General features: G+C 72.7%; 42 protein-coding genes, 1 pseudogene and 1 riboswitch (1 of these 44 only partly in view). Of the genes and pseudogenes, 17 read left to right on the top strand and 26 right to left on the bottom strand.

The genetic code is table 11. The annotated features are described in order from the left end of the window. The 3 genes and pseudogenes from ACIWVC_RS06975 to ACIWVC_RS06965 form a co-directional block, all read right to left on the bottom strand. Positions 1–296: pseudogene (locus tag ACIWVC_RS06975) on the bottom strand (sensor histidine kinase); the annotation flags it as partial. Next, positions 293–1,489 (bottom strand): PP2C family protein-serine/threonine phosphatase, encoded by a 1,197-nt coding sequence (locus ACIWVC_RS06970; RefSeq protein WP_396448917.1) that lies wholly within the window; start codon positions 1,487–1,489, stop codon positions 293–295. The pseudogene ACIWVC_RS06975 and the gene ACIWVC_RS06970, both read right to left, overlap by 4 nt. Positions 1,490–1,618: 129 nt before the next feature. Next, complete coding sequence (locus ACIWVC_RS06965) at positions 1,619–2,164, bottom strand: CGNR zinc finger domain-containing protein (protein ID WP_396453924.1); 546 nt, start codon at positions 2,162–2,164, stop codon at positions 1,619–1,621. An 84-nt stretch (positions 2,165–2,248) separates the two neighbouring features. Between ACIWVC_RS06965 and ACIWVC_RS06960 the strand changes: the two genes are divergently transcribed. The 3 genes from ACIWVC_RS06960 to ACIWVC_RS06950 all read left to right on the top strand — a co-directional run bounded on the left by ACIWVC_RS06960 (position 2,249) and on the right by ACIWVC_RS06950 (position 4,976). Next, positions 2,249–3,145, top strand: coding sequence for an alpha/beta fold hydrolase (locus tag ACIWVC_RS06960; RefSeq protein WP_396453923.1), 897 nt, complete (start codon positions 2,249–2,251; stop codon positions 3,143–3,145). A 140-nt stretch (positions 3,146–3,285) separates the two neighbouring features. After that, a complete protein-coding gene (locus tag ACIWVC_RS06955; protein ID WP_396453922.1) occupies positions 3,286–3,834 on the top strand; it encodes an RNA polymerase sigma factor in 549 nt (182 codons plus the stop codon). Next, positions 3,831–4,976: a CU044_5270 family protein gene (locus tag ACIWVC_RS06950; protein ID WP_396448921.1), complete on the top strand. Its 1,146-nt coding sequence runs from the start codon at positions 3,831–3,833 to the stop codon at positions 4,974–4,976. Before ACIWVC_RS06955 ends, ACIWVC_RS06950 begins: the two co-directional genes overlap by 4 nt. A gap of 70 nt (positions 4,977–5,046) precedes the next feature. On the opposite strand, the gene ACIWVC_RS06945 is transcribed toward ACIWVC_RS06950, so the two are convergent. Beyond that, positions 5,047–5,247 (bottom strand): hypothetical protein, encoded by a 201-nt coding sequence (locus tag ACIWVC_RS06945; RefSeq protein WP_396453921.1) that lies wholly within the window; start codon positions 5,245–5,247, stop codon positions 5,047–5,049. Between the two features lie 260 nt (positions 5,248–5,507). On the opposite strand from ACIWVC_RS06945, the gene ACIWVC_RS06940 reads away from it, so the two are divergent. From ACIWVC_RS06940 to ACIWVC_RS06930, 3 genes are all read left to right on the top strand, one after another. Next, positions 5,508–6,974, top strand: coding sequence for a pentapeptide repeat-containing protein (locus ACIWVC_RS06940; RefSeq protein ID WP_396453920.1), 1,467 nt, complete (start codon positions 5,508–5,510; stop codon positions 6,972–6,974). Positions 6,975–7,101: 127 nt separating this feature from the next. Further along, complete coding sequence (locus ACIWVC_RS06935) at positions 7,102–9,186, top strand: RNA degradosome polyphosphate kinase (RefSeq protein WP_396453919.1); 2,085 nt, start codon at positions 7,102–7,104, stop codon at positions 9,184–9,186. Beyond that, entirely contained in the window at positions 9,179–10,048 is an 870-nt protein-coding gene (locus tag ACIWVC_RS06930; RefSeq protein ID WP_396448925.1) for an NUDIX domain-containing protein, read from the top strand. Before ACIWVC_RS06935 ends, ACIWVC_RS06930 begins: the two co-directional genes overlap by 8 nt. Positions 10,049–10,060: 12 nt before the next feature. Here ACIWVC_RS06930 and ACIWVC_RS06925 read toward each other — a convergent pair whose 3' ends face one another. Continuing rightward, positions 10,061–11,551, bottom strand: a complete 1,491-nt coding sequence (locus ACIWVC_RS06925; RefSeq protein ID WP_396453917.1) for a CHAD domain-containing protein — start codon at positions 11,549–11,551, stop codon at positions 10,061–10,063. A 130-nt stretch (positions 11,552–11,681) separates the two neighbouring features. On the opposite strand from ACIWVC_RS06925, the gene ACIWVC_RS06920 reads away from it, so the two are divergent. From ACIWVC_RS06920 to ACIWVC_RS06905, 4 genes are all read left to right on the top strand, one after another. Further along, complete coding sequence (locus ACIWVC_RS06920; RefSeq protein WP_396448927.1) at positions 11,682–12,374, top strand: HAD family hydrolase; 693 nt, start codon at positions 11,682–11,684, stop codon at positions 12,372–12,374. A 151-nt stretch (positions 12,375–12,525) separates the two neighbouring features. Then, on the top strand, positions 12,526–12,834 hold the full coding sequence (locus ACIWVC_RS06915) for a hypothetical protein (protein ID WP_396451043.1): 309 nt from the start codon (positions 12,526–12,528) through the stop codon (positions 12,832–12,834). 62 nt (positions 12,835–12,896) lie between these two features. Further along, positions 12,897–13,847 carry an ATP-binding cassette domain-containing protein gene (locus ACIWVC_RS06910; RefSeq protein ID WP_396451042.1) on the top strand — a complete coding sequence of 317 codons (951 nt, stop codon included), beginning with the start codon at positions 12,897–12,899 and terminating at the stop codon, positions 13,845–13,847. Further along, positions 13,844–14,665 carry an ABC transporter permease gene (locus ACIWVC_RS06905; protein WP_396451040.1) on the top strand — a complete coding sequence of 274 codons (822 nt, stop codon included), beginning with the start codon at positions 13,844–13,846 and terminating at the stop codon, positions 14,663–14,665. The genes ACIWVC_RS06910 and ACIWVC_RS06905 overlap by 4 nt, the downstream gene beginning before the upstream one ends. Here ACIWVC_RS06905 and ACIWVC_RS06900 read toward each other — a convergent pair. Then, on the bottom strand, positions 14,647–17,676 hold the full coding sequence (locus tag ACIWVC_RS06900) for a BTAD domain-containing putative transcriptional regulator (protein WP_396451039.1): 3,030 nt from the start codon (positions 17,674–17,676) through the stop codon (positions 14,647–14,649). The genes ACIWVC_RS06905 and ACIWVC_RS06900 overlap by 19 nt on opposite strands. Positions 17,677–17,812: 136 nt before the next feature. On the opposite strand from ACIWVC_RS06900, the gene ACIWVC_RS06895 reads away from it, so the two are divergent. Then, positions 17,813–18,232 (top strand): hypothetical protein, encoded by a 420-nt coding sequence (locus tag ACIWVC_RS06895; protein ID WP_396451038.1) that lies wholly within the window; start codon positions 17,813–17,815, stop codon positions 18,230–18,232. Between the two features lie 206 nt (positions 18,233–18,438). Here the strand turns inward: ACIWVC_RS06895 and ACIWVC_RS06890 are convergent, their stop codons facing one another. Continuing rightward, on the bottom strand, positions 18,439–19,227 hold the full coding sequence (locus ACIWVC_RS06890) for an SDR family NAD(P)-dependent oxidoreductase (protein ID WP_396451036.1): 789 nt from the start codon (positions 19,225–19,227) through the stop codon (positions 18,439–18,441). Between the two features lie 77 nt (positions 19,228–19,304). After that, a complete protein-coding gene (locus tag ACIWVC_RS06885; RefSeq protein ID WP_396451034.1) occupies positions 19,305–19,859 on the bottom strand; it encodes a DUF4352 domain-containing protein in 555 nt (184 codons plus the stop codon). Positions 19,860–19,973: 114 nt separating this feature from the next. Next, positions 19,974–20,179: riboswitch (cobalamin riboswitch) on the top strand. A gap of 96 nt (positions 20,180–20,275) precedes the next feature. On the opposite strand from ACIWVC_RS06885, the gene metE reads away from it, so the two are divergent. After that, complete coding sequence (gene metE, locus ACIWVC_RS06880) at positions 20,276–22,513, top strand: 5-methyltetrahydropteroyltriglutamate--homocysteine S-methyltransferase (protein WP_396451032.1); 2,238 nt, start codon at positions 20,276–20,278, stop codon at positions 22,511–22,513. 61 nt (positions 22,514–22,574) lie between these two features. On the opposite strand, the gene ACIWVC_RS06875 is transcribed toward metE, so the two are convergent. The 5 genes from ACIWVC_RS06875 to ACIWVC_RS06855 all read right to left on the bottom strand — a co-directional run bounded on the left by ACIWVC_RS06875 (position 22,575) and on the right by ACIWVC_RS06855 (position 25,888). Then, on the bottom strand, positions 22,575–23,330 hold the full coding sequence (locus ACIWVC_RS06875; protein WP_396451030.1) for an ATP-binding protein: 756 nt from the start codon (positions 23,328–23,330) through the stop codon (positions 22,575–22,577). Positions 23,331–23,674: 344 nt separating this feature from the next. After that, positions 23,675–23,872, bottom strand: a complete 198-nt coding sequence (locus ACIWVC_RS06870) for a DUF397 domain-containing protein (protein ID WP_396451028.1) — start codon at positions 23,870–23,872, stop codon at positions 23,675–23,677. 6 nt (positions 23,873–23,878) lie between these two features. Continuing rightward, entirely contained in the window at positions 23,879–24,721 is an 843-nt protein-coding gene (locus ACIWVC_RS06865; RefSeq protein WP_396451026.1) for a helix-turn-helix domain-containing protein, read from the bottom strand. A 124-nt stretch (positions 24,722–24,845) separates the two neighbouring features. Beyond that, positions 24,846–25,061: a DUF397 domain-containing protein gene (locus tag ACIWVC_RS06860; RefSeq protein ID WP_396451024.1), complete on the bottom strand. Its 216-nt coding sequence runs from the start codon at positions 25,059–25,061 to the stop codon at positions 24,846–24,848. Further along, a complete protein-coding gene (locus ACIWVC_RS06855; protein WP_396451023.1) occupies positions 25,058–25,888 on the bottom strand; it encodes an SAM-dependent methyltransferase in 831 nt (276 codons plus the stop codon). The genes ACIWVC_RS06860 and ACIWVC_RS06855 overlap by 4 nt, the downstream gene beginning before the upstream one ends. Before the next feature lie 188 nt (positions 25,889–26,076). On the opposite strand from ACIWVC_RS06855, the gene ACIWVC_RS06850 reads away from it, so the two are divergent. Further along, positions 26,077–26,904: an MBL fold metallo-hydrolase gene (locus ACIWVC_RS06850; RefSeq protein ID WP_396451021.1), complete on the top strand. Its 828-nt coding sequence runs from the start codon at positions 26,077–26,079 to the stop codon at positions 26,902–26,904. Here the strand turns inward: ACIWVC_RS06850 and ACIWVC_RS06845 are convergent. From ACIWVC_RS06845 to ACIWVC_RS06815, 7 genes are all read right to left on the bottom strand, one after another. Beyond that, entirely contained in the window at positions 26,895–27,161 is a 267-nt protein-coding gene (locus ACIWVC_RS06845; RefSeq protein ID WP_396451019.1) for a hypothetical protein, read from the bottom strand. The genes ACIWVC_RS06850 and ACIWVC_RS06845 overlap by 10 nt on opposite strands. Next, positions 27,154–29,757 (bottom strand): MFS transporter, encoded by a 2,604-nt coding sequence (locus ACIWVC_RS06840; protein ID WP_396451017.1) that lies wholly within the window; start codon positions 29,755–29,757, stop codon positions 27,154–27,156. The genes ACIWVC_RS06845 and ACIWVC_RS06840 overlap by 8 nt, the downstream gene beginning before the upstream one ends. 161 nt (positions 29,758–29,918) lie before the next feature. Further along, on the bottom strand, positions 29,919–30,482 hold the full coding sequence (locus ACIWVC_RS06835; RefSeq protein ID WP_396451015.1) for a hypothetical protein: 564 nt from the start codon (positions 30,480–30,482) through the stop codon (positions 29,919–29,921). Between the two features lie 197 nt (positions 30,483–30,679). Further along, positions 30,680–31,123 (bottom strand): pyridoxamine 5'-phosphate oxidase family protein, encoded by a 444-nt coding sequence (locus ACIWVC_RS06830; protein WP_396451014.1) that lies wholly within the window; start codon positions 31,121–31,123, stop codon positions 30,680–30,682. After that, entirely contained in the window at positions 31,120–31,347 is a 228-nt protein-coding gene (locus ACIWVC_RS06825) for a non-oxidative hydroxyarylic acid decarboxylases subunit D (protein ID WP_396451012.1), read from the bottom strand. The genes ACIWVC_RS06830 and ACIWVC_RS06825 overlap by 4 nt, the downstream gene beginning before the upstream one ends. 13 nt (positions 31,348–31,360) lie before the next feature. Beyond that, the gene (locus ACIWVC_RS06820) at positions 31,361–32,785 is read right to left on the bottom strand and encodes a non-oxidative hydroxyarylic acid decarboxylases subunit C (RefSeq protein ID WP_396451010.1); all 1,425 of its coding nucleotides are present in this window, start codon (positions 32,783–32,785) and stop codon (positions 31,361–31,363) included. After that, positions 32,775–33,368: a non-oxidative hydroxyarylic acid decarboxylases subunit B gene (locus ACIWVC_RS06815; RefSeq protein WP_396451008.1), complete on the bottom strand. Its 594-nt coding sequence runs from the start codon at positions 33,366–33,368 to the stop codon at positions 32,775–32,777. The genes ACIWVC_RS06820 and ACIWVC_RS06815 overlap by 11 nt, the downstream gene beginning before the upstream one ends. Before the next feature lie 99 nt (positions 33,369–33,467). Between ACIWVC_RS06815 and ACIWVC_RS06810 the strand changes: the two genes are divergently transcribed. Then, positions 33,468–34,373 (top strand): helix-turn-helix domain-containing protein, encoded by a 906-nt coding sequence (locus ACIWVC_RS06810; RefSeq protein WP_396451006.1) that lies wholly within the window; start codon positions 33,468–33,470, stop codon positions 34,371–34,373. A gap of 3 nt (positions 34,374–34,376) precedes the next feature. Here the strand turns inward: ACIWVC_RS06810 and ACIWVC_RS06805 are convergent, their stop codons facing one another. Together ACIWVC_RS06805 and ACIWVC_RS06800 are read right to left on the bottom strand one after the other, a co-directional pair. Continuing rightward, positions 34,377–34,847: an STAS domain-containing protein gene (locus ACIWVC_RS06805; protein ID WP_396451004.1), complete on the bottom strand. Its 471-nt coding sequence runs from the start codon at positions 34,845–34,847 to the stop codon at positions 34,377–34,379. Between the two features lie 125 nt (positions 34,848–34,972). Further along, the gene (locus tag ACIWVC_RS06800; protein WP_396451002.1) at positions 34,973–35,671 is read right to left on the bottom strand and encodes a GAF domain-containing protein; all 699 of its coding nucleotides are present in this window, start codon (positions 35,669–35,671) and stop codon (positions 34,973–34,975) included. A gap of 920 nt (positions 35,672–36,591) precedes the next feature. Here ACIWVC_RS06800 and ACIWVC_RS06795 point away from each other — a divergent pair. Both ACIWVC_RS06795 and ACIWVC_RS06790 read left to right on the top strand, forming a co-directional pair. Continuing rightward, entirely contained in the window at positions 36,592–37,029 is a 438-nt protein-coding gene (locus ACIWVC_RS06795) for an Hsp20/alpha crystallin family protein (protein WP_396452752.1), read from the top strand. Positions 37,030–37,126: 97 nt separating this feature from the next. After that, positions 37,127–37,447 carry a MerR family transcriptional regulator gene (locus tag ACIWVC_RS06790; protein ID WP_396452751.1) on the top strand — a complete coding sequence of 107 codons (321 nt, stop codon included), beginning with the start codon at positions 37,127–37,129 and terminating at the stop codon, positions 37,445–37,447. 18 nt (positions 37,448–37,465) lie between these two features. On the opposite strand, the gene ACIWVC_RS06785 is transcribed toward ACIWVC_RS06790, so the two are convergent. The 3 genes from ACIWVC_RS06785 to ACIWVC_RS06775 form a co-directional block, all read right to left on the bottom strand. Continuing rightward, complete coding sequence (locus ACIWVC_RS06785) at positions 37,466–39,343, bottom strand: glycoside hydrolase family 97 protein (protein WP_396452749.1); 1,878 nt, start codon at positions 39,341–39,343, stop codon at positions 37,466–37,468. A 264-nt stretch (positions 39,344–39,607) separates the two neighbouring features. Further along, the gene (locus ACIWVC_RS06780; protein ID WP_396452747.1) at positions 39,608–40,084 is read right to left on the bottom strand and encodes a nitroreductase family deazaflavin-dependent oxidoreductase; all 477 of its coding nucleotides are present in this window, start codon (positions 40,082–40,084) and stop codon (positions 39,608–39,610) included. Positions 40,085–40,286: 202 nt separating this feature from the next. Further along, entirely contained in the window at positions 40,287–41,603 is a 1,317-nt protein-coding gene (locus tag ACIWVC_RS06775; RefSeq protein WP_396452745.1) for a cytochrome P450, read from the bottom strand. Positions 41,604–41,720: 117 nt separating this feature from the next. Here ACIWVC_RS06775 and ACIWVC_RS06770 point away from each other — a divergent pair, with 117 nt between their 5' ends. Further along, positions 41,721–42,380, top strand: coding sequence for a TetR/AcrR family transcriptional regulator (locus tag ACIWVC_RS06770; RefSeq protein ID WP_396452743.1), 660 nt, complete (start codon positions 41,721–41,723; stop codon positions 42,378–42,380). A 193-nt stretch (positions 42,381–42,573) separates the two neighbouring features. On the opposite strand, the gene ACIWVC_RS06765 is transcribed toward ACIWVC_RS06770, so the two are convergent. Continuing rightward, positions 42,574–43,717: the 3' portion of an RNA polymerase sigma factor gene (locus ACIWVC_RS06765; RefSeq protein ID WP_396452742.1), read on the bottom strand. 47 nt of this gene lie beyond the right edge of the window; 1,144 of the gene's 1,191 nt are visible here — the last part of the coding sequence; its start codon lies off the right edge, out of view; its stop codon occupies positions 42,574–42,576.

Below are 43,717 nucleotides of genomic sequence, written 5' to 3'. Positions count from 1 at the left end.
GCGGTGGACAGCCGGAACTGCTCCAGCGTCGCCGGGTCGACCTGGTCGACGAGGACGTCCCGCGCCTTCCCGTTCCCGTACAGCGCGGTCCCGGCCTGCGCGAAGGCGGCCAGGAGCAGCAGGCCGAGGACGAGCGCGCCGATCTGGTAGATCCGGACGAGCCGCAGCCGGCCCATCCCGTGCCCCTCGGGCAGGTCCTCCGCGGGCAGCACGACGGCCGGCCCGCCGAGCCTGAGCTTGCGGGGGATCCCCCCGCCGCGCTCCTCCGGCCCGCTTCGCGGCCCCTCCGCGGTCATGCGCCGTCCCCCCGGCTCAGCAGCAGGACGGCCAGGTCGTCGGACAGGACGTCCCCGTTCAGCCGCTCCGCCTCGGCGATGAGGCCGTCGATGAGCACGTCGCCGCGCTGCCCCTCGCCGTGCGCGTGCTCGGCCAGCTCGACCAGCCCGGACAGGTCGAGGTACCCGTCGCCGTCGTGGCCCTCGATCAGCCCGTCGGTGTAGAGCAGCAGGGCCCACGACTCGCCGAGGTCGAGGTCGAGCGCGGGCCATTCGACGCCGGGGATCAGCCCGAGCGCCGGGCCGCGCGGCTCGTCCGGCACGGCGGCGACGCCGCCCGGCCGGAAGATCAGCGGCGGCGGGTGCCCGGCCCGGTACATCCGGGCCGCGCGCCGGTCGGGCGAGATCGTGAGCATGCACAGGGTGGTGAAGATCTCCTCGGCCCACCGCTCGTGCTGCAGGACGGCGTCGAGCGTGTCGAGGAGCCGGGGCCCGGTGTGGCCGGCGAGGACGAGCGTCCGCCACGCCATGCGCAGCCGCACCCCGAGGGACGCCTCGTCCGCGCCGTGCCCGCTGACGTCGCCGATGATGACGTGGACGGCGCCGTCGCCGGTCTCCACGGTGTCGTGGAAGTCGCCGCCGAGCAGCGCCCGGTCGCGTCCGGGCCGGTAGCGGGCGTGGTGCCGGAGGGCGGCGTCGTGCAGGATCGGGACGGGCAGCAGGCCGCGCTCCAGCCGGGCGTTCTCCCGGCTGAGCGCGCGCGCCTCGACGAGCTGCCGCTCGGACTCGTCGGCCCGCTGGCGCTCGATCGCGTAGCTGATCGCGCGGGTGAGCAGCGCGCCGTCCACGTCCTGCTTGACGAGGTAGTCCTGGGCGCCGGCGGCGACGGCCTCCACGCCGACGTGGGCGTCGGCGAGGCCGGTCAGCACGAGGACGGCGGTGGTGGGGGCGTGCGAGCGCACCTGGTGGAGCGCGTCGAGGCCGTCCGCGTCCGGCAGCGACAGGTCGACGATGACGCACTGGATCTCGGGCCGCAGCGCGTCGAGCGCCTCCCGCAGCGTCGTCGCGACGGTGATCCGGATGCCCGGCTGCGCCTCGGTCAGCAGCTCCTCGAACAGGAAGGCGTCGCCCGGGTCGTCCTCGACGAGAAGGAGGTGCGGGGAGCCGGCGACGCCGAGGAGTCGCTCCGCACCGCGACTGTGCATCGCGGCCATCTCTCAGCTCCTTCGTCCGGCGCGGCGGGGGATCAGGCGAGGGCTGTGCTTGTCGTCGTGCAAATATTAGGCCCGGTCGATCACCGCGATGCACGGCCGGCGCCCGAACGGCCGTCCTGGCCGCCCAACCTACTTGCGCCGCGCGTAGTAGCGCGCGACTCGTGCGCGATTTCCGCAGCGGGCGGCGGAGCACCAGCGGCGGCGGGGGTGCGCGGGCAGGAAGAGCATGACGCAGCCGTCCGCCTCGCACTCCCGGACGCGCCCGACCGCCGGATCGGCGAGCAGGTCGGCCACCGCCTCGGCGAGGTGCGCGGCGAGCCGCACGCCGTAGCGGCCCGTGCGCTCCGGCGTGGCGGTGACGGCCGTCCCGTCCCAGCCCAGCCGTTTGACCGCGGGTGCCCGCCGCTGCGCCTCGGTGAGGCCGGCGAGGGCGTCCTCGGGCGGGCGTCCGGCGCGGCGGGCGTGCCCGATGGCGATGGCCGCGCAGTCCCGGACGGCGTGGACGGGCGGCAGGTCGGCCGCGGTGAGGGTCTCCGGCTGCGGCACCCGCTCGCCTTCGAGGGTGAGCCAGGCGGCGAGCGCGTCCACGGTGGAGAGCAGGTCGGCGCCTGCCGGGCGGGTGTTGACGAGGTCCAGCGCGAGCGGCTCGCCGGTCAGCGGGACGGGATCGGTCATGACCTAATGCTACATCTGCCCATTGACGCATTAGGTCGTCCTGGGTTACTACTAATGCATCTTCAGACTCAGGAGGCATGTGAAATGACGATCCCGGCCCTCGCCCGCACCGCGCACCGGCACGTCGACGTGGACGGGATCCGCGTCTTCTACCGCGAGTCGCTGCCCGCCGCCCCCGGCGCGCCGGTGCTGCTCCTGCTGCACGGCTTCCCGTCCGCGTCGCACCAGTTCCGGCGCCTCTTCGACGTGCTCGGCGCCCGGTACCGGCTGATCGCGCCGGACTATCCGGGGTTCGGGCACAGCGACGTCCCCGAGCCCGCGTCCGCCGGAGGGACGTTCCGCTACACCTTCGACGGCCTCGCCGACGTCATGGAGGGATTCGTCGAACGCCTCGGCCTGGCCCGCTTCGCCATGTACGTCTTCGACTTCGGCGCGCCGGTCGGCTTCCGGCTGGCGCTGCGCCATCCGGAATGGATCGCGGGCCTCGTCGTGCAGAACGGCAACGCCTACGAGGAGGGCCTGTCGCCGGGGGCGCGGGACTTCATCGCGCTGCGTCCCGGCATGGAGGGGGCGGAGAAGACCGTCCGGGACCTGCTGACGCTTCCGGCCACGCGCGGCCAGTACGAGGGCGGCACCCGCGACCCCGAGCTGATCGCCCCCGACGGCTGGACGCTCGACCAGCACTTCCTCGACCTGCCCGGGCGGACCCGGCCGCAGCTCGACCTCGCGTTCGACTACCACTCCAACGTCGAGCAGTACCCGGCCTGGCAGGCGTGGCTGCGCGAGCACACCCCGCCGACCCTGATCGTCTGGGGGCGGAACGACCCGTTCTTCCCGGAGCCGGGCGCCCGCGCCTACCTGCGCGACGTGCCGGACGCCGGACTCCACGTCTTCGACACCGGCCACTTCGCCCTGGAGGACCACCTCAACGAGATCGCCCCGCTGATCGCCCGCTTCCTCGACTCGCTCTCCCCCGCGTGAGTCCGCGCGCGGGGAACTCGCCGGCGAGACCGCTCCCGGTGTAACAATGCGCCGTCCCCGGCCACTACCTCATGTCATGAACACCTGGACGGACGGAGGCGCGGTGGCGGACGACAGCGGACGACGGGCGGTGGCGCGGCGTGACCCCGGATGAGCGGCGCTTCACCGCGATCTACGACGCCTGCCGGCAGAACGTGTGGGCGTACGCCGCCGCCCGCGCCGGGCGGCAGGCCGCGGACGAGGCGGTGAGCGAGACGTTCGCGATCGCGTGGCGGCGGCTCGCCGACGTCCCCGACCCGGCGCTGCCGTGGCTGCTCGGCGTCGCGCGGAACGTGCTGCGCGACGGGCACCGGGCGCGGGTGCGGCGCGAGTCGTCCGCCGCCGAGCTGAGCCGGGCGGCCCGCCCGGCCGGCGACATCGCCGAGGACGTGGCCGAGCGGCTCGCGGTCCTGCGCGCGATGGCGGCGCTGCCGGAGGCGGACCGGGAGGTCCTGATCCTGATCGCCTGGCAGGGGCTCACGCCGCGCGAGGCGGCCGAGGTCGTGCGCTGCTCGCCCGCCGCGCTGCGGGTGCGGCTGCACCGCGCCCGCCGCCGCCTCCTCCGCGCCGCCGAGCGGGAGATGGCGGGCGAGCGGGAACCCGGCGGGGCGCGCCGGCAGGTGGGGATCGTCAGCGAGGAGATGTCATGAGGGACGTACTGCACACCCTGCGGCAGGCCAGGCCCGCCGAGCTGGACCCGGACGCGCCGGTGGACGAGGGCGTCCGGCGGGCGGAGCTGGCGCGCGCCATGGCGGGCGGCCGGGACGTCCACGGCGCGCCGCGGCGGCGGGTGCGCCCGGTGTGGGGGCTGAGCCTGGCCGGGGCGGTGGCCGCGGGGGCGATCGCCGCGGCGACGCTGGCCACCGCGGGCGGGGACCCGGCCGGCCCGGCGCCGCGGCCGGCCGAGCCCGTGCTCGACGCCCGGACGGTGCTGCTCGCGGCGGCGGACAAGGCGGCCGCGCAGCCCGAGACGATGCGGGCGTACTGGCATCAGTCGACCGTCTCCTCCCACCTCTACATGGTCGGGAAGGGCGCGGACCGCTACGGAGTGGTCGTCCGGGACAGGGCCGAGACCTGGACGCCCAGCAGGCCGGGCATGAAGACCTGGACGCTCCAGCAGAACCTCGGCGCCGCGCCGGCCACCCCGGCGGACGCGGCGGCGTGGCGGCGCGCCGGCTCGCCGGCCGCGTTCGAGATCGAGGTGCCCGTGGCGCCCGGCGCCGAGCCGGGGACGGGACGGGTGAAGACGTTCCAGGCGAAGACCGCGCCGGGCCGTCCCCAGGTGAGCAGTTCGCCGCTGGTCGACGGCGACAAGGTGTTCTGGCTGGGCCGGAACGTGACGATGAAGGAGCTGCGGTCGCTGCCGTCCGACCCGGAGCGCCTCAAGGCCGGGCTGCTGCGCCGGTACGAGGGGCACGGCACCGAGTCGGACCGGCCGATGGCGTCGGACGAATGGCTCTACCAGGTGGCGCGCGGCCTCGTGATGGACATGCCGGTGAAGCCGGAGGTCCGGGCGGGCGCGTTCCGGATGCTGGCCGGTCTGCCCGCGGTGAAATCGGTCGGAAGGGCCACCGACCCGAAGGGCCGGAAGGGAAACGCGATCGCGGTGGACGAGCAGACGGGCCGCGGCGTCATCCGCCATCAAATGATCATTGATCTGTCCTCGGGCGCCGCGCTGGCCAGTGAGGACATCGTGCTGAAGCCGGCCGCCGGGAGCGGGCTCCCCGCCGGGCGGACGGCGGACTCCACCGTCGTCCTCACCACGGAATGGACCGACGCGCACCCGAGGTGACGCGGCTGCGGAAGGGACGGTGCCCACTCGCGGTGCCGTCCCTTCCCGGCGTTTAGTGGCCGAGATGTGATCAAGCGCTTTTCGGGGTGCGGCGCGCGGTTCTCTGCGCGGCCCGGCGCTGCGCGGCGGCCGCCTTCGCGCGGTTGAGGCTTTCCCTGACCTTGGCGGCGCCGCGGGCCGCGGTCACGGTGTCCTTGGCGCGTCCCGCGTAAACGGCGAGGACCTCGGCGACGGGCGGCGGCTGCCATTCCTCCTTGGCGACGATCGGCACCGCGGGGACGGACGCGGGGACTGATACGGCGGAGTTTCCGGGCACGGCGTTACCAGGCACGGGGACGAGCGCGAGATGCGATTGGCAGTGCGGGCACTGCACCCCCGGATGGGTGTCTCTGCTCATAACAGAAATCATTACGCAAGGGTCTGACAAAACAACCCCGCCCTTTTATCGCGGCGCGGGTGGCCCCGGGGTCGCACGCACCTGACCGCGGGGAGACCTTCACTCCGCGCAGCGGCGTGGGTACAACGAGAACCGTGACCTATCCCGAGCCTTCCCCGCCGTCGGTGTTCTGGCCTCGATGTTCGGCCGTCCGAGGATGCAGCGGACGGGCCGCGGGGCGGTCCGGCGGCTGCCCCGCCCACCTGCGCCCCGGCGAGTTCGAGGAGTTCGTGCGCGCGCTGCGGCCGGGCGGCGACCTCGATCTGCGCGGCGTGACCGTCCCCGCGCGGCTGCTCGACGCCGTACTGGACGCGGTGACCGGGCCGGACGGCCGCCCCCACCTCGGCCGGACGCGCTTCGACGGCGCCGTGCTGGCGTCCGACGCGGCGCTGCGCGGGGTGTGCGCAGAGGGCGACAGCTCGTTCGACGGCGCGTGCTTCCTCGGCGCGGTGTCGTTCTACGATGCGCGGTTCTTCGGCAACGTCTCGTTCCGCGGCGCCCGGTTCGGCCGCAACGCGTCGTTCCACGAGGCGCGCTTCCACCGCTACACCACGTTCGAGGAGGCCGTCTTCACCGGCGACGCGCTGTTCGGGGAGGCCCGCTGGCACGCCGACGCCTCGTTCCGGAAGGCCGTGTTCATGGGCGCGGCCTGCTTCGACCGCGCCCGGTTCGGCCGGGACGCGGCGATGCAGGCGGCGCGCTTCGCCGGTCCCGTGTCGTTCAAGCGCGTCCAGGTGGCGCGGCACGCCCGGTTCGAGCGGACGCGGTTCCGGCAGGGCGCGTCGCTCGGCCCGCTCGCCGCGGGCGGCCGGGTCGGGCTGGCGGACGCGACCGTGCACGGCCGGCTCCGCGTCCACGCCGCGGCCCCGCAGGTCGCGGCGCGCGGGGTGACCGTGCACGGGGAGGCGGGGTTCCGGCTGCGGCACGCGGAACTCGACCTGGAGGGCGCGGTGTTCGACGGCCCGGCGGCCGTCCGGTCGCTCGCGCGCCCGATCCAGGGGCTGACGCCCCCGCCCGGCCCGGCGGGCGTCCGGGTGACGTCGCTGCGCCGGGTGGACGCGGCCCGGCTGCACCTCGCCGACGTCGACCTGAGCGGATGCGGCTTCCTCGGCCTGCGCCGCCCCCACACGCTGGCGATCGCGGGCGACTGCTCGTTCGCGACCGTCCCGTACCGGCGGACGCTGCGGCCGTGGACGCGCGGCGGCCGGGCGGTGCTCGCCGAGGACCTGCGCCGGGCAGCCGGCGACGCGCCCGACGACGGCCGCCTGCACGCGCTCTACCTGGAGCTGGCCCGCGCGAGCGCCGCCGCCGACCGGGGCCGGCTGGCCCGCGACTTCCGGTACGGGGCGCTGGAGACGCGGCGGCGCGGCGAGCGCGACCCGCTGCGCCGGCTGGGCCTGCACCTGCTCTGGATCACCTGCGGCTACGGGCTGCGCGCGGGGCGCGTGGTCGCCTGGCTGGCGGTGATCGTCGCGCTGGTGTGCCTCGGCGCGTCCGCGGTGAGCCACGGCGGCCCCGCCGACACCGCGCACATCGCGCACCTGGGCGGGGGCGGCACGTAGCCGGCCCGCCCGGCGCGCCGGAAGACCGAATGATCAGCGGGAACCCTGGGCATGATCAAAGGGTCTGACACTTCGGAGAAACATCCGAGTTCGACCGCCGTTCATCTTGGTCAGGGAAGATCAGGGCATGACCGTCAATCCAGGACCGCTCCCCGCGCAACCCGATGCGCTGCCGGACGACCGCTTCCTCGATCGCGAGGAGAGCTGGCTGAGATTCAACCAGCGCGTCCTGGAACTCGCCGAGGATCCGAGCCTGCCCCTGCTGGAGCGCGTCCGGTTCCTGTCGATCTTCTCCAGCAACCTGGACGAGTTCTTCATGGTCCGCGTCGCCGGCCTCGCCCGCCGGATGGCGACCGGGCTCGCCGTCCAGTCCGCGAGCGGCCGGCAGCCCCGCGAGGTGCTGGAGCGCACCGGGGAGGTCGCGCACGAGCTGATGGCGCGGCACGCGTCCTGCTTCCGCGACGAGATCCGCCCCGCGCTCGGCGAGGAGGGCATCGACATCCTGCGCTGGGACGAGCTGGCCGAGACCGAGCAGGAGCGGCTGCGGCGGCTGTTCCGCGACCGGATCTACCCGGTGCTCACCCCGCTCGTGGTCGACTCCGCGCACCCGTTCCCGTACATCTCGGGGCTGTCGCTGAACCTGGCCGTGATCGTCCGCGACCCGGAGACCGACGCGACGATGTTCGCCCGCGTCAAGGTGCCGCCGCTGCTGCCGCGCTTCATCGAGGCGTCCCCGGACCGGTTCACCCCGCTGGAGGACGTCATCGCGGCGCACCTCGGGCAGCTGTTCGTCGGGATGGAGGTCGTCGAGCACCACGCGTTCCGCGTCACCCGCAACCAGGACCTGGAGATCGACGACGACATCAGCGAGGGCCTGCTGCAGGCCCTGGAGCGGGAGCTGCTGCGCCGCCGGTTCGGCCCGGTCGTCCGGCTGGAGGTCGAGGAGTCGATCTCCGAGGGCGTGCTGGAGCTGCTCACCTCCGAGCTGTCGGTGGACGACAGCCAGATCTACCGCGTGATCGGGCCGCTCGACCTCGGCGGGCTCGCGTCCATCGCCGACCTCGACCGCCCGGAGCTGAAGTACCCGCCGTTCGTGCCGTCGAAGGAGGCGCTGCCCGAGGACGCGAGCATCTTCAGCGCCATCCGCGAGCGGGACGTGCTCGTCCACCACCCGTACGACTCGTTCACCACGACCGTCCAGCGGCTGATCGAGGACGCCGCCGCCGACCCGCGCGTCCTCGCGATCAAGCAGACGCTGTACCGGACGAGCGGCGACTCGCCGATCGTGGACGCGCTGATGAGCGCCGCCGAGGCGGGCAAGCAGGTCGTGGTCGTCGTCGAGCTGAAGGCGCGGTTCGACGAGCGCGCCAACATCGCGTGGGCGCGCAAGCTGGAGACGGCCGGCTGCCACGTCGTGTACGGGTTCGTCGGGCTGAAGACGCACTGCAAGCTCGCGCTGATCGTCCGGCAGGACGACGAGGGCCAGCTGCGCCGCTACTGCCACATCGGCACCGGCAACTACCACCCGAAGACCGCCCGCCTCTACGAGGACTTCGGGCTCCTCACCGCCGACCCCGAAGTCGGCGAGGACGTCAGCGCCCTGTTCAACCACCTGACCGGCTATTCGCGGCAGAGCTCCTACAACCGGCTGCTGGTGGCGCCGAACAGCCTGCGGTCGGGGCTCGTCCAGCGGATCGAGCACGAGATCGACAACCGGCGGGCAGGGCATCCCGCCCGCATCCGGATCAAGTGCAACTCGCTGGTCGACGAGGTGGTCATCGACGCGCTGTACCGGGCGTCGCAGGCGGGGGTGCCGGTGGACGTCTGGGTGCGCGGCATCTGCGCGCTGCGTCCCGGCGTGCCCGGCCTGTCGGACATGATCCGGGTGCGCAGCGTCCTCGGCCGGTTCCTGGAGCACTCCCGCGTGTTCGCGTTCGAGAACGGCGGCGAGCCGGAGGTGTGGATCGGCAGCGCCGACCTGATGCACCGCAACCTGGACCGCCGCGTCGAGGCCCTCGTCACCGTCACCGACCGCGCCCAGCGCGACGACCTGCTCGCGCTGCTCGACCGGGCCATGGAGCCGGGCACCCACGCGTGGTCGCTCGCCGGCGACGGGACGTGGACGCGGGCGCGGCCCCGCCCCGGCGAGACGCTCCTCGACATCCAGACGCACCTCGTCAAGAGCCGCCGCTGGAGGACGATCGATGGCTGAGGTCATCCGCGCGGCCGGCGCGCTGCTGTGGCGGGACGGCGCGGAGCGCGGACCCGAGTTCGCGCTGGTCCACCGCCCCCGCTACGACGACTGGTCGTTCCCGAAGGGCAAGGTCGACCCGGGCGAGCACGTGCTGCGCGCCGCCGTCCGGGAGATCGAGGAGGAGACGGGCATCGTCGCCCGCCTCGGCCGCCGCCTCCCGACCAGCCGGTACCCGGTCGGGGACCGGACGAAGCAGGTCGACTACTGGGCGGCCCGGCCCGTCGCGGAGGGCGCCTTCACCCCCGGCCGCGAGGTCGACGAGCTGGTCTGGCTGCCGGCCGCCGAGGCCGAGGCCAGGCTCAGCTACCAGCACGACATCGACCTGCTGGACGAGTTCCTGCGCGGCCCGTCGCGGACGTCGCCGCTGATCATCCTGCGGCACGCGTCCGCCGGGCAGAAGCACGAGTGGCGGGAGGCCGACTCGCTGCGCCCGCTGGACGCCGCCGGCCGGCGCGAGGCCGCCGCCCTCGCGGAGCTGCTGCACGCCTACGGTCCGCTGCGGGTGATCAGCTCGGCGACGGCCCGCTGCCTGGAGACCGTCCTGCCGTACGCGCGCCTGGCCCGCGCTCCGATCACCACCGAGGCGGCGTTCACCGTCGGCGACGCCGGCCCGGAGGAGGCGGTGGAACGGCTGATCTCGCTGGCCGGCGCCCCGACCGTCGTGTGCACCCACGGCGAGATCGTCTCCGGGCTCGTCGCCGGGCTGTGCAAGGCGCTCGGCGAGAAGGTCCCGGACGATCCGAGCCTCGGCAAAGCGGAGTTCTGGGCCGCGCACGTCACCGGCTCGTCGATGCCGGCCCTGGAACGCCACAGCCCCTAGAACGCACAGCCCCTAGAACGACGGCCCGAGAGTCTGCGACCAGGTCGTCGCCAGCCGGTCGCGCGCGCTTTCGGCCTCGCACTGCTCCTTGCCGTACAGCACGCCGAGCGTGAACGCCTCCGCCGGGATCTTCGTGCGCTTCGCGGCGGCGGCGAGGTGCTCCATGGCGATCACGCCGTCCTGGTGGGCGCCGAGGACCTCCTGGATGCGCTTGGCGTCCTTCACCACGCGCTTCGCGGCGACGCCCAGCACCGGGACGGCCAGTTCCGCCGCGTACCGGGCGCGCTTGGCCGCCTTCCGGGTCTCGTGGCGCGCGGCGTCGGGGTCGTCGGCCGTCCTGATCGACGCGTACTCCCCGGCCATCCGGTCCCAGGCCCGCTCGACGAGGCCGGGCAGCTCCTTGCGGGCCTTCTTGCCCGCCGCGGCGGCCAGCGGCGGGTCCATGACCAGTTCGTCGAGCCGGTCGAGCAGGGCGAAGTACCTCGGTTCCTTCAGGCACAGGTTCAGCCGCCGGTACGCGGACCGCTCCTGCCTCTCCAGGTCGTCCAGGAGGAAGGCGGGGGCGCCCTGAAAGCGCATGCGCAGCACCTCGCGATCCCGGACCTCGCCGAGCTCCTGGGCCAGCCACCTCAGCTCCGGCCCCAGCGGCACGGTCCTCTCCGCGTCCAGGACGGACCGGTAGCTGCGCAGCGTGCTCCGCGTCCTGCGCACCGCGACCCGCATCCGGTGCACCGCGTCGTGCTCGCCCAGCCGCGCCTTCGGGTCGAAATGCATGATCGCCTCGACCTGCTCGGCGAGGTAGGCCATGACGACCTCGCCGGTCGTGATGGAGGGCGCCTTCCCGTTGCAGGTGGCCGCCGCGATCCGCGACCGGGCCGCGGCCCGCGCGGCCGCCGCCTCCGCCGGCCCGACGGCGTCGCCGAGCAGCCGCCCGAGCTTGGACGACGACTTGGCCTTCTTCGCGCCGGCCTTGCGGAGCCGCTTCCCGGCGGCCTTCAGCAGGTCGGGGGCGCCCGCGCCCAGCTCGACCTCGATCTCCCGCCACGTCCGCGGCTCGGCGTCGCCGCACCGCCCGGTCACCAGGTCGTCGGCGACCTCCGCCAGCTCGGTCCCGTCCGCGCCGAGCAGCCGGACGACCGTCCGCCGCGTCTCCAGCGTCGCGACCGGGCGCAGCTCCGCGCCCCGCGTGTACGCCGCGACCAGCCCGGCGAGCCGCGCCGGGACGACCAGCGGCCGGCCGAGCGGCGCCCGCAGCTCCCGCTTGCTGTCCGGCCCGGCGGGCATCTTCAGGTGCCATCCCGCGTCCGGCCCGCCCCTCCGCCGCCGCAGAGTGATCTTGTGGGCGGCCAGCCGGAGGTCCGCGGTGTCGAAATAGGTGGCGTGCAGCTCGTGGACGTGCGGCTCCCCGACCGACGCCACGCCCGGCAGCCCGTCCAGCTCAGGCAGGACGAAACCGGCGGCGGCGTCGTACTTCTGCTCGATCTCGAGATGCCCTTCGGCCACGCTCCGCTCCTTCGGGGACGCCCGGTGATCTACACGTACACCCAGATAACCAGCATTTCACGCCCAGGTCAGCGGCGGTGGAAACCTTTACCTGCGCCTTTCGCCCTGACATGCGCCCTACGATGCGATCGTGCGGACACTGGTGCTCTGGGACATCGACCACACGCTGATCGACGCCGGGGGCGTCAGCGCCGACATCTACGCGACGGTCTTCCACCGGCTCATCGGGCACCGCCCCGCGAAGGTCGCCTCCATGGCCGGGCGCACCGATCTCGCCATCACCACCGACACGCTCCGCCACCACGACATAGACCCGACTCCCGCCCTGCTGACCTCCTTCACGACGGCCCTCGCCGAGGCGTTCGCGTCCCGCGGCCACGAAATCGCCTCAAGGGGCCGCGTCCTGCCGGGCGCCCTCGCCGCCCTGGAGGCCCTCGCCGCCCGCCCCGACGTGATCCAGTCGGCCCTCACCGGCAACATGCGGCAGATAGCGGCCGTCAAGCTGACCGCCCTCGCCCTCAGCGGCTACTTCGACCTGGACGTGGGCGCGTACGGCATGGACGGCGTCGAACGCCCGCCCCTGGTGCGCCTCGCGCAGCAGCGAGCGTCCGCCAAGTACGGCGACGCGTTCACGCCCTCCAACACGGTGCTGATCGGCGACACGCCGCACGACGTCCGCGCGGGCCACGAGGGCGGCGCCCGCGTGGTGGCGGTGGCGACCGGCGCCACCCCGGCCGCCGCCCTGCGCCTCTCCGGCGCCGACCTGGTCCTGGAAGACCTGACCGATACCCCCGAAGTCATCCGGGCCGTCCTGGACACCTGACGCAGACCGGATGCGCGGTGTCCCCGTTGTCCCGTCCGGTGCCGCCCCGGCCGCTTCACGCTCGCTGGGCCGCTTCGTGTCGGTTCGGCATGGAACCGGACAGGCGGGCGGCGCATCCATATGTCGACATTCATTCGACATGGGGGGTTTTGTGAAGCGTGCAGTTCCGGTTGTCGCCGCAGCCGCGCTCGGGGGCGTGCTGCTGCTCAGCGGATGCCAGACCAACTCGCACAGCTGCGTCAACGGCAAATGCCACGTGACCGTGAACGGCGCCGGGCAGACCGTGGAGGTCAACGACGTCGACGTCACCGTCTCGCAGATCTCCGACCAGGGGATGACGGTGTCGGCGGCCGGGTCCGCGCCGGCCGTGATCGCGAACGGCGAGCGCGCGCAGGTCGGGCCGGTACTGATCAGGGTGACCTCGATCGAGGGCCAGAAGGTCAAGTTCGACCTGGAGTAGCGGCCGGGGGCGGGCGCCGCCGTGTGAGCGGTTTGTGAGCGGCGCCCGGCAGCCTCCGGGGCATGGATTACGCGTTTCAGGCCGACGGCCTGGTCAAACGGTTCGGGAAGACGACCGCGCTGGCGGGGGTGGAGCTGGCGGCGCGTCCGGGGACGGTCCTGGGCGTCCTCGGGCCCAACGGCGCGGGCAAGACGACGGCGGTACGGATCCTCGCGACCCTGCTGCGCCCCGACGCGGGGCGGGCCGAGGTCTGCGGGCTGGACGTCGTCCGGGACGCGGCGAAGGTGCGGGAGCTGATCGGGCTCACCGGGCAGTACGCGTCCGTCGACGAGGACCTCACCGCGGCGGAGAACCTCGTCCTCATCGGGCGGCTCCTCGACATGCGGAAGGCGGAGGCGCGGGCCCGCGCCGCCGAGCTGCTGGAGCGGTTCGAGCTGACCGAGGACGCCGGGCGCCGCGTCTCCACCTACTCGGGCGGGATGCGGCGCCGCCTCGACCTCGCCGCCAGCATGATCGGCCGTCCCGCCGTCATCTACCTGGACGAGCCCACGACCGGCCTCGATCCGGGACGGCGGGAGGAGGCGTGGCGGCTGATCCGGTCGATGACGGACGGCGGCGGGACGGTCCTGCTGACCACCCAGTACCTGGAGGAGGCGGACGCCCTCGCCGACGAGATCACCGTCATCGACCGGGGGAGGGTCATCGCGTCCGGCACGCCCGCCGAGCTGAAGCGGATCGCGGGCGGGCAGACGATCACCGTCCGGCCGCGCGATCCGGGGCGGCTCGGCGAGGTCGCCTCGATCCTGCGCGCGGTGTCGGGCCGGGAGGTCGAGCCGCCGCGCCGGGACGTGGTGTCGGTGCCGGTCGGCGGGGACGGCGACTTCACCGAGACCGTCCGCCGCCTGGAGGCCGCCGGGATCGGCGTCATCGAGCTGTCGCTGCGGCTGCCCAGCCTGGACGAGGTGTTCTTCACGCTGACCGGCCACCACACCGACGAGGAGACCGCGGCATGACCGACATCGTTCTGGAATCCGGCACGACGGCGCGGGGCGCCTCGGCGGGCAGGCGGCGCTACCGGCTCGTCCGGCACAGCCTGCTGCTCGCCGGGCGGAGCCTGACCAAGACGCGGCGCAGCCCCGGCGTGCTGAGCGACGCGCTGTTCATGCCGATCATCTTCCTGCTGCTGTTCGTGTACCTGTTCGGCGGCGCGGTGTCCGGGTCGACGCACGCGTACCTGCAGTACGTGTTCCCCGGCGTGCTGGTCATGACGATGCTGCTCGCCGGGATGCTGGCGACCGGGCTCAGCATCAACACCGACATCAAGAAGGGCGTGTTCGACCGGTTCCGGAGCCTGCCGATCGGGCGTTCGGCGCCGCTCATCGGCATCGTGCTCGGGGACGTGATCCGGTACGTGGTCGCGGCCGTGGTGCTGTTCGCGACCGGCTACCTGATGGGCTTCCGCGTGGAGACCGACGCGGTGTCGGCGGTGGCGGCGGCCGGCCTGGCGACCGCGCTGGGCTTCGCGATGGGCTGGATCAACGTGCTCATCGGCGTGCTGATCAAAGAGGAGGTCATCGTGCAGACGGTGGCGTTCCTCGGCATCTTCCCGCTCGCGTTCGGCACGAACATGGTCGTCCCGACCGGCACGATGCCCGGCTGGCTGCAGGCGTGGGTCAAGGTCAACCCGGTCAGCGACGCGGTGGACGCCTCGCGGGGGCTGCTGCTCGGCGGGCCGGTGGCGCATCCCGCGACGGCGACGCTGCTGTGGTCGGCCGGATTCCTCGTCGTGTTCGGGCCGCTCGCCGTCCACGCCTACCGGCGGCGCAGCTGATCGTGCAGGAAGGCGAGCGCGCCGGCCACGTCCAGCCGCCGGCCGCGGTCGTAGGCGTCGCGGTGGGCGCGCTCGCCCAGGTCCTTGCGAAGCCGGCGGGTCAGCCGGACGACGTCGGGGTTGTAGGCGTCCGGCGCGCCGCGCAGCACGGCGGCGGCGCCGAGAGCCTCGGCCGCCGCGCGCGGATCCCCGGCGGCGGCGCGCAGCCGGGCGATCCCGTACCCGGCGACGGCGGCGATCGGCATGTCGGGCGCGGCGGCGGCGAGCGCGAGCGCCTCCCGCAGGTGCCGGCGCGCCGCCGCCGGGTCGTCCCGCTCGATCGCCAGCTGGCCGTACGCCGCCTCCAGCAGCGAGCGGGACTGCGGGTAGGACGGGACGCGGTCGAGCTCGCGTCCGGCGGCGGCGTAGTGCTCGCGGGCCTCGTCCGCGTCGCCGGCCTGCCGGGCGAGGTCGCCGAGCGCGAGCCGGGCCTGCACCAGGTGGCGGGACGGGGTCGCGGCTCCCGGCGCGACCATCGCCGCCAGTTCGTCCCGCGCTTTGCGGACGTCGCCGGAGCGGGCCCGCGCCATGGCGAGCATGACCCGCTGCATGCCGGTGCCGCCGTCCTGCCCGAGTTCGCGCAGCAGCCCGATCGACTCCTCCAGCGCGGCGACGGCGCCGTCGAAATGCCCGTCCACGGTCTGCACCTCGGCCGCGAACATGAGCGCGAGCGCCAGCCCGGCCCGCTCGCCCGCCGTGCGGAACCCGGCCTCGGCCGCGGCGATGTCCTTGCTCGCGGCGCCCATCTCGCCCCGGTTGCCGTTGAGCATGGCGCGCATCAGGCGCAGCGCGGCGCTCGTCCAGGCGTCCGGGTGGGGGAGGCGCCGGTCGATCGCCTCGACGCCGCCGGCGGGGTCGTCGTTCAGCAGTGCGGCGGCGGGCTCGATCAGCGCGGCGAGCGGGTGCCCCGACTCGGGGCGCTCGCCGATCAGCGTGTCGTCGCGGGCGCCGCCGCCGGACAGGACGGTGTTGAACGCGTAGCCGCCGAGCGCGGCCGCCTCCCCCGGCACCGGGCCGGAGCGCGGCACCCGCAGCGCGAGGCGCAGCCGCCGGGCCGCCTCCGCGTGATCGCCCTGGATCATCCAGAACGTGGCCAGCGCGGCGCCCATCCGGACGGCCGTCCCCGCGTCGCCCTCGTCCACGGCGTGCTGCAGCGCGGCGAGGAGGTTGTCGCGCTCCGCCGCGAGCAGCGAGATCCACGTCAGCTGCTCGGGGCGCCGCAGGTGCGGCTCCGCCCGTTCGGCCAGCGCGAGGAAGCACTGGACGTGCCTCGCCCGCATCCGGTCGAGTTCCCCGGCGTCCGCCAGCCGTTCCAGCCCGTACTCGCGGATGGTCTCCAGCATGCGGAAGCGCGGCTCGGGTCCGTCGACGGCCTGGAGGAGCGACCGGTCGACGAGCGAATCGAGGAGGTCCAGGGCGTCCCCCATGCCGGTCACCTCGGCCGCGGTCTCCGGCGCGATCGTGCCGGGGAACACCGACAGGCCCTCAGCGAACCGGCGTTCCGCGTCGTCGAGGAGGTCCCAGCTCCAGCCGACGACCGCGCGCAGCGTCCGGTGCCGGGGCAGGGCCGTCCGGTTCCCGCCCGCCAGCAGGCGGAACCGGTCGTCCAGCCGGGCCGCGAGCTGCTCGACCGGCATCGACCGCAGCCGGGCGGCGGCCAGCTCGATCGCGAGCGGCAGCCCGTCCAGGCGGCGGCAGATGTCCTCGACGACCCGCCGGTCGGCCGCGAACCCCGGCTGGACGGCCTCCGCCCGCTCGGTGAACAGCCGGACGCACGACTCGGGTTCGAGCGGCGGCACCGGGCAGAGCGCCTCGCCGTCGACGCCGAGCCGCTCCCGGCTCGTCGCGAGGACGCGCAGGCTGGGGCAGGCGCCGAGCAGCTCGTCCGCCAGCGCGGCCGCCGCGTCGACGACGTGCTCGCAGTTGTCCAGGACGATCAGCGTCTCGTCCGCGGACAGCGCCTCCACCAGCCGCCTCGTCCCGCCGCGGATCCCGAGGGCGCTCGCGACCGCGCCCGGCACCTCGACGGCGCTCTCGACCGCGGCCAGCTCGACGAGCCACACCCCGCCCGGGAACCGCCCGGCCAGATCGGCCCCGGCCTTCGTGGCGAGCCGGGTCTTGCCCGCCCCGCCCGGCCCGACCAAGGTGACGAGCCGCCCGTCCCAGAGCGCCTGCGCGACCCGCGCGCACTCGGCCGCCCGCCCGACGAAGCCGGTCGGCGGCACCCGCAGGTTGCCGCGCACCCGCTCCCTGGGGGCGGCCCGCAGGACCGCCAGGTAGGCGTCCTGCAGCTCCTTTCCCGGATCGGTGCCCAGCTCCTCCGCCAGCGACGCCCGGAAACGCTCGAACACGGCCAGCGCCTCGGCGGACCGCCCGTCCTCGCGGAGCGCCTCGATGAGCAGGGCCCGGGGGCGCTCACGCAGCGGATGCAGCGCCGCCAGCTCCTCCAGTTCCGCGATCAGCGGGGCCGGCTCGGCCCCGAGGGCCAGCTCGGCGGCGACCCGGTCCTCGACCGCCGACACCCGGAGCGCCTCGTAGCGCACGGCCGCCGCGTCCGCGAACGGGAGCCCGGCCGCATCGGCCAGCGCGTCCCCGCGCCACAGGCCGAGCGCCTCCCGCAACCGGAGCGCCGCGCCGCCGGCGTCCCCGTCCCGGAGCGCCCGGCGCCCCTCCCCCGCGAGCCGCTCGAACTCGGGCGCGTCGACCCATTCGACGTCCAGGACGTAGCCGCCGGGGACCGACCGCAGCCGCCCGTCCGGCAGGCACCGCCGCAGCCGCGAGACCAGGGCCTGCAACGCGTGCACGCCCGGCCCGCCTTCCGGCCACAGCGCCTGGACGAGGGCTTCGGCGGTGACCGTCCGCCCCGGCTCCAGCGCCAGCCGGATCAGCAGCGCCCGCAGCCGCGTCCCCCGGACGGCGGCATCCGCGCCCCGGTCCGTGACCGCCAGCGGCCCGAGGATCCCAACCCGCACCCCTCAACTCTGCCATCGCGGCTAAGGGGCCTCGACCCCCGCCGCCAATAGGGTTGGACCGATCTCGGAGGTGGGGATGGATCGGCTTTACGAACGCTCAAGCAGGCGATGCGAGCCCGGGAGTCTCGACCCGGCGGTGCGGGACGCGATCACCGCGCATGCCGAGGAGCATCAGCTCGGGGACGTGCTGGGCGCCGCGGTGCGGTGCTGCGCGACCCGCAGCGTCCGGCTGAAGCGGCCGGGCCTGCTGGCGAGGCTGACGAAATCGGGCGACCCGGACACCGAGCACACGACGATCGCGCTCCTGCTGCCGCGCTACCTGGTGGTGGCGGTGGCCGGAGAGCAGCGGGGCGTCCATGTCCTGTCGATCAGGCTGGAGGACGTGAGCATCGGCTCGCCGCTCGCCGGGGGCCTCGACACGGGAGTCAGCGCGACCGGACGCTGGTCCGGAAGCCCGGAACCCTCCTCATTCCACATCGGCCTCGGCGACGACGCCGACGGCAAGGCATTCCTCGCCGCCCTGCGCGAGGCGGTCACCGAGGCGAAAACCGCTTGAAAAGACCGCGGCCCGGCCCCGTGTGCGAGGGCCGAGCCGCGGTGCGGAAAAGGTCAGCAGTACTTCGAAGAGCCCTTCTTCCCCCAGGAGCACTTGTCGGCGAGCCGGTTGGAATGGAATCCCTATTTGTACCGGCATCCCGCGCCGGTCGGGAGGTCCTGGCCAGCTCTGGGGCTGCTGTCAACCGGGCCCGGTTCCGGCGCGTCCTACTTTTCGCGTTTCTGCAGTTCGTCCGGGAAAGCACGGACTTCTTCGGGGTCCCGGCCGACCGCGTGCCGCCCGCCGTCCACGGGCAGGACGGCGCCGTTCACGAAACTCGCCTCATCCGAGAGCAGGTACGCGACGGCCGCGGCCACCTCGGCCGGACGACCGACCCGGCCCAGGGGATGGAGCGACCGCATCTCCTCCTCGATTCGCGCCCTCTCCTCCGGCGCCTGGTTTTCCAGGAACGCCTCATAGCGACCGGTCGTGATCGAGCCGAGGGCCACGACGTTCGTGCGGACGCCATGCGGCCCGTAATCGACGGCCATGGCCCGGCTGAGCCCCTCAATGGCCGCCTTCGCCGTCGCATAAGGCAGCGATCCCCGCACCGGGCGCTGCGCCTGATGGGACGAGACATTCACAATGGCGCCGCCCGTCCCGGCCTCCAGGAAACGGCGGACCGCGGTCACGCACCCCACCACCGCCGGGTTGAAGTTCAGCGCGACCAGATCCAGGAGCTCGCCCGCCGAGGGTGAAGGCACATCACGGAAAACGGCGGCGTTGTTCACCCACCCGGTCAGCGTCCCGGCCTCCTGCGCCAGATCGGCCGCGCGCTCGGCGACGTCCTCGTCCGCCGCACTTCCCACGACCGGGATCACCGGGCCGTCCGCCCATTCCAGAGCCGCCGGATCGAGTTCGACCACGACGACCTTGCCGCCGTCCGCGACCAGCCGCTCGACGATGCCGCGCCCGACACCGCGTCCACCGCCCGTGACCACATAACTCCGCCGCACAGGGACCTCCTCGAATTCCGGAACACCCCTATGATCACCCTGCCCGGCGGCGCCCGTTCACGGCCGGGTGGGCGGCACTAGCCGACCTTCCATTCGGCGGCGGAGCCGAAGCCGGACGACGCGGCGAAGCGGATGCGTTCGATCGTCGCCTTCTTGCCGACTTCGAACGTCACGCAGCCGCGCTGGCTCTCTCCCTTGGTCAGCCGGACCTCCGCGCCTGCGAACGCTTCGCAGTCGGTGGCCGTGAGGAGGCCGCCCTCGTAAGCCTGGCCCGACGTGTCGATGGCGCGGGCCCCGTTGGCCGGCGCGTCCTGGTATTCGTCGTCGCTCTTGTTCTTCACCTTGAACTGCGCCGCGACGAGCCGCTTCCCGTTGGGGAGCGTCTCGAACTCTCCCGGCTCGGCGGGATCGACGACCTTCCGCAGCGTCACGGCCAGCGAGACGCCCGACGAATCATCGGTGATGTTCACGGTGTCACCGACCTGCGCCGTCTTCTTCGCCGGCTTCGTGCCCCCGCTGCCGCCCTCACCGCCGTTGTTCGCCGGTGCGGTGTTGACATTCTCCGTGCCGCATGCGGCGGCCATGGTGATCAACATCATCGACATCGCCGCCCTCATCATGAACAGGCGCATGCCACCCCCTATGACGCTCTGAAACGGCCTGCACACGGCTCAGCTACCCAAAGTGACGTCGTCTGTACCATGCGCGGCCGCCCACTCCGCGGGGGCGGGCGGTGGGAGGTGGGTAGGGTGTGTGGTGCGGATGGTTCGCTCGATTTGAGTGTCGTAAGAGGGAACCCGGTGCGAGTCCGGGACTGCCCCGCAGCGGTGAGCGGGAACGACCGCCGTCATATGCACTGGGCCCGCGCGGCCTGGGAAGCGACGGCCAGTAGGACGCCTCGAAGAGGCGGTGCCCGCGAGTCCGAAGACCTGCCTCCGCCCGCGCACCGGCCGGTGCGCGGTGGTCTGCGGCCTCGCGGGAAGGCCCGGCGGCGGCCCGTCGTCGCGCCGTTCCCGGGGTCGCCCGTGGCACAGCGAGGGAAGCCGCCATGAACACGACGATCCTCGGATACCCCCGAATCGGGGCGGACCGGGAGCTGAAGGTCGCCACCGAGAACTACTGGGCGGGACGGGCGGGCGCCGACGACCTCGGCAGGACCGGCGCCGAGCTGCGCGCCGAGGTGTGGACGGGCCTGCGCGACGCCGGCGTCGACGCGATCCCGTCCAACACCTTCTCGTTCTACGACCAGATGCTCGACGCCAGCGTGCTGGTCGGCGCCGTCCCCGAGCGGTACCGGCACCTGGACGGGTTCGACCGGTACTTCGCCATGGCCCGCGGCGTCCAGGACGTCCCGCCGCTCGAAATGACCAAGTGGTTCGACACGAACTACCACTACATCGTCCCCGAGCTGGGGCCGGACACGCGGTTCCGGCTGGCGGACGGCGCCGCCGCCAAGCCGCTCGCCGAGTACCGGGAGGCGAAGGCGCTCGGCATCGAGACGCGGCCCGTGCTCGTCGGGCCGCTCACCTATCTGCTGCTGGCGAAGCCGTCGACGCCGGGATTCCGGACGCTGGAGCTGCTGGACGGGCTCGTGGACGTGTACGCCGAGATCCTGGAGCGGCTGGCGGGGTCGGGCGCGCAGTGGGTGCAGCTGGACGAGCCCGCGCTCGTCGAAGACCGCGGCGAGGAGGAGATCCGCGCGCTGGCGCGGGCCTATGCGCGGCTCGGGCAGCTGAGCTGCCGGCCGCATCTGATGGTCGCCACCTACTTCGGCGCCATCGAGGCGGACGCGTTGCGCGTGCTGGCCGGGAGCCGCGTGGAGGCCGTCGCCCTCGATTTCGTCGCCGGGCCGGGCAACGTGGACGTGCTCGCATCGGTGGGCGGGCTGCCGCGCAAGACGCTCGTGGCGGGCGTTGTCGACGGGCGGAACGTCTGGCGCACCGACGTACGGAAGGCGCTGTCCACGTGCGCGTCCGTGCTGGGGCTCGTCGATCAGATCGTGGTCGGGACGTCCTGCTCGCTGATGCACGTGCCGCTCGACCTCGACCGGGAGACCGCGCTCGACCCGCGGGTCCGGGGGCGGCTCGCGTTCGCGCGGCAGAAGGTCGACGAGGTCGTCGCGATCGGGCGGGCCCTGCGGGAGGACGCCCCCGTCCAGGAGGCCGCGCCGCTCCCGGAGGCCGGTGTCGACCGGGCGGTCCGCGAGCGGCTCGGGTCGGTGGGCGAGACGCGGCGCAGCGGGCACGCCGTCCGGTACGCCGCGCAGCGGGAGGCGCTCGGCCTGCCCGATCTCGCGACCACCACGATCGGCTCGTTCCCGCAGACCGCCGAGATCCGCCGGATCCGCGCCGACCGCCGCGCCGGGCGCATCGGCGAGGACGAGTACGTCGCCGCGATGAAGCGGGAGATCGCCCGCGTCATCGCGCTCCAGGAGGACCTCGGCCTGGACGTCCTCGTGCACGGCGAGCCCGAGCGCAACGACATGGTGCAGTACTTCGCCGAGCAGCTCGACGGGTACGCGGCGACCGAGCACGGGTGGGTGCAGTCGTACGGGTCGCGCTACGTGCGGCCGCCGATCCTGCACAGCGACGTCTCGCGGCCCCGCCCGATGACCGTCGAGTGGGCCGCGTACGCGCAGTCGCTGACGAGCAAGCCGGTCAAGGGGATGCTGACCGGGCCGGTGACGATGCTCGCCTGGTCGTTCGTCCGCGACGACCAGCCGCTCGCCGAGACCGCCCTGCAGGTCGCCCTCGCGATCCGGGACGAGATCGCCGACCTGGAGGCGGCCGGTATCCGCGTCATCCAGGTGGACGAGCCCGCGCTGCGCGAGCTGCTGCCGCTGAAGCGGAAGGACCGCGCCGCCTACCTCGACTGGGCGGTCGGCGCGTTCCGGCTGGCCACGTCCGGCGTCCAGGACACCACCCAGATCCACACGCACATGTGCTACTCGGAGTTCGGCGAGATCATCGGCGCGATCGGGGCGCTGGACGCCGACGTCACCAGCGTGGAGGCGGCCCGCTCGCGCATGGAGCTGGTCGGCGACCTGCGCGCCGCCGGGTACGAGAACGGCATCGGGCCCGGCGTGTACGACATCCACTCGCCGCGCGTCCCGTCCGCCGAGGAGATCGAGGAGAACCTGCGCCGCGCGCTGCGGGCCGTCGAGCCGGGGCGGCTGTGGGTCAACCCCGACTGCGGCCTGAAGACCCGCGCCTACCCGGAGACGGAGGCGTCGCTGCGCAACCTGGTCGCGGCGGCCCGCCGGGTGCGGGCCGGGCTGGCCGGCTGATCCCCCCCGCCGCCGCATGGCCCGCCCCCACCCCGGGCCATGCGGCGGCCGACCGGCGGCCTCAGTCGTGCATGCACTCCCAGATCCGGACGAGCTGCTCGCACACCTCGGTGATGTCCTCGATCGGAAGCTTGCCGGACTCCCCGGACGCGGCGCACCAGCGGAACGTCGCCGACTCGCACCAGACGGTCAGGTCACCGCGCCCGGACAGGAGGGAGATGCCGAGTTCGTCCCGCAGTGAGAGCTCGTCGATGCCGCGCTGGAGGAGCAGCGCGTGCAGGTCCTTGGCGGCGTGCGGCTCGTCCATCCGGACGGTGCGCCGGTGGCGGCGGGCGGTGCGCGGCAAGGGCAGCGCGAACCAGGTCGCCTTCCCCCGGACGGCCGGCGTCCGGAGCCGGGAGCGGGACGGGTGGTGCCCCCACCGCCCCTGGGTCAGCAGGTCGATGATCTCCAGGCCGCGGCCGTGTTCGAGCATCGGCCCGGCGGGCGCCTGGGGGCGCCAGGAGCGCAGCGTGTCGAACGCCTTGACGACGAGCTCGTCCCGGCCCCGCCCGTCCGTCCGCTGGTAGACCCACAGCTCGGCGCCGGACTGCCCGTCGCCGGGCGTGGCGTGCTGTAAGACGTTCGTGGCCAGCTCGCTGACCATGAGGATGACGTCGTCGACGTCCTGGACGCAGAGCCCGAGCGCGGGGAGAAGGCCGGTGACGTGCGCGCGGGCGACCCTGGCGATGGAGTCGTCCGCGGGCAGCGGCAGGGCGGCGCAGCCGCCGTTCTCCAGCCTCCACGGAATCCCGCACGTCGCTGCGGCCTTCGTCATGACGCCACCTCGGTGGTTACGGAGACATTCGCGATTCAGGCATTCGCGGCTTGAACCTCAACGGTTCGCGACTCGCTATGTGTGAATCACAGAACCCAGCTTCGCACATTTCTGGCCGTCTGGCGCGGCAGACGGCAAGGATCATGCATTTGAAGTTGAGACGTTCACCGATGTGCCCCAAAGCGTCCAAACCACGTTGCCGTCCGGTTCCGCAAGCGTGTACCGGCGGACATGGGACGGCCGGGCCGCGGCGCTGTAGCGTTGACCGCGCCTGAGAGAGGGCCGCACACATGAAGATCCCCCAGGGGTGCCGCCCTGGGGGATCGTGTGTGCGGCCCGGTCAGTCAGCGGTCGTACCTGCCCGCCCGCACGTCTTCGAGGAACGCGGCGAAGACGGATCGGGGCACGACGTGCGCCCCGGCCTCCGGCGTCCTGCTGTCGCGCAGCCCGGTGGCGGTGTCCAGGTCGGCGACCTCGACGCACCCCCCGTTGCTGCTCGCGCTCGCGGTGGCCTTGAACCACCGTGCCTGAGAGAGGTCCATGAGTTCTTACTCCAGCTTCGCGATGAGTGCCTCCAGGTGAACCGCGGTGTCGGCGGGGCTCAGCGCCGCCGCGCGGATCTCTTCGAAGATCTCGCCATACGCCTCCACTTTGCTCGCGTCGTCGATCTCCTGGATGTCGGCGTCGTTCTCCAGGAAGACCATGGACGGTTCGTCGCCGGGGAAGTCGAAGATGTTGACCAGGGTCGACATGCCGGGGTGCAGGCCGTCCGACAGGCGCAGCAGCCGCAGCTCGACGTTCGGCCGGCCGGACATGGTCAGCAGGTGGCGCAGCTGGGCGCGGCGGTCGCCGGGGTCGCCCCACTCGTACATCAGGGACGCCTCGGTGATCAGCGCGACCAGCTCCGGCGCGTTGCCGTCGTCGCGGTCGAGGATCTGCTGGCGCCGCAGCCGGGCCCGCAGCGCCTGCTCGCGCCACTCCGGCGACTGCTGCCCGGTGCTCAGCAGCGCCTGCATGTACGGGAGGGTCTGCAGGAGCCCCGGCAGCACCAGCGGCATGACCACCCGGATCCGCGACGCGTCCCCCTCGTAGCCGGGGAACTCGTTGTGGAACACGTCCGGGTAGTCACGCCACCAGGCCCGCTGCCTGGCGCGCGTCGCGAGTTCCTCGAGCTCGTCGAGGTCGCTGCCCTCGTAGATGCGCGCCAGGTCGCGGATGTCACTGAGCTCCGGACGAACCCAGTTGTTGGCCTCGAACCGGCCGACCTTGCCCCTTCCCCAGTTCAGCCGGTCGCAGACCTGGTTGGCCGTGTATCCGGCCTCGACGCGCAGCTCCCGCAGGCGGCGCGCCAGCCCCCGCTTGGCGATCGTGGCGCCGTACGCCTCACTCATCGGCGCCACCTCCCTTGACATACGGCCGGCATCAGCATACGCCTTCCGAATTTGTGAATCACAGATTTGGCCGGATCAGGAAGCGCATCACGAATCCCGTCGGGTAACAGCACGGGAGCCCGCCTCAGGATGCGGCCCGGTCGAACTCGCCCTTCTTGACGCCGTCCAGGAAGCACGCCCATTCGTGCTGGTCGAAGACCGAGATCAGCTCCCCGGACGTACGCAAAAGCGTCCATTCCCTGACAAAAGCGACTTCGATGCCGCCCTCGTCGCTCCCCGAACGCTGCCAGTCGAGGGCGTCCGGATCGACGCCCAGTTCCTCCGCCGTCGGCTTCCTCATGCCGGCTTCCTCGCCACAGCGGCATAACCCAGCCGTGAGCCATCACTGTTGGCCTCGTCAGGGTCCTCGGCGCCCCAGACCCCGATGTGGCACACCTCCGCGGGCGCCCCCTCATACGGCGGGACGATCTCCAGACCGGTGAAGAACCGCTCGATCTCGGCGCGCGGCCGGGGGTAGGCGCCCTGGGACGACGACTTGGCGTACACCGCGGTCACCTGGTCGAGCTCCTCGCTGACCTGGCGGTCGCTGCTGATCGCGGACAGCGCGATGTAGCTGCCCGGCGCGATCTCGCTGACGTACCGCCGGACGAGGCCCCACGGGTCGTCCTCGTCCGACACGAAGTGGGTCACGGTGACCAGGAGGAGCGCCACCGGCTGCGTGAAGTCGATCATCGCCCGGGTCTGCTCGTGGCCGAGCAGACCCTCCGGGTCGCGGAAGTCGGCGGTGATGAACGCCGTCCCCGGCACCCCCTCCAGCAGGGACTTCGCGTGGATCTCGACGAGCGGGTCGTTGTCGACGTACAGGATCCGCGCGTCGGGCGCGACCCTCTGCACGGCGTCGTGGGTGTTGTTTCCGGTGGGCAGGCCGGCGCCGATGTCGATGAACTGCCGGATGCCGTTCTCGGCCAGCCACTTGACCGAGCGCTGAAGGAACCCGCGGTTCGCCCACGCCGCGTCCTCCAGGTCGGGCATGTGCGCGCGGACCTTCTCGACGGCCTGGCGGTCGACCTCGTAGTTGGCCGTGCCGCCGAGGATGTAGTCGTACATTCGAGCGGGGCTGGGGACCGTGCTGTCCACCCCGGGTGGAGCCTGCTCGATGTCGCTCACGCTTCGCCTCCATTGCCACAACTTGTGATGCACGAATTATGAGGCCTCTGTCCGCCCGAGGCGATGCCGCGGCACCGAACGGTATCCGTCCAGTGCGGGGGACATCGCCCGTGGCCTGCGCATGGTCCCGCCCAGGATTCGACGCGGCACCCCAGGGCATCACGGGGCCGAAAAGGGGGGAATCGAGCATGAAGACCGCACCTGACCTCGCACTACGCCAGCTCACGATGCAGTTCGTCGGCAATGCCACGACGCTGCTGCGCTGCGGGCCGTTCACCTTGCTGACCGATCCCAACTTCCTGCACCGCGGGCAGCGCGCCTATCTGGGGTTCGGGCTTTCGTCCAGGCGGCTGACCGAGCCCGCGCTGCGCATCGAGGAACTGCCGCGGCTCGACGCCGTCGTCCTGTCCCACCTGCACGGCGACCACTGGGACCGGGTGGCGCGCACGAAGCTCGACCGCGGCCTGCCGATCGTGACGACGCCGCACGCGGCCCGCCGGCTCCAGGGGTGGCACCGGTTCCGGCACGCGACCGGGCTGCGCTCCTGGGAGTCGCACACGATGGTGAAGGACGGGGCGCTCCTCCGGATCACCGCCATGCCGGGACGGCACGCGCCCGGTCCGGCCCGCATGCTGCTGCCCCCGGTGATGGGCAGCCTGCTGGAGTTCGCCCCGGCGGCCGGCGAGGTGCAGTTCCGCCTCTACATCACGGGCGACACGCTGATGTTCGACGGCATCCGGCAGATCGCCCGGCGGAACCGGGACATCGATCTCGCCATCCTCCACCTGGGCGGGACCAAGCTGCCCGGCGGGCTCCTCGTCACGATGGACGCCGAGCAGGGCGCCGACCTTTTCGAGACGGTCCGCCCCGGGCGCGCCGTGCCCGTCCACTACGGCGACTATGGCGTCTTCACGTCACCTCTGGACGACTTCCGCCGCGAGATGGAGCGCCGCGGCTTCGGCGACCAGGTGTCCTACATCGAGCCGGGCCAGACCCACACGTTCCTTCAGTCCTGACGCCGGCTCACGCGGTCGCGCATGGCGCGGGCCATGCGCAGCGGGAACAGGCCGACGAGCGGTGCGCGCCGCCCGAGGGCGTCGGTGTCCTTGCGGTCGAAGGCGCGGGCGTAGCGCTGCGCCCGCGCCACCGTGTCGTACTCCTTCGCCCCTCCGGCGCCGCACCCGCGGACGCACGACCAGCGCAGCGTCGTGCCCTCGGCGGTGAACTGGTAGTCGTGCCCGAATATCCGGCAGGTCAGCATGGGGTCACTCACTCTCACTCCCGGTGTTCTCGGGCGGCCCGTACCGGTTGCGGGCGAGCGGCCTGGCCCGCCCCTCGTGGACGGCCTCGCGCAGCGCGGCGCGGAACCGCCCCGGCCCCCAGTAGCGCGCGCCGACCAGGTCGGCGAGCCGGTTGCGCGGCGTCGGCCCGTGCTCGGCGAGCGCCTGCGCGATGGTGTTGACCTCCCGGTCGAGGGCGAGGTCGGCGTCGGACGCCCAGTCGGTCGTCCACCCGGTCATCATCGTCGGCGAGTAGAACGCGCGGCCGGGGCCGGGACGGAACCGGCGCAGCCCCGCGCGCTCCTCCCGCTCGCGGCGCAGGACGCGCCGGCGGATGCGCTCGTCGCGCTCGCGGGCCGCCCGCTCCCGCTCGGCCGCCGCGGCGCGTTCGCGCTCCTCCTGCTCCATCGAGCCGGACTCCGCGGCCAGCGACTCCGCGGTGGAGCGGTGCTGCGCGGCCTCCACCCGGTCGGCGGCGGACTCGGCGCGCATCCGGTGGACGCCGGCCTCCCGCTGATGCCTCTCGGCCGCGTCGCCGTCTCCTTCGGCGCGGGCCGCGTGCGCGAGCGCCAGCTCGGTGTGCATGCGCTCCCACTCGTCGTAGGTCTCGGCCTGGCCGAGCGCGATCTCGGCCTCGGTCCCGTCGAGCCCTTCGGCGCGGCCGCGGGTCTCGGCGGCCATGGCCCGCTGCTCGCGGGCCCGCGCCCGCTCCGCCGCCGCCTCCGCGAGCGCCGCGTGCACCTCGGAGTCCCGGTCGTTCTCGGCGGCCAGCGCCTCCGACCGCTCGCGCAGCGCGCGAGCACGCTCGTCCGCCGCCGCGGCGCGCTCCAGGGCGCTCGCCCGCTCGGCGCCGGCGCCGGCGCGCTCGGCGGCGTCGCGCTCGTCGTGGGCGGCGGCCTCCTCGATGAGGCGTTCGGCGTCCCACTCGGCGATCTGCGCGAGGACCTCCTCGGCGCGCAGCCGGGCGGCGGCGCCGTCGCCCCCCTCCTCCGCGCGCGGCCTGAGCTCGTGGATGGCGGCGCGGTGCTCGGCGGCGCGCGCCCGGGTCTCCTCGGCGTGCCGCCGCGCCTCCAGCGCGGCGTGGCGCCCCGGGCCGCCGCCGGCCGCCTCCGCTTCCTCACCGGCCGGCGCTTCTTCCTCGTCCGCCTCGTGGACGGTGAGGGGTTTGGCGATGTTCTCCAGCGACGCCTGCTCGGCGCGGACGCCGTAGACCACCTCGGCGATGCCGCCGAGCATCATGATCACGGCGCCGATGAGGAAGCCGATGGCGACCCGGCTCACCATGCCGCTGTCGATGAAGCTGCCGAAGATCAGCGGCCCGGTGATGCCGCCGACCGCCGTGCCGACCGCGTAGAAGAACGCGATGGCGAGGGCCCGGGTCTCCATCGGGAAGATCTCGCTGACCGTCAGGTAGGCGGAGCTGGCGCCCGCCGAGGCGAAGAAGAACGTCACGCAGACGAGCAGGATGAACGACCAGTTCGACAGCGCCTCCGTCCACAGGAAGACGCCCAGCAGGATCGTCAGCGCGGCCGACATGAAGTACGTGCCGGAGATCATCGGCTTGCGGCCCACCGTGTCGAACATCCGTCCGAGCAGCAGCGGGCCGAGGAAATTGCCGATGGCGAACAGGGCGATGTAGTACGGCACCGCCCCGGACGCCACGTCGAAGTACTTGCTCAGGATCGTCCCGAGGTCGAACGTCACCGCGTTGTACAGGAACGCCTGCCCGACGAACAGCGCGAACCCGAGCGTCGCCCGCTTCGGGTAGACCTTGACCGCGACCTGGGCGATCTCCCGGAACGGGATGGCCTTGCGCTGCCGGACGGTGATGCTCTCGCCCGCTTCGTCCAGGACGTGGTCGGTCTGCTCGCGCACCTCCGCCTCGATGTCGTCGACGATCCGCTCGGCCTCCTCCTCGCGGCCGTGGATGAACAGCCAGCGCGGGCTCTCCGGGACGTGCCGCCGGACGAGCATGATCGCCAGCCCGAGGACGGCGCCCATGCCGAACGCGTACCGCCAGCCCATGTCCTGGGCGAAGATCGAGGTGTTCAGGAAGAGGACCGCGGCGAGGGCGCCGAGCGCGGACCCCACCCAGTAGCTGCCGTTGATCGCGAGGTCGACGCGGCCGCGGTTGCGGGCCGGGATCAGCTCGTCGATCGCCGAGTTGATCGCCGCGTACTCGCCGCCGATGCCCATCCCGGTCACGAACCGGCACGCGAAGAAGTACCAGGGCGCGAACGCGAACGCGGTCGCCACCGTGGCGAGGATGTAGACGGCGAGCGTGAGGATGAACAGCTTCTTGCGGCCGAACCGGTCGGTGAGCTGCCCGAAGAACAGCGCGCCGAGGCACGCGCCCGCGACGTAGATCGCCGCCGCGACCCCGATGTCGCCCGCGGTCAGCCCGATCCCGCTGCCCGACTCGGTGAGCCGCGCCGCGACGGACCCGACGATGGTGACCTCGAGGCCGTCGAGGATCCACACCGTCCCCAGGCCGACGACGATCATCCAGTGGAACCGCGACCAGGGCAGCCGGTCCAGGCGCGCCGGAATTCTCGTGGTGATGGTCCCGACGCGCGTATCAGCGGTCATGGTGCAGCCCTTCCGACGAACCGGCGGTCGATCACGACCGGCGAAACACCGGTATGGCTACCCGCCACCCGGAATTCACACCTGGCGGCGCCGCCGGAAATGCGGTGCGCTCCGGGCACGCGAAAAGGCGCCCGCCGCGGCGGGCGCCTCTCGGATGGGTGTCACTTGAGGAACGGGAGCCGTTCGACCAGGCGGGTCTTGCCCCACCAGCGGCCGAGGCCCAGGGTGTCGCCGGCGCTGACCAGAGCCAGCCCGACGATCAGGAGTGCGTAGATCAGGTGGTCGTCCATGAAGACGTTGTTCTCCGGGGGCAGGACCGCCGTCCACATCAGGACCAGCAGCGCCGCGCCCGCGGCGGCGGCGATCCGCATCCCGATGCCGAGCAGCAGCGCCGCGCCGATCCCGGCGAGGCCGATCATGAACAGCCAGTCGGCCCAGGCCGCGCCGGCCAGGTCGTTGTAGAACCCCGCGAACGGGCCCTTGGGCGCGTGCGCCAGGAACCCCTCGGTCGGGCTTCCGCCGTCCAGCCATCCCTTGCCCGCCGGGGTCTCGTGGCCCAGCCCGAACAGCTTGTCCACGAACGCCCAGGCGAACACCCAGCCGAGCGCCAGCCGGGCCGCGGCCCAGATGTAGCGGGCGGCGGGCGTCTCGGTCAGCGGTTTGGGGGTCACCACCCGGATCAGAGTGCTGCGGCCCGCGTGCGTCTTGTGCTCTGAGACTGCCATCGCCGTCTCACCTTCCATCACGTCGCCGGTTTCTTTCACCTCCTACTCAACTCCGGGGGGCGATTTCGCCGTAGGCCCGTTCGGTCCGTTCTCAGCGGGACCAACGTCCCCCTTATCCGGGCGGCGTCCCCGGATTTACGGCGCACCCGGCAAATGGACGATCGGAATGGCGGGCCCCGAATGTGACCGGCGTCGCTCTACGGCCATTCGGTCTTGTGGCCGAAGCCCCGCGAGTTGTCGATGAGCCGGAGCCACGCCGGGCGGACGCCCCAGTGGTCGGCCGCCGCCAGCGCCCGGGCCGGCCCGGCGTCGTCCGCCGCGAAGGGGAAGCGGGCGGCGTAGGCGGCGCGGGCGGCGTCCAGGTCAGCGCCGGTCAGGCGGCGGCAGAGGCCGCGCCCCTGGACGCCGCGCAGCGTCCGCCAGTCCTGGTCGTCGGCCTGGACGGTGAAGGCCACCGGAACGCCTCCGGGGTCGGACGCCAGATGGCGGCCGTGCCGGGTCTCGCGCGAACTGACGAACACCAGGCCGCCGTCCGGGGCCGGGGCGAAGAAGACCGCGCAGACCTGCGGGCCGTCCGCGTCCGCGTAGGCGAGGTTGAGCACGGTGCAGGCGGCCAGCGCGTCGCGGAACGCGCCGGTCATCGGTTCTTCAGCGGCGGGACGGCCGGCACTTCCGGGGCGGACGCGATGTCCTCGGCGGTCAGCTTGAAGGCGTCGGGGTAGCGGTCGCGGCGGGTGCGGCGGTCGGGCTCGGTCGTGCGCCAGCAGTACAGGCAGCGCTCGCACTGCAGCACCTCCCACACCCCGGGGACGGGGGAGGCGAACAGCAGCCCGATCTCCTCGTGCGCGCAACGCGGGCAGATCATGTCAGGACTCCGTTCAGCGATCGGCGGCCAGGGCGCGGAGGCGGGTCAGCCATTCGGCGGCCTCGGGCAGGTCGCGGACCTGGTTCCCGTAGTTTCCGCGCGGGTCGGGGGCGACGGGGGTGGTGGCGTCGATGACGAGCTTGTCGGTGATGCCGGGCGTGGTCGCCTGCGGCGCGAGGCCCAGCACGGGCATGTTCGGCACCCGGATCAGGTCGCCGGCGGGGTTCATCTTGGTGGACACGGCCCACATGACCTGCGGGAGGTCGAACGGGTCGACGTCCTCGTCCACGACGACGACCGTGGCGGCGTAGCCGAGCCCGTGCGGGGTGCTCAGCACGCGCAGCCCGACGGCCTTGGCGAAGCCGCCGTAGCGCTTGGCGGTGGAGACGATGACGACGAGGCCGTGCGTGTACATGGCGTTGACCGCGCGCACCTCCGGAAACTCGGCCTTGAGCTGCTGGTACAGCGGCACGCAGGTGTTGGCGGCGATCAGGTAGTCGACCTCCGTCCACGGCATGCCGATGTAGAGGTGCTCGAAGACCGGGTCGGTGCGGTGGGAGATCCGGTCGACGCGGATGACGGTCATGTTGCGCCCGCCCGAGTAGTGCCCGGTGAACTCGCCGAACGGCCCCTCGATCTCGCGCTTGCGGCCCTCGATGACGCCCTCGATCACGACCTCCGACCCCCACGGGACGGGCAGCCCGGTCAGCGGCGCCGCGGCGATCGGGGCGGGCGCGCCGCGCAGCGCGCCCGCCAGCTCGTACTCGTTCTCGTCGTAGCGCATCGGGGTGGACGCGGCGATGGAGATGACCGGGTCGTTGCCGACGGTGATGGCGACGGGCAGATCTTCGCCGGCCTCTTCGGCTTTGCGGAGTTGCAGCGCGATGTCGTGCATCGGGACGGGCTGGAGCGCCAGCTTGCGTTTCCCCTTCACCTGGATGCGGTAGATGCCGACATTCTGCTTGCCGCTGTTCTCCGGGTCTTCGGGGTCCCGGGAGACGACGGCGGCCTTGTCGATGTAGAAGCCGCCGTCGCCGTCATTCAGCCGGACGAGGGGCAGCACTTCGAAAATGTTCACGTCGTCGCCGTCCATGACGTTCTCCGCCCACGGCGGGGAGTCCCGCCATTCGGGTGCGACGGGGAACGCGTCCCAGCGGCGGCTGAACTCGCCGACCTGCTCCTTGACGCCCGTCCCCTTGGGAAGGTCCAGTGCGAGCGCGTGGTTGGCCCACGACCCGTGGACGTTCATGGCGATGCGCGCGCTGGTGAATCCGGCGACGTTGTCGAAGTACAGGGCAGGGGCGCCGTCGCCCATCCGGCAGGCCGCGTTGGCCGCGGCGGCGATGTCGGGCTCGGGCATCACCTGGTCGGTGATGCGCAGCAGCTGCCCCTCCTTGTCGAGGGTCTCCAGGAAACTCCGCAGGTCGTCAAAGGGCATGTTCGTTGTTCCTTTCACGGGCGGCCCGCATTCCCGTCCAGCGGCGTGCCGGGGCGGGCAGGTCGAACTGGTCGAGGACCCTGGCCGTGATGTGGTCGACGATGTCGTCCACCGTTTCGGGATGGTTGTAGAAGGCGGGCATCGGCGGCACCATCCGCACGCCCATGCGGGACAGCGTGAGCATGTTCTCCAGGTGGATCTCGCTGAGCGGCGTCTCCCGCGGGACGAGGACGAGCCGGCGCCGCTCTTTCAGCACCACGTCGGCGGCCCGCGCGACGAGCCCGTCCGAGTAGCCGGTCCGGATGGCCGCGAGCGTCTTCATGGAGCACGGGGCGATGACCATGCCGTCCGTCCGGAAGGAGCCGGACGAGATGGGCGCGCCCTGGTCGTCGGGCGCGTACACGGCGTCGGCGAGCGCGCCGACCTCCCGCGCCGACAGCCCGGTCTCCAGCTCGACGGTCGCCCGCGCCCACCGCGACAGGACGAGGTGCGTCTCGACGTCCGGGAGCCGGGCCAGGTGCTCCAGCAGCCGGACGCCCAGCACCGCCCCCGTCGCGCCGGTCATCCCGACGATGAGTCGCATGGCCGTCCACTCCCCTGAGATTTCGGTCACGCCTGTCCGGCGCCGCGACTCACGCTAAGGCGGGGTCAGATAATCGCTGTCATAGATCAAGGACAGCGGATGAAGAAAAACGGACAACCTCTGCGGGCGGACATTCCGCAGATCCCGTACCGTCCCGCCGCGGGCGCGCCTCCCGGCGTGGAGGTCCTGGACCTGCCCCGGCTGATGGAGCGCGCCCGGGGCCACGAGGTCGACATCTACGCTCCGCGGCGTCCGGTGTTCCACGAGTTCATCGCCGTGAAGGCGGGCACGGTGCACTGCTCGGTCGACTTCAACGAGTACCGCGTGCCGGCCGGGAGCTGGTTCTGGATGCGCCCCGGCCAGATCCACCGCTACATGGGCGACCTCACCCGGGCCGAGGCGACGGTCGTGCTGTTCACCTCCGACTTCCCGGACGCCGCGACCCGCGAGGCCGTGGGCCTCGACCTGCGCGTCCACCACCGTCCACTGACCCCGGCGGGCCCGCAGAAGGCCGCGCTGGACGGCACGCTCCGCCTCCTGGAGGACGAGGCCGGACGTCTCGCCGACCTCCCCCTCGAAGCGCACATCGACGTCATGCGCCACCTGCTCGGAGTCATCCTGCTGCGGCTGACCCACCTGAACGGCGGGCCCGGCGACCCGGCCGCCGACAACGAGGTGTTCCGGCGTTTCCAGCAGGCCGTCGGCGAGGACCTCTCCTCCAGCCACCGCGTCGCCGACTACGCGGCCCGCCTCGGCTACAGCGTCCGGACCCTGACCCGCGCCACCCGGGCCGCGACGGGATGCGGCGCCAAGCGCTTCATCGACGACCAGCTCCTGCTGGAGGCGAAGCGCCTGCTCTCGCACACCGATCTGCCGCCGTCCGCGATCGCCGAGCGCCTCGGCTTCAGCTACCAGACGTCGTTCAGCGCGTTCTTCCAGCAGCGCACCGGGATGCCGCCGACCGCGTTCCGCGCCGTCTCGCGGGGCGCCGCCGGCGGGCCGTGACGGTCAGCGCGCGAGGCGGCGGTGCGCCCCGGCGGCGCTCCGGGGGCCGACCGGGGTCGACTCTGTGATGTGCAGGCGGGTGTGGAGGCCGGTGATGTGCAGGACGCGGAGCACGCGCCCCTGCGGGTGCTGCAGGCGGAGCTGGCGCCCGCGCGCGGTCATCGCCTTGTGCGCCCACACGATCGCGGCGAGGCCGCTGGAGTCGGCGAAGGTCAGTCCGGAGAGGTCCAGCAGCAGCCGGTGCGGATCGTGCTCGACGATCATGTCCTCGATGTGCCGGCGCAGCGTGTCGGCTCCGCTCACGTCGAGCTCGCCGGTCAGCCGCAGTTCCACGGTCGTCCCGTCGGAGAGGGCGCCGATGGAGAGCTGCAGGGTGCCGCCCGCGTAGGTGGCGGGTCTCTCGGCCGGCCCGCCGGGGGGTTGGGCGGGTGTGGATTGCAGGGCGCCCGGGGGGCACCTGTCTGCCTGGGTCATAGAGCCTCCAAAGAGGTGAGGAATCTCCGACCGGGCAGGGACAGGGACCGGACCGAGGTATCGGATGGAAGGTCGGGTTGGGGGAGCGCACCGGACGGCCGTGGGGGCGCGCCGGTGCGCCGTGGCTAGGCGGCGCCGTCGCTGAGGATCTCGGCGGCCAGGTCGGCGACCCGGCGGCGGCTGTCCCGCGCCTGCTTGCGCAGCAGGTTGAACGCCGAGACGGCGTCCAGGCGGTGGGTGGCCATGAGGTAGCCGATGGCGCGTTCGATGACCACCCGGTAGTCCAACGCGTACTGGAGCTGTGAGGCCGTGGTGCTGTGCTCGTGGGACGACAGCGCCGCGGCCATGAGTTCGCCGATCAGCCCGGCGTAGGCGTGCAGCGCCGCGATATCCGAGTCGTCCCACCCGTAGGGCTGGGACCGGTAGACGTTCAGCGTGCCGACCGGGCTGCCGCCCAGCAGGAGCGGGACTCCGGCGACCGCGCGCACCCGCTCGTCCAGCACGTCCACGAGTTGCGGCCAGCGGGGATCGGAGCGCACGTCCTTGGTGGAGACGGGCCGGCCTTCGACGTAGGTGTCGTAGCAGGGCCCCTGGTCGGCGTGCGCCTGGGCCTCCTCCAGAGATCGTCCGACCTCGTCCGAGGCGGCCACGTACAGCAACTGCTCCTTGTCGTCGATGAGCATGATTCCGGCGCCGTCGTGGCCGAACAGGCGCCTGACCGAGCCGACCACCCGTTGGAGAACGCGGGCGACGTCAGCCTCGTGCTGCGCCTTGCGCAGCACTTCCAGGCTGGCGTCCAGCGCTCGGGTGTCGATATGCAACATGCTCCACATCCTTGAACGAGAGAACCGCAGGAACAAGATGTGGAGGCACCACGGCCGACCCCGTGGCCGATCCGCGGACACAGGGCGGAACTTCTGAACGCCACACTACCCGCTGCACGGCGTTCTAGGCGTCCCGCGCACGAGGAGATCGGCGGCGGCGCCCGCCCCGGCACCGCCGCCGATCTGGTCCGAAGCTGAGGAATGGCGATATACGGACTGGTCCGATGCTGCTGGGTCCCTCCTTTCCCAGACGATCGGGACGGGACGTCTTCGCGGAAATCGGAGGGGAGCGCTGGCGGCGCGGCGGACGCCGCCGCCCGGCCGCGCGGCCGGGCCGGCCCGGCACACGGGTGCCGGGAACACCGGGGGGATATGGGTACGGCCGACCGGACGGCGGCGTGCGGGGAGGCGCGGGCGGACCGGGCCTGCCGGGTGAGGCGCCGAAGTTCGCCGCGACCAGGGCGTCGAACGCGTCCCGGAACCACTGGTCGTCGGCGCGGATCAGGTCCGCGGACCTTGCACCCGCCGGCAGGGTGCCCGAGACCGCCATGTCGATCACTCCCCGGAACCACTCTCAGCGCCACCAGGTCATTGACCGCTTCTATTATTCCTATAGCCGAAGCTATAGGTAGTTGTCAAGTGCTTCCTCAGCCTTGACGGAGGCTCCGCGGTGTCCGCCTCCACTAGATGTATTGCCGAATCCGCAGATCAAGTAACATCCCGCGGCCTGCGACGCCGACCCGGCCACCCGGACAGCGGCCGTCGAGCGACCGCGTGCACCGGGCGGACTCCCGACTCGGAGGCGGTGCGGGTTGACATGGTGCGCGAAGTAACCTATAAATGAAGTTGAAGGTTTCCTCTTCTGCGAGGAGCAGGACATCGGCGCCCGCCAGGCGCCGACGATCTTCGGAGGTGATGGCATGTTGCTGACGTCGATCGACCCGTTCGTGCAGGAGTTCGAGCGCCAGTTCGACCGGGCCGTCCGGCAGTTCAGCGGGCTGGCCGACGGGAACCTCATGCCGATGGACGGCATCCGCCGCGCCGACGACGTCGTCCTGCGGTTCGACCTGCCGGGCATCGACCCCGGCTCGATCGAGGTCACCGTGGACCGCGGCGTGCTCTCGGTGACCGCGCGGCGCGAGGAGGAGTTCGGCGAGGACGAGCGCGTGTTCGTCCGCGAGCGGGCGATGGGCTCGTTCACCCGCCGGGTCTACCTGTCGGAGCACCTGGACGCCGACGGCATCGAGGCGGCCTACAACAACGGCGTCCTCGCCGTCCGCATCCCGGTCCTGGAGCAGGCCCGGCCCCGCAAGGTCGCCGTCCAGCAGGGCGACGCCCTGAAGGCGATCAAGAGCTGACCGCCACGGTTCCGGAGCCGGCCCCGGCCCGCGCCGGTCCCCCCGAGCGCGCCGGGGCCGTTCTGGTGATCGCGGCGCAGGTGAAGGAGGAACCCCCATGACCCTGCCGATCGACGACGAGCACGCCGCCCTGTTCACCGTCGGCCAAGTCGCGGAGATGCTCAACGTGCAGCAGGCGTTCCTGCGCCGCATCGACGTCCACCGCGTCGTCTCGCCGCAGCGCTCCGCCGGCGGGCAGCGCCGCTACAGCCGGCACGAGATCGGGCGCATCCAGGAGGTCGTCACCATGATGGGCGACGGCATGACCCTGCCCGCCATCCGCCGCATCTTCGAGCTGCAGCACCGGCTGGCCGAAGTGACCCGCGAACGCGACGAGCTCGCCCGCCGCCTCGCCGCCCGCGAATCCGGCGACGCCTGACGCCTTCGCCGGCGGCGCTCACGTCACGCGCCGGAACCGGACGGCCTGGCCGCCGCCGCTCTTGAGGACGGCGGTGAAGGCGTCGTCGCGGGTGACGGCGGACCGGCGGACGTCGAGCCCCGCGTCATCGTCTCCCGCGTCGGAGTAGGACTCCGCGGTCCACGTGCCCTTGCCGAGGAAGGACAGCGGGTAGCGCAGCGTCTGCGCCCGGTCCCCCGTCATGGCGCCGACGTACCAGTCCGCGCCCGAGCGCCGCGCGACGACCAGATGGTCGCCGATCCCGGCTGAGAGCACCCTGGTCTCGTCCCACGTGACCGGCACGTCCTCGATGAACTTGAGTCCGGGCGACCTCGCGTAGTGCTCGGGCAGGTCGGCGGCCATCTGCATGCCCGAGAAGTAGGTGACGTAGTAGGCGAGCTGCTTGGCCGCGGTGGTGTGCACCCGGTGCCCGTCGCGGCGCGGGTCCCACAGGACGTCCATGATCCCGGGCGTGTAGTCCATCGGGCCGGACAGCATGCGCGTGAAGGGCAGGATGAGGGTGTGCTCGGGGGTGTTGCCGTCCCCGATGGCGTCCCATTCCTGCCCGCGCACGGCCTCCCGGGCGAGGGCGTTGGGGAACGTCCGGGCCTCCCCCGTCGCGTGGACGCACTCGTGGCAGTCGACGTTGATGCGATGCCGCGCGGCCTTTTCGAGGACGAGCCGGTAGTGGTTGACCATCCGCTGGTCGTAGTGGTGGTGCCCGGTGATGTTCCCGACGTAGCCGGTCTTCACGTAGTGGATGCCGAGCCGCTCGTACAGCGCGAACGCCGCGTCGAGCTGCTGCTCGTAGTTCTCGACCCCCGCGCCGGTCTCGTTGTGGACGATGAACTCGACGCCCTTGCTCTTCCCGTACGCGACGACCCCGGGGAGGTCGAAGTCCGGGGTGGCCTGCGTGAAGTCCTGGTCGGCCCACGAGCCCTCCCACCCCCGGTTCCACCCCTCGACGAGCAGGCCCTCGATGCCGTGTTCCGCCGCGAAGTCGATGTACTCCTTGGCGCGCTCGGTCGTCGCCCCGTGCCGCGGCCCCGGCTTCCACGTGGCCTGCCCGTGCTGGATCAGCCACCAGATGCCGGCGTACTTGATCGGCTTGATCCACGACGTGTCCCCCTTGCAGATCGCACACGGCGGATTGAGGTTCTCCACCAGGTGCGACTCGATCAGCCCGCCCGCGTTCCCGGCGATGGTCAGCACCCGCCAGGGGGTGGCCCGGCCGGTACGGGTGATGACGGCGGCCGCGCGCCCGGGCGTCGGCACGAGCCCGACCCGCAGCCGCCCGAGATCCGGTGCCACGGTCATGGCCGCGTAGTCGTCCAGATCCGCCTCATGGATCGACAGGTAGGTGCCGTCCTCGTACCGGAAGGTCACCGGGGTATTGGACGCCCCCATGGCGCTGTAGGGGGACGACTGCCAGGTGTTCTCGTCCGTGTCGAAGTCCCGCCGCGTCCACCAGGCGGTCGGGTTCCCGGTGAGGGCGAACTCGGTGGCCTCGTCCACGATCTCCAGCGACCGAAGGCCGGCCTGCTCCGGCACCTGGTAGCGGAACGCCACCCCGTCGTCGTAGGCGCGCGCGATGACGTTGAAGACCCTCCCGCCGGCCTGCCGCAGCCGGACGGTGAGCTCCCGGTAGTGATCACGCACCCGCGAGTCGGCGCCCCACAGCGGCCGCCACGTGCCGTCCCCGGCGGTGACCCGGGCGCCGGTCACCTCCACGTCGCCGCCGAGCACCGACCCGTCGGTGAGCCTCAGCCCCAGGGCGGACCATCCGACCAGGACGGACCCGCCCCGGCTGACGGAGTACCCGAGCCGCCCGCCCTCGGCGGACACCGCCAGCGCCAGAACCCCGTCCGGCGACCGCACGGTCGGGCTCCGCGGATCCTGTGCCCGGACGGCCACCGCGCCACCGGCAAGCGTGACAAGAGAAACGAAGGCCGCAAACAGGACGCGAAGCACACGAGATCCCAACAGCGCCCTTCGCACACCACAAACCTCGGCGCAACGCACCCCCCACGTCAAGATCCCTTCCACCCGGACCCGCAGCCCACACGCCCAGGGGCGCTCGCCGGCCCGGGTTCGCGGGTGGTGGTCCGTGCGCCGCCGGAGCCGAACCGTCCGCCCGGATGATCAGGCGGGTTCGCAGATGACGACCGGGATGGCGCGGTCGGTCCAGCGCTGGTAGTCGCCGTACTCGGGATAGAACTCGACCAGGCGGCGCCACAGGCCGGCGCGCTCGTCGCCCTCCGCTATGCGGGCGATCATCGGGCGGGGCCGGCGGCCCGTCTGGACGGCCACTTTCGGGTTCGCTTCGAGGTTCAGGTACCACTGGGGATGGCGCCCCGTCCCTCCCCTGGACGCGACCAGGATGACGCGGTCGCCGTCCGGGAGGTACAGCAGCGCCATCGTCCTCGGCTTCCCGGACCTGCGGCCGCGCGTGGTGAGCAGGCAGACCGGCACTCCGGACGGGAAGGCGCTGCCGAAACGGAAACGGCTCCCGAGCCGTCCGCCGGTGGCGCGGAAGAGTGCGACGTGCCCGCGCGTGAGGGCCTTCATCGCCGGGGCGAACAACGCGGAATCGAAGAACTTCGGCCTGTCGTCGGGCACCGCTCACTCCATCCTCGGGGACGCGTGATCATTGTCCTTCGTCCGCCAGGCTGGGGACGGTACTTCCCCACGGCAAGCCACTTCCCGATGGCGAGAAGTACACGTCGACTCTTACTCCGAAGCCAGGGCAGAGGACCCGTCACATCTGATTAGCTACGGTCCGTGATGCGGAGGGACGGACCGGGGGGGCCGTCCCTCCGCGTCAGGACGCCGGCCGGGTGAAGGTGCACGGCAGCCGTTTGTAGCCGTTGATGAAGCCGGACATGAGGCGGTCGGGTTCGCCGGCGGCGATGTCGGGCAGGCGGGTGAACAGCTCGCGGAACATCACGGTGATCTCGCGGCGGGCCAGGTTGGCGCCCAGGCAGAAGTGCGGGCCGGGGCCGCCGAAGCCGACGTGCGGGTTCGGTGAGCGCAGGATGTCGAAGCGGTCGGGGTCGGTGAAGACCGCCTCGTCGCGGTTGGCGGACCAGTAGAACAGCGTCACCCGCTCGCCCTTGCGGTAGGTGTGGCCGTTCATCTCGTAGTCGCGGGTGACGTTGCGGCGCATGAAGATGACGGGGCTGCTGTAGCGGACGATCTCCTCGACGGCCCCGGCGATGCGGCCGTCGAAGTCCTCCAGCAGCAGTTCGCGCTGGTCGGGGTGCTCGGTGAACACCTTCAGCCCGTGCGCGATGGCGTTGCGCGTGGTCTCGTTGCCGGCGACGACGAGCAGGAGGAAGAACGCGGCGAACTCGCGCGGGCTCAGGCGTTCGCCGTCGACGTTGGCGTTCACCAGGGCCGAGGTCAGGTCGCCCGTGGGGTTGGCGCGGCGCTCCCGGCCGAGCTTGAACGCCAGCCGGTGCAGCCGCCACCCCGCCGACGCGATCGTGCCCAGCATGCGGAGCGTGGCGAGCCGCCCCAGCCGCGGCCCGTCGCCGCCGTACTCGACGGTGGCGCCCACGTACTCGGGGTCGCTGTACCCGACGATGACGTTGGTCCACTCCACGACCCGGCGGTGGTGCTCGACGGGGATGCCGAGCATGTCGCAGATGACCTCGACCGGCAGCCGCGCCGCGCACCGGGACACGAAGTCGCCGCCGCCCGCCTCGATCAGCTCGTCCACGATCCGGGCGGCCCGCCGCGCGATGTCGTCCTCGGCCTTGGCGAGCATCTTCGGGGTGAACGCCCGCGACACGATCCGGCGGATCTTGGCGTGCCGCGGATCGTCCATGTCGATCATCGAGTTGAAGTACTTGTCCATCCAGCGCGGCATGTCGGCCGGGCTGGTCGCGCTGGGCTCGCTGCTGAACACCTCCGGGTTGCGGCTGGCCTCCGTCACCTCGGCGTGGTGGGTCAGCGCCCACGAGCCGGGGCTCTGCGGGAGGAACGGCAGCTTGGGCAGGGTGAAGAACACCGGCCCCGGCTGGGCGCGCAGCAGCGCGAACGCCTCCGCCCGCTCCGTCAGGGGGCGGGCCCAGAACCGCAGGTCGCTCACGTCGATGTCGGCCAGTGTCAGCTGTCGGGGGGTCTCCGTGGCCACCGGACCTCACGCTCCCGTCTCGACCGCGATTTCTGGTGAAGCCACACACCAGAAATATCCGTGCTCAGCGTCCTCAGATTCGCGGGCGAAGTCAAGGGATGCGGCACAATCGGGGCTGTGACGTCCGAGCCCGCGCCCGCGCCCGCGCGCCCGTACCGGGGCGTGCCCGCCGACCAGCGCCGGGCCCGCCGCCGCGCCACGCTGCTGGCGGCCGGGCTGGAACTGCTCGGCACCCAGGGGTGGGGCGCCACGACCGTCCGGAAGGTGTGCGCCGAGGCCGGGCTCAACGACCGCTACTTCTACGAGAGCTTCCCGGACCGGGACGCCTTCCTCCTCGCGGTCGTCGACGAGCAGGTCGCCCTGGGCACGGACGTGATCCTTTCCGCGGCGCGCCGGGCGCCCCGCGACCCGCAGGCCCGCACCCGCGCCGTGGTGACCGCCGTCCTCGACTTCCTGACCGACGACCCACGCCGCGCGCAGATCCTCACCCATGCGTTCCCGGCCTCACCCCTGCTCCAGCGCCGCCGCATCGAGATCATCCGGACGCTGGCCGCGATCTTCGCCGCCGAGACCCGCGAGACGCTGGACCGGGTCCTCCTCTCCGACATCGACGTGGAGCTGACCGGCCTCACCCTCACGGCCGGTCTCTGGGAGCTGTTCACCACCTGGTTCCGCGGAGACCTCGACATCGACCGCGACCACCTGACCGATTACACGGTCGCCTTGATCCTGAGCACCACCGAACTGGCCGCCCCCCTCCACCACCGCCTCCGCTAGCCGCCCGTGCCGGACGGATCGGAGCAGGTCGGACTCCTCCTTCAGGTTCCCGGCCCCGGAGCCGAGGACCAGCCGCACGCCGCGCGGCCGGCCGAGCGTCCCGCAGCGCTCGGCGATCTCCAACTCCGGCGCTGCGGCTGAGCTTCGCGCGGCGGTTCCCGGCGGCCGTCCGGATCCCGTCCTGCGGGACGGTTCAGCCTTCGGCCGGGGGTCTCAGTTCGGCCAGGCGGGTCTCCAGGAAGCGGCGCTCGGGGGCGGTCCGGGTGAGCTCCAGTGCGCGTTGGTAGGCGCGTTCGGCTTCGGCCGTGCGGCCGGCGCGGCGGAGCAGGTCGGCGCGGGTGGAGTGGAAGTAGCGGTACTGGCCCAGGTCCAGGCGGTCGAGGATCGCGAGGGCGGCTTCGGGGCCTTCGAGTTCGGCTATCGCGACGGCCCGGTTCATCTCGACGACCGGGGAGCCGGTCCGGCGGGCCAGGACGTCGTAGAGCGCGGCGATCTGCCGCCAGTCGCGGGGCTGCCGCAGGTGCAGGTCGGCGATGGCCGCCTGGATCGCATAGGGGCCGGCGGTGCCGCGGGCCAAGGCGCGCTGGAGGACGCGCCGGCCCTCGTCGATCTGGCCCGCGTCCCAGAGGGATCTGTCCTGGTCGTCCAGGAGGACGAGGCGGCCGTCGCGGAAGCGGGCGGCGCGGCGGGCGTCGTGCAGGAGCATCAGCGCGAGGAGCGCGAGTACCTCCCCCTCGTCCGGCATGAGGTCGGTCAGGGCCCTCGCCAGGTGGATCGCCTCGGCGGCCAGGTCGACGCGGCCGCCGCCCCAGCCCTCGTTGAAGATCAGGTACACGACCGCGAGGACGGCCGCGAGGCGGTCCGGGAGCTGATGGTCGGGCGGCACGGCGAACGGGATGCCCGCGTCGCGGATCTTGCGTTTGGCCCGGGTCAGCCGCTTGCTCATCGTGTCGGACGGGACGAGGAACGCGAGCGCGATCTCCTCGGTCGACAGGCCGCCGAGCGTGCGCAGGGTGAGCGCCACCTGCGCCTCCAGCGCGAGGGACGGGTGGCAGCAGGTGAAGATCAGCTCCAGCCGCTCGTCCCGGAAGGCGGGCGGGTCGTGCATGGTCGCCTCCGGTGCGGTCTCCAGGCCGCGCGCCAGCAGCCGGGTCTTCTCCGCGAGCAGCCGCCGCCTGCGGAGCTGGTCGACGGCCCGGTTGCGCGCGGTCACCACCAGCCAGGCGTTCGGGTTCGCCGGCTCGCCGTCGCGCGGCCAGCGCTCGGCGGCGATCGCGAACGCCTCCGCGGCGGCCTCCTCGGCCAGCTCGATGTCGCCGAGGATGCCGACGAGGGTC

The sequence above is a fragment of the Actinomadura sp. genome, assembly GCF_044508335.1.
In the GTDB taxonomy this organism is placed as follows: Bacteria; Actinomycetota; Actinomycetes; order Streptosporangiales; family Streptosporangiaceae; genus Spirillospora.
The sequence above is the reverse complement of the archived record's forward strand: the minus strand, read 5'-3'. Positions and strand labels throughout refer to the sequence as shown.

What these genes read in the sequence shown, in the direction of transcription:
- ACIWVC_RS06970 (WP_396448917.1), bottom strand. Translation starts at nt 1,489, where the DNA reads ATGGCCGCGATGCACAGTCGCGGTGCGGAGCGACTCCTCGGCGTCGCC.
- ACIWVC_RS06965 (WP_396453924.1), bottom strand. Translation starts at nt 2,164, where the DNA reads ATGACCGATCCCGTCCCGCTGACCGGCGAGCCGCTCGCGCTGGACCTC.
- ACIWVC_RS06960 (WP_396453923.1), top strand. Translation starts at nt 2,249, where the DNA reads ATGACGATCCCGGCCCTCGCCCGCACCGCGCACCGGCACGTCGACGTG.
- ACIWVC_RS06950 (WP_396448921.1), top strand. Translation starts at nt 3,831, where the DNA reads ATGAGGGACGTACTGCACACCCTGCGGCAGGCCAGGCCCGCCGAGCTG.
- ACIWVC_RS06935 (WP_396453919.1), top strand. Translation starts at nt 7,102, where the DNA reads ATGACCGTCAATCCAGGACCGCTCCCCGCGCAACCCGATGCGCTGCCG.
- ACIWVC_RS06930 (WP_396448925.1), top strand. Translation starts at nt 9,179, where the DNA reads ATGGCTGAGGTCATCCGCGCGGCCGGCGCGCTGCTGTGGCGGGACGGC.
- ACIWVC_RS06910 (WP_396451042.1), top strand. Translation starts at nt 12,897, where the DNA reads ATGGATTACGCGTTTCAGGCCGACGGCCTGGTCAAACGGTTCGGGAAG.
- ACIWVC_RS06905 (WP_396451040.1), top strand. Translation starts at nt 13,844, where the DNA reads ATGACCGACATCGTTCTGGAATCCGGCACGACGGCGCGGGGCGCCTCG.
- ACIWVC_RS06885 (WP_396451034.1), bottom strand. Translation starts at nt 19,859, where the DNA reads ATGCGCCTGTTCATGATGAGGGCGGCGATGTCGATGATGTTGATCACC.
- metE (WP_396451032.1), top strand. Translation starts at nt 20,276, where the DNA reads ATGAACACGACGATCCTCGGATACCCCCGAATCGGGGCGGACCGGGAG.
- ACIWVC_RS06875 (WP_396451030.1), bottom strand. Translation starts at nt 23,330, where the DNA reads ATGACGAAGGCCGCAGCGACGTGCGGGATTCCGTGGAGGCTGGAGAAC.
- ACIWVC_RS06870 (WP_396451028.1), bottom strand. Translation starts at nt 23,872, where the DNA reads ATGGACCTCTCTCAGGCACGGTGGTTCAAGGCCACCGCGAGCGCGAGC.
- ACIWVC_RS06865 (WP_396451026.1), bottom strand. Translation starts at nt 24,721, where the DNA reads ATGAGTGAGGCGTACGGCGCCACGATCGCCAAGCGGGGGCTGGCGCGC.
- ACIWVC_RS06860 (WP_396451024.1), bottom strand. Translation starts at nt 25,061, where the DNA reads ATGAGGAAGCCGACGGCGGAGGAACTGGGCGTCGATCCGGACGCCCTC.
- ACIWVC_RS06850 (WP_396451021.1), top strand. Translation starts at nt 26,077, where the DNA reads ATGAAGACCGCACCTGACCTCGCACTACGCCAGCTCACGATGCAGTTC.
- ACIWVC_RS06840 (WP_396451017.1), bottom strand. Translation starts at nt 29,757, where the DNA reads ATGACCGCTGATACGCGCGTCGGGACCATCACCACGAGAATTCCGGCG.
- ACIWVC_RS06835 (WP_396451015.1), bottom strand. Translation starts at nt 30,482, where the DNA reads ATGGCAGTCTCAGAGCACAAGACGCACGCGGGCCGCAGCACTCTGATC.
- ACIWVC_RS06830 (WP_396451014.1), bottom strand. Translation starts at nt 31,123, where the DNA reads ATGACCGGCGCGTTCCGCGACGCGCTGGCCGCCTGCACCGTGCTCAAC.
- ACIWVC_RS06825 (WP_396451012.1), bottom strand. Translation starts at nt 31,347, where the DNA reads ATGATCTGCCCGCGTTGCGCGCACGAGGAGATCGGGCTGCTGTTCGCC.
- ACIWVC_RS06820 (WP_396451010.1), bottom strand. Translation starts at nt 32,785, where the DNA reads ATGCCCTTTGACGACCTGCGGAGTTTCCTGGAGACCCTCGACAAGGAG.
- ACIWVC_RS06815 (WP_396451008.1), bottom strand. Translation starts at nt 33,368, where the DNA reads ATGCGACTCATCGTCGGGATGACCGGCGCGACGGGGGCGGTGCTGGGC.
- ACIWVC_RS06810 (WP_396451006.1), top strand. Translation starts at nt 33,468, where the DNA reads ATGAAGAAAAACGGACAACCTCTGCGGGCGGACATTCCGCAGATCCCG.
- ACIWVC_RS06805 (WP_396451004.1), bottom strand. Translation starts at nt 34,847, where the DNA reads ATGACCCAGGCAGACAGGTGCCCCCCGGGCGCCCTGCAATCCACACCC.
- ACIWVC_RS06800 (WP_396451002.1), bottom strand. Translation starts at nt 35,671, where the DNA reads ATGTTGCATATCGACACCCGAGCGCTGGACGCCAGCCTGGAAGTGCTG.
- ACIWVC_RS06795 (WP_396452752.1), top strand. Translation starts at nt 36,592, where the DNA reads ATGTTGCTGACGTCGATCGACCCGTTCGTGCAGGAGTTCGAGCGCCAG.
- ACIWVC_RS06790 (WP_396452751.1), top strand. Translation starts at nt 37,127, where the DNA reads ATGACCCTGCCGATCGACGACGAGCACGCCGCCCTGTTCACCGTCGGC.